This window comes from Pseudoalteromonas sp. SWYJZ12, from assembly GCF_015864395.1.
Lineage (GTDB): Bacteria > Pseudomonadota > Gammaproteobacteria > Enterobacterales > Alteromonadaceae > Pseudoalteromonas > Pseudoalteromonas arctica.
Genome location: NZ_JADYXH010000003.1, coordinates 115,343 through 173,013 on the forward strand (window position 1 = coordinate 115,343; position 57,671 = coordinate 173,013).

General features: G+C 37.5%; 52 protein-coding genes (2 of these 52 running past the window's edge). 43 read left to right on the forward strand and 9 right to left on the reverse strand.

The features are described 5' to 3' along the window. Positions 1-1,179 carry the 5' portion of a DUF3413 domain-containing protein gene (locus tag I6F42_RS04920; protein WP_007585701.1) on the reverse strand. It extends 318 nt beyond the left edge of the window, so 1,179 of the gene's 1,497 nt are visible here — the first part of the coding sequence; its start codon is at positions 1,177-1,179; the stop codon falls past the left edge of the window. A 5-nt stretch (positions 1,180-1,184) separates the two neighbouring features. Then, the gene (locus tag I6F42_RS04925) at positions 1,185-1,397 is read right to left on the reverse strand and encodes a DUF1414 domain-containing protein (protein ID WP_007375276.1); all 213 of its coding nucleotides are present in this window, start codon (positions 1,395-1,397) and stop codon (positions 1,185-1,187) included. A gap of 62 nt (positions 1,398-1,459) precedes the next feature. Between I6F42_RS04925 and yejK the strand changes: the two genes are divergently transcribed. After that, the gene (gene yejK / locus I6F42_RS04930) at positions 1,460-2,476 is read left to right on the forward strand and encodes a nucleoid-associated protein YejK (RefSeq protein ID WP_121955650.1); all 1,017 of its coding nucleotides are present in this window, start codon (positions 1,460-1,462) and stop codon (positions 2,474-2,476) included. A 334-nt stretch (positions 2,477-2,810) separates the two neighbouring features. Here the strand turns inward: yejK and rne are convergent, their stop codons facing one another. Further along, complete coding sequence (gene rne / locus I6F42_RS04935; protein ID WP_197151225.1) at positions 2,811-5,951, reverse strand: ribonuclease E; 3,141 nt, start codon at positions 5,949-5,951, stop codon at positions 2,811-2,813. A gap of 772 nt (positions 5,952-6,723) precedes the next feature. On the opposite strand from rne, the gene rluC reads away from it, so the two are divergent. Together rluC and I6F42_RS04945 are read left to right on the forward strand one after the other, a co-directional pair. After that, a complete protein-coding gene (gene rluC / locus I6F42_RS04940) occupies positions 6,724-7,683 on the forward strand; it encodes a 23S rRNA pseudouridine(955/2504/2580) synthase RluC (protein ID WP_024590364.1) in 960 nt (319 codons plus the stop codon). Continuing rightward, complete coding sequence (locus I6F42_RS04945) at positions 7,680-8,342, forward strand: HAD-IA family hydrolase (RefSeq protein ID WP_308807874.1); 663 nt, start codon at positions 7,680-7,682, stop codon at positions 8,340-8,342. Before rluC ends, I6F42_RS04945 begins: the two co-directional genes overlap by 4 nt. Before the next feature lie 5 nt (positions 8,343-8,347). On the opposite strand, the gene I6F42_RS04950 is transcribed toward I6F42_RS04945, so the two are convergent. Continuing rightward, on the reverse strand, positions 8,348-8,950 hold the full coding sequence (locus I6F42_RS04950; protein ID WP_197151226.1) for a nucleoside triphosphate pyrophosphatase: 603 nt from the start codon (positions 8,948-8,950) through the stop codon (positions 8,348-8,350). A 131-nt stretch (positions 8,951-9,081) separates the two neighbouring features. On the opposite strand from I6F42_RS04950, the gene yceD reads away from it, so the two are divergent. From yceD to I6F42_RS05020, 14 genes are all read left to right on the forward strand, one after another. Continuing rightward, positions 9,082-9,606, forward strand: coding sequence for a 23S rRNA accumulation protein YceD (gene yceD, locus I6F42_RS04955; RefSeq protein WP_197151227.1), 525 nt, complete (start codon positions 9,082-9,084; stop codon positions 9,604-9,606). A 9-nt stretch (positions 9,607-9,615) separates the two neighbouring features. Further along, a complete protein-coding gene (rpmF, locus tag I6F42_RS04960; RefSeq protein WP_002962381.1) occupies positions 9,616-9,786 on the forward strand; it encodes a 50S ribosomal protein L32 in 171 nt (56 codons plus the stop codon). A 12-nt stretch (positions 9,787-9,798) separates the two neighbouring features. After that, entirely contained in the window at positions 9,799-10,839 is a 1,041-nt protein-coding gene (gene plsX / locus I6F42_RS04965) for a phosphate acyltransferase PlsX (RefSeq protein WP_197151228.1), read from the forward strand. 52 nt (positions 10,840-10,891) lie between these two features. Next, entirely contained in the window at positions 10,892-11,818 is a 927-nt protein-coding gene (fabD, locus tag I6F42_RS04970) for an ACP S-malonyltransferase (RefSeq protein WP_007585729.1), read from the forward strand. A gap of 11 nt (positions 11,819-11,829) precedes the next feature. Continuing rightward, positions 11,830-12,576, forward strand: coding sequence for a 3-oxoacyl-ACP reductase FabG (gene fabG, locus I6F42_RS04975; RefSeq protein WP_007585730.1), 747 nt, complete (start codon positions 11,830-11,832; stop codon positions 12,574-12,576). A gap of 250 nt (positions 12,577-12,826) precedes the next feature. Continuing rightward, complete coding sequence (acpP, locus tag I6F42_RS04980) at positions 12,827-13,063, forward strand: acyl carrier protein (RefSeq protein ID WP_002962377.1); 237 nt, start codon at positions 12,827-12,829, stop codon at positions 13,061-13,063. A gap of 216 nt (positions 13,064-13,279) precedes the next feature. Next, a complete protein-coding gene (gene fabF / locus I6F42_RS04985) occupies positions 13,280-14,518 on the forward strand; it encodes a beta-ketoacyl-ACP synthase II (RefSeq protein WP_007585731.1) in 1,239 nt (412 codons plus the stop codon). A 59-nt stretch (positions 14,519-14,577) separates the two neighbouring features. Then, positions 14,578-15,393, forward strand: a complete 816-nt coding sequence (gene pabC / locus I6F42_RS04990; RefSeq protein WP_197151229.1) for an aminodeoxychorismate lyase — start codon at positions 14,578-14,580, stop codon at positions 15,391-15,393. Then, the gene (gene mltG, locus I6F42_RS04995) at positions 15,387-16,373 is read left to right on the forward strand and encodes an endolytic transglycosylase MltG (protein WP_197151231.1); all 987 of its coding nucleotides are present in this window, start codon (positions 15,387-15,389) and stop codon (positions 16,371-16,373) included. Before pabC ends, mltG begins: the two co-directional genes overlap by 7 nt. A 6-nt stretch (positions 16,374-16,379) precedes the next feature. Further along, a complete protein-coding gene (tmk, locus tag I6F42_RS05000; RefSeq protein ID WP_007585737.1) occupies positions 16,380-17,006 on the forward strand; it encodes a dTMP kinase in 627 nt (208 codons plus the stop codon). A 1-nt stretch (position 17,007) separates the two neighbouring features. Next, positions 17,008-17,922 (forward strand): DNA polymerase III subunit, encoded by a 915-nt coding sequence (locus tag I6F42_RS05005; protein WP_024590369.1) that lies wholly within the window; start codon positions 17,008-17,010, stop codon positions 17,920-17,922. An 11-nt stretch (positions 17,923-17,933) separates the two neighbouring features. Beyond that, entirely contained in the window at positions 17,934-18,260 is a 327-nt protein-coding gene (locus I6F42_RS05010; RefSeq protein ID WP_002962367.1) for a PilZ domain-containing protein, read from the forward strand. 115 nt (positions 18,261-18,375) lie between these two features. Next, the gene (locus I6F42_RS05015; RefSeq protein WP_007585741.1) at positions 18,376-19,155 is read left to right on the forward strand and encodes a TatD family hydrolase; all 780 of its coding nucleotides are present in this window, start codon (positions 18,376-18,378) and stop codon (positions 19,153-19,155) included. A 4-nt stretch (positions 19,156-19,159) separates the two neighbouring features. After that, positions 19,160-21,019 carry an alkaline phosphatase D family protein gene (locus I6F42_RS05020; RefSeq protein WP_197151233.1) on the forward strand — a complete coding sequence of 620 codons (1,860 nt, stop codon included), beginning with the start codon at positions 19,160-19,162 and terminating at the stop codon, positions 21,017-21,019. Positions 21,020-21,298: 279 nt separating this feature from the next. Here I6F42_RS05020 and I6F42_RS05025 read toward each other — a convergent pair whose 3' ends face one another. The 4 genes from I6F42_RS05025 to I6F42_RS05040 form a co-directional block, all read right to left on the reverse strand. Continuing rightward, positions 21,299-22,615: an O-antigen ligase gene (locus tag I6F42_RS05025; protein ID WP_197151235.1), complete on the reverse strand. Its 1,317-nt coding sequence runs from the start codon at positions 22,613-22,615 to the stop codon at positions 21,299-21,301. 99 nt (positions 22,616-22,714) lie between these two features. Next, a complete protein-coding gene (locus tag I6F42_RS05030; RefSeq protein WP_197151238.1) occupies positions 22,715-23,266 on the reverse strand; it encodes a hypothetical protein in 552 nt (183 codons plus the stop codon). Positions 23,267-23,289: 23 nt separating this feature from the next. After that, positions 23,290-25,293 (reverse strand): EAL domain-containing protein, encoded by a 2,004-nt coding sequence (locus I6F42_RS05035; protein ID WP_197151247.1) that lies wholly within the window; start codon positions 25,291-25,293, stop codon positions 23,290-23,292. After that, positions 25,277-25,972 carry a transglutaminase-like cysteine peptidase gene (locus I6F42_RS05040; protein WP_010554183.1) on the reverse strand — a complete coding sequence of 232 codons (696 nt, stop codon included), beginning with the start codon at positions 25,970-25,972 and terminating at the stop codon, positions 25,277-25,279. Before I6F42_RS05040 ends, I6F42_RS05035 begins: the two co-directional genes overlap by 17 nt. 292 nt (positions 25,973-26,264) lie before the next feature. Between I6F42_RS05040 and galU the strand changes: the two genes are divergently transcribed. From galU to I6F42_RS05150, 22 genes are all read left to right on the forward strand, one after another. Then, positions 26,265-27,164 carry a UTP--glucose-1-phosphate uridylyltransferase GalU gene (galU, locus tag I6F42_RS05045; RefSeq protein ID WP_197151248.1) on the forward strand — a complete coding sequence of 300 codons (900 nt, stop codon included), beginning with the start codon at positions 26,265-26,267 and terminating at the stop codon, positions 27,162-27,164. 30 nt (positions 27,165-27,194) lie between these two features. Further along, the gene (wecB, locus tag I6F42_RS05050; protein ID WP_010554185.1) at positions 27,195-28,331 is read left to right on the forward strand and encodes a non-hydrolyzing UDP-N-acetylglucosamine 2-epimerase; all 1,137 of its coding nucleotides are present in this window, start codon (positions 27,195-27,197) and stop codon (positions 28,329-28,331) included. 23 nt (positions 28,332-28,354) lie between these two features. Further along, positions 28,355-29,605, forward strand: a complete 1,251-nt coding sequence (gene wecC, locus I6F42_RS05055) for a UDP-N-acetyl-D-mannosamine dehydrogenase (RefSeq protein ID WP_197151249.1) — start codon at positions 28,355-28,357, stop codon at positions 29,603-29,605. A gap of 115 nt (positions 29,606-29,720) precedes the next feature. Further along, positions 29,721-30,872 (forward strand): VpsD family glycosyltransferase, encoded by a 1,152-nt coding sequence (locus I6F42_RS05060; protein WP_197151250.1) that lies wholly within the window; start codon positions 29,721-29,723, stop codon positions 30,870-30,872. Further along, positions 30,869-32,284, forward strand: a complete 1,416-nt coding sequence (locus I6F42_RS05065) for an oligosaccharide flippase family protein (RefSeq protein ID WP_231616307.1) — start codon at positions 30,869-30,871, stop codon at positions 32,282-32,284. Before I6F42_RS05060 ends, I6F42_RS05065 begins: the two co-directional genes overlap by 4 nt. Continuing rightward, on the forward strand, positions 32,281-33,483 hold the full coding sequence (locus tag I6F42_RS05070) for a VpsF family polysaccharide biosynthesis protein (RefSeq protein WP_197151252.1): 1,203 nt from the start codon (positions 32,281-32,283) through the stop codon (positions 33,481-33,483). The genes I6F42_RS05065 and I6F42_RS05070 overlap by 4 nt, the downstream gene beginning before the upstream one ends. A gap of 215 nt (positions 33,484-33,698) precedes the next feature. Then, positions 33,699-34,193 carry a serine O-acetyltransferase gene (locus tag I6F42_RS05075; RefSeq protein WP_197151254.1) on the forward strand — a complete coding sequence of 165 codons (495 nt, stop codon included), beginning with the start codon at positions 33,699-33,701 and terminating at the stop codon, positions 34,191-34,193. Between the two features lie 94 nt (positions 34,194-34,287). Further along, complete coding sequence (locus I6F42_RS05080) at positions 34,288-35,553, forward strand: phenylacetate--CoA ligase family protein (RefSeq protein WP_231616308.1); 1,266 nt, start codon at positions 34,288-34,290, stop codon at positions 35,551-35,553. 4 nt (positions 35,554-35,557) lie between these two features. Next, complete coding sequence (locus I6F42_RS05085) at positions 35,558-36,670, forward strand: sugar-transfer associated ATP-grasp domain-containing protein (RefSeq protein WP_197151258.1); 1,113 nt, start codon at positions 35,558-35,560, stop codon at positions 36,668-36,670. A 12-nt stretch (positions 36,671-36,682) separates the two neighbouring features. Beyond that, positions 36,683-37,738: a glycosyltransferase family 4 protein gene (locus I6F42_RS05090; protein ID WP_197151259.1), complete on the forward strand. Its 1,056-nt coding sequence runs from the start codon at positions 36,683-36,685 to the stop codon at positions 37,736-37,738. Next, entirely contained in the window at positions 37,713-38,840 is a 1,128-nt protein-coding gene (locus tag I6F42_RS05095) for a glycosyltransferase family 4 protein (RefSeq protein ID WP_197151260.1), read from the forward strand. Before I6F42_RS05090 ends, I6F42_RS05095 begins: the two co-directional genes overlap by 26 nt. Continuing rightward, on the forward strand, positions 38,841-40,037 hold the full coding sequence (locus I6F42_RS05100; RefSeq protein WP_197151261.1) for an aspartate-semialdehyde dehydrogenase: 1,197 nt from the start codon (positions 38,841-38,843) through the stop codon (positions 40,035-40,037). A gap of 14 nt (positions 40,038-40,051) precedes the next feature. Beyond that, entirely contained in the window at positions 40,052-40,798 is a 747-nt protein-coding gene (locus I6F42_RS05105) for a WecB/TagA/CpsF family glycosyltransferase (RefSeq protein WP_197151262.1), read from the forward strand. A gap of 4 nt (positions 40,799-40,802) precedes the next feature. Beyond that, positions 40,803-41,792, forward strand: coding sequence for an acyltransferase family protein (locus I6F42_RS05110; RefSeq protein WP_024609249.1), 990 nt, complete (start codon positions 40,803-40,805; stop codon positions 41,790-41,792). A gap of 537 nt (positions 41,793-42,329) precedes the next feature. Then, on the forward strand, positions 42,330-44,528 hold the full coding sequence (locus tag I6F42_RS05115) for a choice-of-anchor A family protein (RefSeq protein ID WP_024609248.1): 2,199 nt from the start codon (positions 42,330-42,332) through the stop codon (positions 44,526-44,528). A gap of 103 nt (positions 44,529-44,631) precedes the next feature. Beyond that, positions 44,632-45,030 carry a hypothetical protein gene (locus tag I6F42_RS05120; RefSeq protein ID WP_024609247.1) on the forward strand — a complete coding sequence of 133 codons (399 nt, stop codon included), beginning with the start codon at positions 44,632-44,634 and terminating at the stop codon, positions 45,028-45,030. 220 nt (positions 45,031-45,250) lie between these two features. Continuing rightward, positions 45,251-46,654 (forward strand): undecaprenyl-phosphate glucose phosphotransferase, encoded by a 1,404-nt coding sequence (locus tag I6F42_RS05125; RefSeq protein WP_197151265.1) that lies wholly within the window; start codon positions 45,251-45,253, stop codon positions 46,652-46,654. Continuing rightward, positions 46,638-47,852 (forward strand): outer membrane beta-barrel protein, encoded by a 1,215-nt coding sequence (locus I6F42_RS05130; protein WP_197151266.1) that lies wholly within the window; start codon positions 46,638-46,640, stop codon positions 47,850-47,852. The genes I6F42_RS05125 and I6F42_RS05130 overlap by 17 nt, the downstream gene beginning before the upstream one ends. Beyond that, positions 47,852-48,370: a polysaccharide biosynthesis/export family protein gene (locus I6F42_RS05135; protein ID WP_197151268.1), complete on the forward strand. Its 519-nt coding sequence runs from the start codon at positions 47,852-47,854 to the stop codon at positions 48,368-48,370. The genes I6F42_RS05130 and I6F42_RS05135 overlap by 1 nt, the downstream gene beginning before the upstream one ends. A 22-nt stretch (positions 48,371-48,392) precedes the next feature. Then, positions 48,393-50,600 (forward strand): polysaccharide biosynthesis tyrosine autokinase, encoded by a 2,208-nt coding sequence (locus I6F42_RS05140; protein WP_197151270.1) that lies wholly within the window; start codon positions 48,393-48,395, stop codon positions 50,598-50,600. 14 nt (positions 50,601-50,614) lie between these two features. Beyond that, positions 50,615-51,343 (forward strand): tyrosine-protein phosphatase, encoded by a 729-nt coding sequence (locus tag I6F42_RS05145; protein ID WP_197151273.1) that lies wholly within the window; start codon positions 50,615-50,617, stop codon positions 51,341-51,343. After that, the gene (locus I6F42_RS05150) at positions 51,336-52,037 is read left to right on the forward strand and encodes a VpsP family polysaccharide biosynthesis protein (protein ID WP_010554205.1); all 702 of its coding nucleotides are present in this window, start codon (positions 51,336-51,338) and stop codon (positions 52,035-52,037) included. The genes I6F42_RS05145 and I6F42_RS05150 overlap by 8 nt, the downstream gene beginning before the upstream one ends. Positions 52,038-52,693: 656 nt before the next feature. Here I6F42_RS05150 and rsmF read toward each other — a convergent pair. Then, positions 52,694-54,145, reverse strand: coding sequence for a 16S rRNA (cytosine(1407)-C(5))-methyltransferase RsmF (gene rsmF, locus I6F42_RS05155; protein WP_197151279.1), 1,452 nt, complete (start codon positions 54,143-54,145; stop codon positions 52,694-52,696). Positions 54,146-54,410: 265 nt separating this feature from the next. Between rsmF and I6F42_RS05160 the strand changes: the two genes are divergently transcribed. From I6F42_RS05160 to acnD, 4 genes are all read left to right on the forward strand, one after another. After that, complete coding sequence (locus tag I6F42_RS05160) at positions 54,411-55,103, forward strand: GntR family transcriptional regulator (protein ID WP_002962362.1); 693 nt, start codon at positions 54,411-54,413, stop codon at positions 55,101-55,103. A gap of 125 nt (positions 55,104-55,228) precedes the next feature. Further along, entirely contained in the window at positions 55,229-56,107 is an 879-nt protein-coding gene (prpB, locus tag I6F42_RS05165; RefSeq protein WP_197151280.1) for a methylisocitrate lyase, read from the forward strand. 48 nt (positions 56,108-56,155) lie between these two features. Further along, positions 56,156-57,280, forward strand: a complete 1,125-nt coding sequence (gene prpC / locus I6F42_RS05170) for a 2-methylcitrate synthase (protein ID WP_197151281.1) — start codon at positions 56,156-56,158, stop codon at positions 57,278-57,280. Positions 57,281-57,409: 129 nt separating this feature from the next. Further along, positions 57,410-57,671 carry the 5' end (the start) of a Fe/S-dependent 2-methylisocitrate dehydratase AcnD gene (acnD, locus tag I6F42_RS05175; protein WP_197151282.1) on the forward strand. Its footprint extends 2,348 nt past the window's final position, so only the first 262 of its 2,610 coding nucleotides appear in the window; its start codon is at positions 57,410-57,412; the stop codon falls past the right edge of the window.

Below are 57,671 nucleotides of genomic sequence, written 5' to 3' on the forward strand. Positions count from 1 at the left end.
GGAGCTATATAAAGTTGATGTTGTTACTACTTCTTGCTTGTTATTGGCAAGACTAAAAGCAAAAACTTGTGTTTTATCATCTCGTACAACGGCGTTATCGCTACTTTTAATAACTCTAATTGCGCTAGAACTATGTGCTTGATCATTTATAAAACTAAGTTCTTCCACGCCGGTTACTTCTATGCTGCGGCGCTGACTTTGCCATGCGGGAAGAGTTTGATCTCTTAAAATTGCTGCTTTATAAAAAGCTGGCAAACCATACACTAAGCTAAATAGCATATCGTCGTGATTAGTTGGCTGTAAAAACTGCTCTGTTTTGTGTAAGTTTTTATTATCGGCAACAAATTTAGCGAGTTGCTGCTGGGTTTCAAATACAAAAATATCTACATTGGCTTGTGTGTAGTCTTCACACTTATCAAGCGGGCTTGGCATTTGATAACTAATGTTTTGGTTATTAATTTTTACGTTATGTGCTTGCTTATAGCTTTCTATATCAAGCAGGTCATTTTTAGCTAATAAACTTTTAGCGGTAGTAGGGTATGACAGTGGTAGTACATTATCTTGCTTCGTTACGTCAAAGTTTAAATTTGCGTCAGCCCAAATATGAATACTGTGACTAAGTGAAAAACACACTATTAAAAATGAAATTGCGTAACGTGCAAATTTATATTGTTTTAAGCGCTCAAGGTGTTGCCATGTGTAATTACTCACAAGTAGCTGAAAGCCTAAAATAAGTAATACAATCCCACTGGCTAAAATGGTTGTTAAAGCAGGTGAACTGGTTAAACGATGCCACAGTAGAGAAATAATCTCAGGTAAGGCAGATATACTTAGATGATAACCCAAATTAACGTAAACATAAGCATCAAGGGTAAGCAGTGAAGCGCCTAGTGTGGCTATAACAGCCGCCATGCCTCGTATATGTCGTGGGTAGGGGAATATTAAACTAAGCGGAAATACCGTCAGCACAAACGCTAAAAAGGCGATAAAACTAGTGTGGCTTAACCACGTTACTAGCATATAAGTAATGCCCATAAAGCTTGTTGGTGGCGAGTCGGCAAATAAGTAGCTTAAGCTAATAAATAGCGCCAAGCCAATATTGGCAAAAGTAAACCAATGGCCCCAGCTTAATAGCTGACTCGCTTTTGATGAAAACTGATTGTGCTGCGATAAATTCATAGAGTTTATTTAACCGACTGTGATAGAGCTTTTGCAAAGTTCTCAGTTACGGCTTGTCTTTTCCCTGTTGGTACATGCTCTTTTAAGATATGCGTGATAGAATTTCCTAAACACATAAGGCTTAAATCTACCGGCGCATTGTGTTTAGTTAGCACATCAATAAGCTGATCGACGATTTGTTCTACTTCTTCATTAGAGTATTTTGATAAGATTGGCATCAGTTGGTTCAATAAAATAGTTATATTCTCGTATTTTAACACTAGAGGCGTGAAAAACAAAGATGACAACAGACGTTAAAAAATTAGTCGTTCATTATGTAGACAAAAAAGACGACGATACGCAAATTCACCTTCGAAATGATGAGATGGTAATTAACGATAAAGTAGCCGTTTTTATCGAACAATTACATCATGCATATAATGGTAAGCCAGGTAAAGGTTACTGTGCTTTCAGTGGTGATAAAAACAGCGTTGTAGCATCTGCAATGCAAAGCTACCGTAACGATGAGCTAGGCTTTTGGCATATGACCGAGCAAGCCTCAACGGTTTTAAAAGAAGAGCTTGATAAGTATGCATTTAGTGAAACAGGCTATTTAGTATTTTGTCATTATCAGTATGTTGCTACCGATTACATGTTAATTGCGATGATTAACATTAAAGAGCATTACTCTATGACCTCTGAGCTTGATTTAGCGGCTTCTCGCCATTTAGATATATCTCGCATGCAACTTGCTGCTCGTATCGATTTAACAGCATGGGATACGCAAGCAGAAGATAATCGTTATATTTCGTTTATCAAAGGTCGTGCGGGTCGTAAAGTTGCTGACTTTTTCTTAGACTTTTTAGGCTGTGAAGAGGGTATTGATTCAAAACAGCAAAGCCAAGTAATGCTTAGCGCAGTAGAGGATTATTTATCAGAGCAACAGTTTGATAAATCAGAAAAAGACGATTTACGTAAACAAGTATTTGATTACTGTAATGATTGCGTAACCACAGGCGAAGATGCAAGTGTGAGCGATCTATCTGCAACGCTTACAAAAGGCGATGACAGTCCGTTTGATAGTTTTTGCAAAGAGCAAAGCTATGACTTGGAAGAAACTTTCCCCGTTGATAAAAAAACAGTAACCAGTATGGTTAAGTTTTCAGGCCTTGGTGGGGGTGTAAGTGTCAGTTTTGAACGTAAACACTTAGGTGAGCGCGTAACGTACAACGAAGCAACCGATACACTAGTGATTAAAGGTATTCCGCCAAACTTAAAAGATCAGCTACAACGTTTTATGGAAAATGAAAAAGAGTAAACTCATTTGAGCGAGTTGAAAGTTGATTCAAGAGCGCGATATTTATATCGCGCTTTTTTGTACTGGTATCGAAATTCATTGCATCGGAACAAAGCCACTTAAAGACTTATTTCACAAACAAAAGTGAAAGAGGAGTAAATGAGAAAACATAAACCATGGTTTATTAGCAAAACTTAATCTTATTACCACCTCTAAAAGCGCAGCGTCTCTTAACCTCTTTGTGAACAAATCGCTTATTATGAGCGTGAAGAAACTTTAATAATTATTCAAAGCATGTAAACAAAAAAGCCCCGCTATTTATTAAATAGCGGGGCTTTTTAATAAGTGTTAGTTATTAATCAACACTCAGTGTTTTAGTCATTGCAGAACTTGCACGACCAGCAGGTTTGATAGAACCCGCACGTAAACCACTGTCTGGTACTAGTTCACGTTTATCGTGAGCCATTGCTACAGATGTATGTTTTACTTCGCTATCAGCTACAGGAGTAGGCTGTGCCATTGGCGCACTTGCAGACCCTTGAGTAACCGCTGTTTTAACATGCGGTGCTGATTTTTCAGTTTTCACTTTTGCTTCAACTTTAGCTGGCTCTTCAGTTACTACTGGAGTTTCAACTTTAGCTGGTTCTTCAGTCACTACTGGAGTTTCAACTTTAGCTGGCTCTTCAGTTACTACTGGCGTTTCAACTTTAGCTGGCTCTTCAGTTGCTACTGGAGCTTCAACTTTAGCTGGCTCTTCAGTTACTACAGGAGCTTCAACTTTAGCTGGCTCTTCAGTTACTACAGGAGTTTCAACTTTAGCTGGCTCTTCAGTTGCTACTGGAGTTTCAACTTTAGCTGGCTCTTCAGTTACTACAGGCGTTTCAACTTTAGCTGGCTCTTCTACAGCTTCAACTTTTGCTAAGTCTTCAACTGCAACGGCTTGTTCAACTTGTTGCGCTGCATCCACAGGTGTTTCTTCAGATTTAGCTTTAAGCTCTGCTTCATATTCTGCAGCAGCTTGATCAGCAACTGGAACAAATGCAGGGGCTTCGTCAGATTTAACTTCTGCTTCACCTTCAGGACGTCGACGACGTTGACCTGATGCACGAAGATGACGAGGAGAACGGCGTGAACGTGTACGTGTTTGCTCTTGCTCGTCTTCAGTCGTTGCTGCTTCATCGTTAGAATCAACAACGTCAACTTTCTCTTCTTTAATGTGAGCTGTTTTTTCTGCCGGAGCTTGTGTTTGCTTTTCTACAACAGGTGCTTGCTCTTGAACTTGTGGAGTATCAATAACTACAGCTTGTTCAGGTGTTTGCTCTGTTGAGTTAGCTTGCTCAGCGTTTTCATCTTGCAGACGTACTTTTTTACGTATGTTACGACGTTGACGGCGAACTTTAGGCTTTTGCTCTTTAGGCTCTACAGCTTGAGCTGGCTTAGAATCAGTTTCTACTTCTACTTCTGCTTTTACAGGGGCTTCAGTTTTAACTTGATCTTTTTCTTCGCTTTTATGCTCTGGGCGCTTACGAGAGTTAGGGTTACGACGACGCTTATTGCGGTTCTCGTTTCTCTCTTGAGTCTCGGTACTTGTTGCTGCTGGTGAGTCTGTTTTAACTTCCTCTTCAGCTGCAGGGCGCTCATTGCGTGGTTTATTAGTGCGCGGGTTATTATTACGACGACGTTGGTTGTTATTACGACGACGATTATCGTTACCACGGCGAGCGTTATTACGCGCTTCTTGCTGCTCTTTTTCTACAGCTTCTTTTTTCTCTTCTACTGTTTCGCTTGCAAATAACGATTTAAACCATTTAGTGATTGCTTCAAACAAGCCACCTTCAGTTTTAGTCTCTGTTATTACAGGCTGAGCTACTGGTGTAGGCGCTGCTTGTGGAGCCGGTGTAGAAGGCATTACAACACCTTTTAGCATTGGCTCTTCACGTACTGGTGCACTTGGTGATTTTGACATCTCAAATGCTTCAGGTTCTGGCGCAACAACTTGTCCGTAACTTACCGTTTCAAGTGTTTCGTCTTTACGTAAACGCATAACTTCGTAATGTGGTGTTTCCATATGTTGATTAGGAATAATCACTACGTCACATTTATGATGTTTTTCAATGCGATGAACACTACGACGTTGCTCATTTAATAAATAAGCGGCAACGGCAACAGGCACTTGTGCATTTACTTGTGCTGTGTTGTCTTTAATTGCTTCTTCTTCAATTAAACGAAGAATAGAAAGCGCAATTGATTCGTTTGAACGAATAGTACCTTGTCCACTACAACGTGGGCATGGGCCTTGGCTTGCTTCACCTAATGAAGGACGCAAACGCTGACGCGACATTTCAAGTAAACCAAAGCGTGAAATTTTACCAATTTGAACACGAGCACGATCTGGACGAGCAGCATCTTTTAAACGATTTTCTACTTCACGTTGATGACGTGGAGGCGTCATATCGATAAAGTCGATAACAATTAAACCACCTAAGTCACGAAGACGTAATTGACGTGCAATCTCATCGGCCGCTTCTAAGTTAGTATTAAGTGCTGTTTCTTCAATATCGCCGCCTTTAGTTGCTTTAGACGAGTTGATATCGATAGACGTTAGTGCTTCAGTTGGGTCAATTACAATTGAACCACCAGAAGGCAAGCGTACTTCACGCTGGAACGCAGACTCAATTTGGCTTTCAATTTGGTAATGCGTAAATAAAGGAGTGTCGCCTTGATAAAGCTTAACACGGCTCATAAAGTCAGGACGAAAACGCTCAATGTGCGCTTTAGCTTCTTCAAAAACACGTGGTTTATCAATTAAAATTTCGCCAATATCACGACGTAAATAATCGCGTATCGCACGGAATATTACATTGCTTTCTTGGTGTATTAAAAATGGCGCTTTAGCACTATCGGCTGCTTGTCTAATTGCTTCCCAATGTACTAATAATGCTTTTAAATCGTAGTTTAATTCTTCAAACGATTTACCAACACCCGCTGTACGAACAATTAAGCCCATACCTTTAGGAAGTTCTAAACGACCCAATGCTTCTTTAAGTTCAGTACGTTCATCACCTTCAATGCGACGAGAAATACCGCCAGCACGAGGGTTGTTAGGCATAAGCACTAAGTAGCTACCAGCAACACTGATAAAAGTAGTTAACGCTGCGCCTTTTTGGCCACGCTCTTCTTTATCAACTTGTACTATAACTTCTTGACCTTCTTTGATCACGTCGCGAATATTAGGGCGACCATGAAAAGTGTAACCTGCAGGGAAGTAAGTACGGGCAATTTCTTTTAAAGGAAGGAAACCATGGCGGTCAGCACCGTAATCAACAAATGCTGCTTCAAGAGATGGTTCAATGCGAGTGATTTTGCCTTTATAAATATTGGCTTTTTTCTGTTCGTGACCTGGGCTTTCGATATCTAAATCATAAAGGCGCTGGCCATCAACCAGTGCTACGCGCATTTCTTCTTGCTGCGTTGCATTGATTAGCATACGTTTCATATTGTTACTCTACTTATTTATGTCGCTGACATGACGATGTTTTTCTCGCCTGTTCAGTTGTCCCTATTTTTAGAATGTGCAGCCTCACGACTGGGTCTTTAACGGAACGGCTCTGTTTCTCGTATGCAGTATTTTAAATGCTGGCAAACAATAGCAATTATTATCGCTATTAAATTCTTAATGGTGCTAAAACTGTCGGCTTTTCAGCTACGTTTACAAGTTTTACCCAGAAGTCGGCCTGTCATATTAATCTTACTAAATATCATTCATATTAGGCGCGTAGGGCTCATTAAGTTGGTGAGCAATACATACTGATGTATCGCTAATATCCGTTTTAAGAGCAAAAATCGCTGCCGATGTTAATGAACGCTTATTTATTAGATTTTTTTAGTTCTAAATAAGCTGCTATACGGTACTACAATAATTGAGCTAGTGCTGAACGACGTTTTTTTCGTCGTCACTATCAGACAAATTATCTGTTCATTGCTTTCTCTAGCACGTTAAAAATCGCTTCATGTTCAAACTTAACCAGCAATATATTACGCGCATTGCCGTTAATTGATCGCACGTGTTAACTGAGGAGGCATAAAAGCTTTGGAAAACTTAACTCGGATCTGTATGATCGGCTACCCAGAATGTGCATCACGAATGTTTTAATGTGTTAAAAAGCACCGTTGTTATTTGCAAATACTAAATATTTGCGCTGCTGATTATCCCACTATTATTACAGTGTTAGCAACTAAATTATTTTACTTAAATTAGTGATTAGGCAATGTCAGAAAAAAACGACTTACAAGTAACTTATGTCACGATCAACGAAGACCATTTAGGTCAGCGTATTGATAACTTTCTTATTACCCATTTAAAAGGGGTGCCTAAAAGCGCTATTTATAAACTTTTGCGCAAAGGTGAGGTACGCGTTAATAAAAAGCGTATTAAGCCTGTATATAAACTACAGCTTGAAGATGTACTTCGTATTGCACCTATCAGGGTTGCTGAGCGTGAAGAATTTGTTCCATCAAAATTAGACAAAGTAACTCGCCTAGAAAACGATATTTTATTTGAAGATAAATACCTTATCGTAATAAATAAACCATCAGGTATGGCTGTTCATGGCGGCAGTGGTTTAAGTTATGGCTTGATTGAAGCTTTGCGAGCACTTCGCCCAGAGGAACGTAGCCTTGAGCTAGTTCATAGGCTTGACCGTGATACATCGGGTTGTTTACTTATAGCGAAGCGTCGTTCGGTGTTAACAGCATTGCATGAACAGCTTCGTGAAAAAACAATGGAAAAAAATTATTGGGCACTAGTTGAAGGGCAGTGGGACTCTAAAACTAAAAATGTAACCGAAGGGCTGCGTAAAAATACGCTTAAATCGGGTGAACGCGTAGTACGCGTAGATAACGCTGAGGGAAAACCTTCACATACTCGTTTTAAAGTACTTGAACGTTTTAATGATTGCTCGCTTGTACAAGCGTCGCCTGTTACAGGGCGTACGCACCAAATTCGTGTGCATACGCAATGTAAAGGTCACCCAATAGCGTGCGACGATAAATATGGCGATCAGGGTTTTGACGATTCTATGCGTAAAGTTGGGTTAAACCGATTGTTTTTACACGCACATGATTTAAGTTTTTATCACCCTAAAAACGAAACAACGATGCGTATTGAAGCACCGCTAGATAAAACGCTTAAAAATACATTACTAAAATTACGAGATGCAAAACTGTGATAAAAGTAGCCCCAATTAAAAAATATAAGCTCGTCATTTTTGATTGGGACGGCACTGTTATGGATTCAGTGACTAAAATAGTTAACTGTATTCGTAGTAGCGCCGAGTCACTTAATTTAGTGTCGCCAAGTGACGAAGCCATTAAAAACATTATTGGTATGTCGCTTGAAAAAGCAATTGACGTTTTATTTCCTGATAATGTAGCGCAGCACCAAGCGTTAATTTCAGGTTATAAATATCAATACAGTGTGGATACTACTCCCACGCCTGTATTTGCTAATGTCGTCAGCGTTTTAAATGCCTTAAAAGAGCAGGGCATTGTTTTAGCGGTTGCAACAGGTAAAGGTAGGGGTGGGTTAGAGCGTTTGCTTGAACAAAGTCAATTGAGGCATTTTTTTAGTGCGACACGTACAAGCGATGACGCGCAATCAAAGCCCTCTCCAGATATGTTGTATCAATTACTTGAAGAACTTGGCATAAGTGCTCAACACGCTGTAATGATTGGCTACACTCAAATAGACATGACTATGGCAAAAGCTGCGGGCATGGATAGAATTGGCGTAACAATGGGTGTACACAACGCACAGCAGCTAAATAAGCTTAGTCCTGTTGCAACAGTAGATAACTATCTGCAGTTGCAACAGGTTTTGCTTGGCTAATTTATTTAACTAGAACTTGTTTGAGCGGTAAGCACATCAATACCAAACTCAGCCAGTAATTGGCTGAGTTTAATTAATGGCAACCCAATTAAGCTATTAGGATCGTCTCCGCTTAGTTTTTCAAATAAACAGATACCCAACCCTTCACTTTTAAAGCTGCCAGCACAATTATAAGGCTGCTCTGCGTCGCAATAAGCACTAATTTGTGCATCACTGAGAGTTTTAAACGTCACATTAAAAGGTTCTACGCAGGTTTTTTTAGTGCCAGTTACAATATCGTAAACACAAAGCCCAGTTAAAAATGTTACAGTATTACCGCTAAATAAATTTAGTTGTTTTACGGCATTTTGTTTATTATGTGGTTTACCTAAAATTTGATTATTAAACACAGCGACTTGGTCTGATCCAATAGCTAACCCTTTGTTAAAGTGTTTATTAGCCGCTGAGGCTTTTAATTCACTTAAACGCTTAACCAGTTCGGTAGGTGTTTCGCATTCAAGTGCTGATTCGTCAACGTCTGGTGAAAACGTATCAAATGGTAAATTAAATTTTTGTAATAAAGACTGCCTAAAAGGCGAGCTTGACGCTAAAATGAGTGGATGCTTCACGGACTGTTTTCCTACGATAATTCAGATTGAGTTAGGATAAATCAGATCCGAGAGTAAAACACGTTAAAAACCAAGTAAAAATGGTTTTTTACTTTGACTAACAAACTAACTATCTATATGATGCAGCCCCTATGCAAAAGGTGAAAATTCCCATCACTCTTCATCCAGGCAAAGCAGCGCAGCACCGTTTAAAGTATGACGGAATTGTACCGCTTGAAAAACTTACTCGTTTAGAGAAAGTTGTGCAGGAAGAAGTAGGTGAAATAGCGGTAAAAATACATTGCAAAAACGATGATCAAGGTTTCGCTGTGATTAGAGGCAATTTGTCCACACACGTTACTGTCATTTGTCAACGTTGTAATGGTGATTTAGGGTTGGATTTGGTTCAAGACTTTGCATATTCACCAGTAGGTGAAGATACAGAGTTAGATATTTTTCCAGAAGACTACGATGAAGTAGTGCTTGATGAAAATGGTGAAGTTAACGTTTTTAATTTAATTGAAGACGAACTAATTTTAGCAATTCCATTAGTGGCTACCCACAACGAAGCTTCATGCAGTTATTCAGCAAAGCCTGCCAGCTTTGGTGTATTAAAGGCGGAAGATGATAAACCTAATCCATTTGATATTTTGAAACAACTTAAGAAAGATTCTTAGGAGAAGACTATGGCTGTACAAAAAAGCAAAAAGTCTCGTGCAAGACGCGGCATGCGCCGTTCACACGATGCGATCAGTGGTCCAACTTTAACTGTAGATCAAACATCTGGTGAGACTCATCGTCGTCACCATGTGACTGCAGATGGTTACTACAAAGGCGTTCAAGTAATTTCTAAATAAGAGATTACTTATATGCTGAAAGATCTAACCATAGCGTTAGATATGATGGGGGGCGATTACGGCCCCCGTTCATCTATTCCTGCTGCCGTTTGTGCAGTAAATGCTCATGCCAATTTAACTCTCATTTTATGTGGCAATGAACACGTTATATCTAAAGAACTCGAATCCCTCGATTCTCTACCTCATCCTAGACTCATAATTCGTCACTGTAGTGAAATAGTCACCAATGCCTGTGAACCTGCAATTGCTGTGCGTTCAAAAAAAGATTCATCTATGCGTGTTGCCCTAGATTTAGTTAAATCGGGCGAGGCTCAAGCATGTGTTAGCTCAGGTAATACCGGCGCTCTATTTTTTATGGCTCACTATGTATTAAAAATGCTGCCAGGTGTTAAACGTGCCGCACTCATTTCATCTGTTCCTACAGAGCTTAAAAACCCAGTATATTTACTCGACTTAGGTGCTAATGTGCATTGTGATGCGCAAATGCTCTATCAGTTTGGCATTATGGGCTCTATTGTTGCTGGCCAAGCACTTGGTTTGGATAATCCTCGCGTTAGTCTATTAAATATTGGCGCGGAGGACATTAAAGGCCACGACGACATTAAACTAGCTGCACAATTAATGCAGCAAAGCCCACATATAAATTATATTGGTTACAGCGAAGGAAGTGATATTTTTTCGGGTAAGGCTGATGTCATAGTATGCGAAGGGTTTGTTGGCAACGTAGCACTTAAAACATGTGAAGGCATTGCCAAGCTTATTATGAATAAGTTTACAACCGCGCTCGAAAAGCACCTTTTATATAAATGTATGGCGTTTATATTGCGCCCAATAATAAAAAAACTCTATAAAAGGGTGAACCCCGACCAGTATAACGGTGCTTCTCTGGTAGGATTGCGCGGTATTGTCGTTAAAAGTCATGGAAATGCGTCAGCTAAAGCATTTCAAGCAGCAATTGATGAAGCGGTAAAAGAGGTTGAACGTCAACTTCCTGATAAAATAGCCGCTATTTTCGAAAAAACACATTCTAAAGACACGGCGGTTAATCAATAATTGATGTGCCGTGTATTTCATTATTTATTTGTTTAATTAAAAAGAGCAAAGTATGGCACAAAAAATTGCACTTCTATTCCCAGGTCAAGGCTCGCAAAGCGTTGGTATGTTACAAGAACTACTAGAGAGTTCTGACATTGTTAAAGCAACATTTGCAGAAGCGTCAAATGCACTGGGTTACGACTTAGCAGAGCTAGTTCTTAATGGCCCAGAAGAAAAATTAAATCAAACCCACCGCACACAACCTGCATTACTAACTGCAAGTGTTGCTATTTACCGTGATTGGTTAGCAGCTAACCCTGATGCAGACGTTGTTATGGCGGGTCACAGCTTAGGTGAATACTCAGCGTTAGTATGTAGCGATGTATTAAGCTTGAGCGAAGCCGTAAAGCTTGTTGAAAACCGTGGTTTATACATGCAAGAAGCCGTGCCAGCAGGCGTAGGTTCAATGGCTGCTATTATTGGCTTAGGCGATGAAGAAATTAAAGCGGCTTGTGCTGCCTCAGCGCAAGGTGAGGTTGTATCTCCAGTTAACTACAACTCTCCTGGTCAAGTTGTTATCGCAGGCCATAAAGCGGCAGTAGATAGAGCATCGCAAGCATGTAAAGATGCCGGTGCTAAACGTGCATTACCACTTTCTGTTAGCGTACCTTCACATTGTGAGTTAATGAAGCCAGCAGCTGACAAGCTAGCAGCAGACTTAGCCGCTTTAACATTTAATACACCTAAGTGTGATGTAATTAATAATGTTGATGTAAAAGCTGAAACGTCAGCTGATGCAATTAAAGACGCACTAGTACGTCAGCTATACAGCCCAGTTCGCTGGACAGAAACAGTACAAGCCTTGGTTGCGCAAGATGTAACACAAAGCTACGAATTTGGTCCTGGTAAAGTATTAACAGGACTTGCTAAACGAATTGATAAAGCAATGATCTGTGGCTCAGTAAACGACGCCGCTTCAATTGATGCAGCTAAATAAGAGTATATAAAATGTCTAATTTATTTTCATTAGAGGGCAAAATTGTCCTAATTACTGGCGCCAGCCGTGGTATTGGTAAAGCAATTGCAACAACATTAGTTGCACAAGGTGCAAAAGTTGCAGGTACTGCGACAAGTGAGTCAGGCGCTGCTAAAATCAGTGAATACTTAGGTGACAATGGTAAAGGTTATGCATTAAACGTAACCGATCCTGCATCTATTGAAGCAACACTTGCTGCAATAAAAGCTGATTTAGGCGATATTGACGTACTTGTAAATAATGCAGGTATTACACGCGATAACTTATTAATGCGTATGAAAGAAACTGAGTGGGACGATATTATCGACACTAATTTAAGCTCAGTTTTCCGTTTATCTAAAGCGGTACTTCGTCCAATGATGAAGAAAAAGAAAGGCCGTATTATTAACATTGGCTCAGTAGTGGGTACTATGGGTAATGCAGGTCAAGCTAATTATGCAGCGGCTAAAGCGGGTGTAATTGGTTTTTCTAAGTCACTTGCGCGCGAAGTTGCATCACGTGGTATTACAGTTAACGTAATCGCACCTGGTTTTATTCAAACAGACATGACTGATAATTTAACTGATGAGCAAAAAGCAGCAACACTTGCAAATGTTCCAGCAGGGCGTTTAGGCCAACCAGACGAAATTGCTGCTGCAGTATGTTATTTAGCATCTGACGCGGCTGCGTATGTATCAGGCGAAACTTTGCATGTAAATGGCGCGATGTACATGGTTTAATCGCCATTGTACCTAGATTGCTACTTGATAAAGTTAAGTAAGTTACCTCAAAAACATTGAATTATTTGTGAACTTGCTTTAAACATACTTGAAATCGCTGCGAAAATAAGCGATAAAAGACAAAACACACACTCAGAGGTTTGACCAGACAATTATTTATGGTCAAATCATTGAATCAGAGAATTATGCGGCGTAAACTACGCCGCAATCTGAAAATAACGCATTGGCGTTTTTAATAAAGGAAAGAAGAATGAGCGATATCCAAGAACGCGTAAAGAAAATTATCATTGAACAACTAGGTGTTAAAGAAGAAGAAGTTAAAAATGAATCTTCTTTCGTAGATGACCTAGGTGCAGATTCTCTTGATACTGTTGAACTAGTAATGGCTCTTGAAGAAGAGTTTGATACTGAGATCCCAGATGAAGAAGCTGAGAAGATCACTACAGTACAAACTGCTATCGATTACGTTACAGCACACGCTGAGTAATTAATCGCACGTTAAAGGCAGCATCCGCTGCCTTTAATTTTTTATATCCAAACCACCTCAAAGTTCATGATTCAAAATTTAAGTCGCCACGCTCAATTTTAGCTAAAAATTAATTTTGATTGTGTTATGCGTTTTTAATCTATTTTGGGACTAGCACTTTGAGGTAGCTTGGGTATGATCATCCCCTTGTAAAATATCCCTTATTGGAGGCAAACCGTGGCTAAACGTCGAGTCGTCGTAACTGGCTTAGGAATGTTGACGCCGCTAGGTAATGATGTTCAATCAACCTGGCAAGGCTTATTAGATGGTAAAAGTGGCATTCAAACAATAACGCACTTTGATACATCAAAATTTGGTACTAAATTCGCTGGTTTAATAAATGATTTTGATGCAACTGCATACATGTCAGCGAAAGATACTAAAAAAATGGACTTGTTTATTCAGTACGGCATTGCAGCGGGTGTTCAAGCCTTTAAAGATTCAGGCCTTGAAATCACTGAGCAAAACGCAGCACGCATTGGTGTAGCTGTAGGCTCAGGTATTGGTGGGCTTACGTTAATTGAAGAAAACCACATTAAGCTATTAAATAGTGGTCCGCGCAAGTTATCGCCATTTTATGTGCCGTCTACCATTATTAATATGATCTCAGGTCATTTATCAATGATGCATGGACTTCGTGGTCCAAATATTTCAATTGTAACTGCCTGTACTACTGGTTTGCATAATATTGGCCATGCAGCGCGCATGATTGCCTACGGTGATGCAGATGCAATGGTTGCTGGCGGTGCAGAAAAAGCGTGTACCCCAATTGGTATGGGTGGCTTTAATGCTGCGCGTGCACTTTCAACACGTAACGACGATCCACAAGCGGCTTCTCGCCCTTGGGATAAAGACCGCGATGGCTTTGTGCTTTCTGACGGTGCTGGTGTTGTTGTAGTTGAAGAGTACGAACATGCTAAAGCGCGTGGCGCTAAAATATATGCTGAGCTAGTAGGCTTTGGTATGAGTGGCGATGCGTATCACATGACATCACCACCAGAGGATGGTGCGGGCGCTGCACTTGCAATGCAAAACGCACTAAACGATGCGCAAGTAAACGCTGAGCAAATTGGTTACATTAACGCACACGGCACGTCTACAAATGCAGGCGATAAAGCAGAAACTGCCGCTGTTAAGTCTATTTTTGGTAATGCAGCTAAAGATGTAATGGTAGGCTCGTCTAAATCGATGATGGGTCACTTGTTAGGTGCTGCAGGTTCGGTTGAATCGATTATTTCGATTTTATCACTGACAGATCAAAAAGTGTCGCCAACTATCAACCTTGATAACCCAGACGAAGGGTGTGACTTAGATTATATTGCGCACACTGCACGTGATGCAAAGTTAGACTTTGCACTGTGTAACTCGTTCGGTTTTGGTGGTACTAATGGCTCGTTGCTATTTAAAAAGGTATAATCTTTTTTAACAACGAATCAAATTATAAGAGCTCAGTTGTTTAACTGGGCTTTTTTTATATGCCAAACAAAATGCAAACAATAATAGCAGCAGATCAAAACAGCACTTTAAGCACGCGTGACAGGGGCTTAAATTACGGTGATGGCTTTTTTACAACCGCTAAGGTTGTTGATGGGCAAGTACAGTATTGGGCTCATCATAAAGCGCGTTTGTTTGAATGCGCACAGCGTTTGGGGTTTCCTGAGCTAGATTTTAATAGCCTTGAAAATCAAATTGCTTTGCATATAAACGCTGCACCACTAAACGTGCTTAAAATACTTGTAACGCGAGGCGAAGGCGGACGTGGTTATGGGCTGCCAAGTGAGTGTAATGTCACTATTTTATTGAGCGTGTTGGACTACCCTAGTAATTACGAAGCGCTTACTAAAAAGGGTGTAAATCTCGAAATAAGCCCGATTAAATTAGCGGCACAGCCTTATTTAGCGGGCCTTAAAACATTAAACCGACTTGAACAAGTGCTAATTAAAAAAGCGATGCAAACGCAAAACTGCGACGATGTGTTAGTGCTTGATTACAATAACAATGTAATTGAAGCTTCTGCAGCTAATATTTTTGCGATTAAAAATAAGTGTGTGTTTACGCCATTGCTTGATGAGTGCGGAATAAAGGGCGTTTATCTACAATCGTTATGTGATAAATTGCCTGTTGAATTTAAACGCGTGAAAGTAGAAGATTTAACCCAAGCAGACGCCGTATTTGTGTGTAATAGCTTAATGGGAGCAGTGCCTGTTAAAAGTATTGAGCAACAGGTATTTAATACAGACGACAGCCACGCATTACTAACTAAATTATTAGCCAAGGAGGCTGAGTGTTAAAAGTTATTTTATCGGTACTTTTTTTAGCTGTTATAACCACTGCTATTGGTTACCAGCAATTACAAGCAACAATAAATAGCCCGCTAAAAGTAACTGAAAACACACAATTTGAAGTTAAGCATGGCACTGGCTTTAATAAGTTATGTCAACAGTGGCAAGCTAATAACTGGGTGGAAGGCTGTTGGCGTTATCAAGTAATTGCCAAATTAGATCCCACACTTACCGACTTAAAAGCGGGCCTTTACGAGCTAACAGCCGATAGCGTTATTAATAACGTAAAAAAAATTAACCAAGGCCAGCAAATCAACTTTAGTTTTACCATAATTGAAGGGCAAAACTTACGTGAAGTACTAAGTGCTATTAAAAAAGCCGATAATTTACAAAACGATTTAAAAAGTGATGAGCTAAGTACACAAATAATGGGCAATAATACGCACTTAGAAGGCTGGTTATTTCCCGACACTTACCATTATCATAATAACGATACTGCAAGCAGTGTATTAAAACGTGCAGCGCAAAAAATGCAGCAAACGTTAGACGATGCATGGCAGCAACGCGCTGTTAATCTACCTTACAAAACAGCATACGAAGCACTTATAATGGCTTCAATTATTGAAAAAGAAACAGGCCTTGCCAGCGAGCGTCCGTTAATTGCATCAGCATTTGTTAATCGATTAAACACTAACATGCGCCTGCAAACCGATCCAACCGTAATATATGGGCTAGGCGCTAATTTTGATGGCGATATTAAACGCAAAGATTTACGCGATTATACGCCTTACAATACGTATCGTATTAATGGTTTACCACCAACACCGATTGCAATGCCATCAAAAGCCGCTATTTTAGCTGCAGTTAATCCGCCACAAAGTGAATACGTTTACTTTGTATCAAAAGGCGATGGTAGCCACCAATTTTCAACCACGTTAAAGCAGCATAACGCAGCAGTTAAAACGTATATATTAAATAAAAAGAATTAATATTTTATGAAATCAAAATTTATAGTAATAGAAGGGCTAGAAGGCGCAGGTAAATCAACCGCAATTTCATTATGCCAAGACTTTTTAAACAAACAAAAAATAGACTTCATCAACGTCCGCGAACCTGGCGGCACTCCGCTTGCTGAATCGCTCCGTACGCTTGTAAAAGCAGAGCACGAAGAAGAAATTGCCTTTGAAACCGAGTTGCTTATTATGTACGCAGCACGCTCGCAATTAATGCACAATGTTATTACCCCAGCGCTTGATAAAGGCCAGTGGGTACTTGCCGATCGTCATGATTTATCGTCTCAGGCGTATCAAGGTGGGGGCCGTGGTATTAGCTCAAATACATTAGCTTCACTTTCGTCAATGGTATTAAAGGGCTTAAAGCCTGATTTAACTATTTACCTTGATATTGACCCAGTGATAGGCCTTGAACGTGCAAAAGGGCGTGGTGAGCTTGACCGTATTGAACAAGAAGCCATTGAGTTTTTTCAGCGTACACGTATGCGTTATGTTGAACTTGCTAATGACGACAACACAATTAAAACGGTCGATGCAAACCAAAGTATTGATAAAGTACATCGCGATATAACCAATGTACTGCATTCATTTTTTGAAGGCCTAAAATAATATGCCATTGCCGTGGCTACATGATACCCAAGCACGTTTAGCGCAAAGTTATCGTGCAGAGCGTTTTCATCATGCGCAATTATTTTGTGGGCCTGTTGGCGTAGGTAAGTTTGAGTTAAGTGATGAGCTTGGTAATGCTTTGTTATGCCAAAATATAGCTAAGCAGGTAGCTGCGCAAAACAGTATGCTAAAACCTTGCGGACACTGTAAAAGCTGCTTACTTACTCTTGCGGGTACTCATCCCGACAAGCGCTTAACGCAAGTTGATGGGCAAAGCATAGGCGTAGATGATATACGCGGCATTAGTGATTTTATGAACCACTCAGCAGCGCAAAATGGCAATAAAGTCGCGATAATCGAAAATTGCGAAAAAATGACCACAGCAGCAGCTAACGCATTATTAAAAACACTTGAAGAGCCAACTAATAGCCGCTTTTTAATATTAACTACAAGTCAACCAGCACAGCTCCCTGCAACTATTTTAAGTCGATGCGCTAAAAGTGACGTAAAAATAACAAATACAGCACTTGCTCAGCAATGGCTAGAAACATTAGATATTCCTAACTATAGTTGGCTAGCACTTTTTTATAACCAACCGCTGCAAGTAAAGCATTGGCAACAGCAAGACCAGCTAAAAAATATTGATACACTTTATAAGTTTGCAACTGAGTTTAAACAAAGCCATAATTTCAAAGCGTTAGTCGATATAATAAATAAACAGCCTGAGCTTGTTCGCATATTTACTTTATTTTTAAGCGTGCAACTAAAGCAGCAATTGCTGCAAGGTATGAGTTTTGACGCTTATCAAAGTGCGCAAAATGCATTAGGCGAGTTTTTACAAAATAACACACAAGTACTTGGCCTTAATTTACCGCTTGCTGTATCACGATTAGCATACACATTGCGAAATTCTTAAAAGGATTAATCATGCAAGAACTACTAGTAGACATAGACGATTTAGACGAGTTATACCGTTGTTATATGCCTTACTTAAAAAAAGGTGGCTTATTTGTACGTACGAATATGCGTTACGAAGCAGGGCATTCATTAGCGCTTAGAGTTACCTTGCCCGATGCCTTAGAAGATGATGTAGTAACCGGTAAAGTATCGTGGATCACGCCACAAGGCGCACAAAGCTCTAACCCTCCAGGTATTGGTATTAGCTTTTTAGACGATAAAACAAACCTAAACGCTAAAATCGAAAAGCTCCTTGGGACTATGTTAAACTCAGGCGATCAAACATATACCATGTAGTTATAGGGTCGGTTTTTCATTGAGATTAACGCCGCCCTATATTGGGTTCTTTTAATTGCTAACATAATAAATTAAACGAACAAATTTAAACCCTGAACATAATACAGGCCTTATAGTGATTGTAGATTCTCATTGCCATTTAGATCGTCTTGATTTTGATAAATTAGACTTAAACCTTGACCAAGTTCTTGATAAAGCGCGTGCAAAGCAAATAGAGCACTTTTTATGTGTAAGCGTAACGCTTGATCAGTTTCCAAGCATGCTTGATAAAATTAAGCACTACGACGATGTATCAGCCTCATGTGGTGTACATCCACTTGATCAAAAAGACGCCCTTAATAAACAGCAACTAATCGACTTAGCCTCACACGAAAAAGTCGTTGCTATTGGCGAAACGGGTCTTGATTACTACTATTCAAAAGATACTCACGCAGTGCAGCAAGCAAGTTTTGTTGGGCATATTGAAGTAGCTAACGAATTACAAAAACCGTTAATTATTCATACTCGTGATGCCCGTGCCGACACCATTAATTTAATGCGTGAGCACAAGGCCGAAAACTGCGGTGGTGTATTACATTGCTTTACTGAAGACTGGGATATGGCAAAAAAAGCGATTGATATGGGCTTTTATATTTCTATTTCGGGCATTGTTACCTTTAAAAATGCTATTGAGCTAAAAGAAGTAGTAAAGCAAATACCGCTCGATAGATTACTAATAGAAACCGACTCGCCTTATTTAGCACCGGTACCGTATCGTGGGCAAACAAATCAGCCAGCATACGTAGAAGACGTTGCTTATTACATTAGCGAGCTTAAAGGCATTAGCTTTAATGAACTGGCTAAAGCGACTACCGAGAACTTTTATTCTTTATTTAAATTAGCAGCTAAAGGCTAAATACATGATTACTCACACGGCAAACCTTCCTATTTTACTAATGGGGCCAATGGTGCGCCGTGCAGAGCAAACTGGAGTCTGTATTCAGTTTGCTACCTCCAGGCCTGCAAACTGCCAAATAAACTTATTAAATGTTGAGTGTTATAGCGATCAACACACTGTTTCTTTAGGCGAACATTTATACCTGCATTTCGTCATTATAAAGCCAATAAATAACAAACTCCCTGTCGATAGCTTATTAAACTATGAACTTGTAATTGATGATATAGCAGTCGATTTGTCGCCTTGGTGCTATAGCAATCAAACAGCGCCTGCATTTGTAATTCCTAATAAACTGAGTGATATTTTGCATGGCTCGTGCCGTAATGCACATCATCCAGCAAAAGACAGCTTAGTGTCTGCAAGTCACTGGCAAAATACTCAGCGCGGTAATAATAACCAAGGCGCACAATTGCTATTACTGAGCGGTGATCAGGTTTATGCCGATGATGTGGCAGGCCCCATGTTATTAGCTGTTCATCAGTTAATCAAAGCCTTAGGTATTTATAAAGAGCAACCACTTGCCATTGAGCTACCGGATGATATAAATGAGCAACTTTATAATCGCCATTTGTTCTTACCAAAAACGCCTTGGCAAAAACGCTCAAAGTTAGGTGTTGGTTACTGGCTAAAAAATGACGAACCTCACTTTTCAAGTGTAAAAGCCTACAATCACCTTATCCATTTTGAAGAATACATAGCACTTTATTTATTAAATTTTAGTGCTGCTGCTTGGCAATGCGTTGATATACAAAACACAACGTATTTAGGTCAAAGCGAGCAAAACAAAACTATTTTTAACGCTGAAAAATCAGCTTTGATTGACTATGCAAAAGGCTTAAGTGAAGTAGAACGGTTGTTTGCCAATGTATCTACGCTAATGATGTTTGACGATCATGATGTAACTGACGATTGGAACCTCACCGCTGGGTGGGAGCAAGCTATAAATCAAAACCCGAGTAGTAAACGCATAATTAATAACGGGCTAATTAGCTATTGGTTGTTCCAAGGTATGGGGAACGATGCACTAAATAAAACAGGGGAGCTCTTAACTCCCTTTAAGCAAAGCAAAAACAACAACAATATTTGGCAGTTTAAAGCATTTGATAAACCACTAAACGATTTTAGCTTTTGGCATTACGAACTTACTACAATACCCAAAGTAGTGGTGCTAGATACGCGCACGCACCGCTGGCGAAATGAGCAAAACTTTAATGAGCCGTCAGGTCTACTTGATTGGGAACGTCTCACAGAGCTTGAAGAAAGCCTATTAAGCCACGACCAAGTTATTATTGTATCACCAGCCCCTGTGTTTGGTGTTAAATCGATAGAAGCCATTCAAGCCATGTTTAACATATGTGGCCAACCGCTCATGGTTGACGTAGAAAACTGGATGGCGCACGAAGGCTCAGCCAAAAAGCTACTCGATACATTTAGACGAACCGACACCCCAAACGAAACCCTTATTTTATCTGGCGATGTACATTACTCATTTTGCTTTTCGGTGCAAAAACGTTTTGGCGATCATCCCAATCGAATTTGGCAACTTACCGCCAGTGGTATTAAAAACGAGTTCCCGCGTAAATTAATAAACATACTCGATAAACTAGATTCAATTCTATACGGCCCAAAAAATCCTTTAAACTTTTTTACTAAACGCTGGCATATGGAAGTAGATAAACACCAAACTAAAGGTGAAGGGCAAAAATACTTAGTAAGCGACTCCGCTATTAGTTTAATAACACTAGAGCAAGGAAATTTAGCCCGCTATCAACTCATACATGGTGAAGGGCATTTAACTGAGTTTGATTTAGAAGAACAGTAATTTTTAATCAATAATTAAAGGCCTATTTGCGCAAAGAGAAGCGAAAGAGGAGTAAATGAGAAGACATAATACTAATAAAAACTGCGTTTGGTTTTTATTTCCTTCTCTAAAAGCGCGGCGCCTCTTAACCTCTTAGTGCATAAATTACTTATTACAGGCTTTGCTTGTCACGCCAACAAGTTAACCGTAAATTGAACCTTGGCGGTAGACGCAGAGCTTGCTCGCGTGAGAACCGCAGCTTCTAATCACTCTATATTAGGTAATTACTTGGCTTTGTATTTAACTATGCTCTTTTCGACTTCGTTTAGATGCGGGTAATTTACTACTTAATATTGCCAAACATAAAATAGTCATAAACAATATTGAGTTTGCACCGGCTTGCAAAGAATAATCTACCAACGAGTGTAGCAGCATATCTATAATTGCAATGGCACAACCAAAGGCAACACCCTGAAACAGCGCTGTTTTACGTTTTCGCATAGTCATAATGCATAACCACAAACAATAGAGTATAAGTGAGCCCAGTGCAGCTGTAGTAGGTATCCCCAGCTCTACTGCAAACTGCACGTAATCGTTATGGGCATTATCGTAATAACCAGAATAAGGCTCAGACTGATACGCTGGAAACGCAGTATAAAATGTACCACCACCAGAGCCCAATAAAGGCTTATCTAAAATGAGGGGTATTGAATCGCGTACTACTTCGTCACGGGTTTCTGATGAAATACTGGTTTCACTAATACGCTGTTTAACTTTTTCTACATCAAATATAGCGCCAATAATAATTAAATCGATTATAAAAAAACTAATTATAAGTAGTTTAAACGCTTTAGGTTTTTGCCTGTAAATAAAAAACGCGAGTAAGCTAACAACCATTAATGCAATAAAAAATGCCGAGTTGCCCATACGGCTACGCGTTAAAATTAACGCTACAATGATAATAATTAACGAAATACGTAAAATTATTTTTGTGCTTAAAAGTATGTCAGCCCACGCCCGAAGCGTTTGTTTTAATGTGTGTTTATAATCACTAGTAGAGCGCTTTAATTCGCTAACTAAAACGCCAATACCTAAACATAAGCATAAAGCTAAAAAGTTAGCTAAAAAGTTAGAGTAGGTAAATGTGCCAATAGCACGGTCTGTATGTTTATAGCCAAATAATGGGCTTATAATATCGGGCGATAAATTTAAATAAGTGGCATATAAAGCTTGAAACACGCCTGCACATATAATTGCATATATTAAATTTTTAATGCGCTTTTCGCTATTACAGTAAATAAATAATAGCCAACAAAATAAAATCATAAAACTTGTTTTAATAAGCATTTGTTTAGTTTGAAACGGGTCCACACTTACGGTAAATATTTGTACTGCGCATACGCCCGCCACTATACTGAGTACAGTAAATAAGGGCCAAGAATATAAAGGTGGGTATAAAGGGTGCTCGTTATTAATACTGCTGTAAACTAAATGGGTGAGAAAGGTAGCGCTAATTAATATCCCCATTGCTAAAATTGCCCAAGGGCGGTAACTCCCTAATGGTAAGGGCAGCAAAAATAAAATTGCGCAGAGTAAAAAAAATATAAAACGATTCACAGGACTCTCAAACAAGGAGCTAAAAGGTAGGAGCTTAAATTAATGGGTCTAAAATAAAAACGCAGCCCAAAGGCCGCATTTTTATTATTTAGATAACGGTTAGTTGCCGACTTCAGATATACCTGCATCGCCACCAGTACCGCCAGCACCTTGCGGTAGTGGGGTTGTTGGTAGGTTTACAATTACAGGGCCAGCTGGTGCTGTAGGCTCAGTTGGGCCAGCTGCAGTGGCCTCCGAAGCTATTGTGGCATCAACTCCAGCAGTAATCGCGGCAAGCGTTACTGCATCGCTATCAACACCCGCAGTTACTAACGCAGCTAAAAAGTCTGAAATAAATGGACTATCTACGCCAATTGCGGCAATTACTGCATTCATTATTATATCAAGTTGTTCCGGCGAGCAAGTCCCATTAGCTATTGGGGAGTCTAAATCTAATGGAGCAGTGTTCTGACAGAGCTGCTCAAGAGTTGCAACTAATTTTTTTTGTAGTTCTTCAGAAGGTATATCTGCAGATGCATTATTTAAAATATTAATTAACGTATTAAGGTTATCAGTCTGTACTATTACATCGTTGTCTGATTGTGCATAAACTGGAAACGTTGCAAAGGCAGATACGCTAACAAATAAACTAGCAAATAAAAGTGATTTCATCTTGTGTCCCTTTAAGAAATTATCTAATTACAAAATTTTAGCGCATCGGCGCAAAAAGTAAACTCTTTAGTTACGCCATTATTATTAGTTTTTATTATTTTGGTTGGCGGCATTATTAAATTACCCTGCACGCCATCGCAACCTAAACCTTCAAGTACCTTTAAAGTTTCAGGTTTTTCAATTAAACAGGCTAAAACCTTAATACCAAAGCCATGACAAATATTATTAACGGTTTGAATAAAAAATTGGCTTTGGGTGTTATCTAATAAATCTTGAATATAGCTACCATCTATTTTTATATATTCAATATCTAACCCTTGTAAGTATCTAAACGACGTTAAACTAGTACCAAAGTGTTCAATACACACATTTATACCAATATCTTTTATTGTATCTATATGTAACGAAGCAATATGTACATTATAAAGCAAGCTAATTTCATGTAATTCAAAAATCAAGTTTGTTTTAATAATTGGTTTAGTGTGAGCATAAAGAGTAAGCCATTCAATAAAATCAGTTGAATACAGCGAAGCTTTACTAATATTTAATGCAAATGTATCGTCAGGGTATTGCTCTTTAACGTTTACAAAGTTACGAATTATTTTTTTGTCTAACTCTTCGGTTAAGTTAAGCTTTTCGGCCATAGCAAATAAATGGCCATTATTAATCTTTTCGCCTTCATGCGTAAAATGAGCAAACACCTCAAAATAGCACTGCTTGTTTTGTGAGTTAGTGCGTTTAACGGGCTGCACCGAAAAACTAACTTCACCAGTAGCAATAATTGACTGAATAAGCGAACGCCACTCTTTAACACTAAACAATGTATCTTTATCTACTTTATTTACAGCCGAATCGCCAATAGTACAGCCGGTATCAAGCGCTGAAAGTACACTGCCAATAGATGAGCCTTTATCAACACTTACTAACGCTAAGTTAGCAAAACCATTTACGTGTAAGCTGTTTTTCTTTTGACTAAAAGCATCATTTATATCAAGGCGTGTTCTATTTAAAAATTGCATATCGAATGGGACTAAAGCAATAAAAGTACTACCATTAAGTCTAAATATTTTAGAGTTAGTTAAAGCACCAATTACATTTTGCAAAGTAACGCTTACATCATGTACGTGCTCATCACCATTTTGGTAACTTACAGTTTGGTTAATGTTAGCAAGTGAGGGGAGAGTAATCATCATTGCAGTGATTGGAGTGTCGCTAGTAATGGTGTCAACCACTGAGTTAAAGTGATTTTCAAACGAACGGCGGTTACCCAGTCCTGTGAGTGAGTCTACATATACCTCATCGGTAAGTGCTTGTGTTTGCTTTGTTAAAGAGTCAAAGGTGCTTTGTAGATTCATTACCATATTATTTATGGCTTTTGTTACAGTACGCAGCTCGCGCGCAACAGGTATTTCTTCGTTTAATGTAAAGCGTTTACGCGTTACCAAGTGTGCTTGGTTTTCTACTGCTTTTAAAGGTTTAAATACAGCACGTAATATCAAATATGCTACAGCAAGCGACGCTACCAATAATAATAAAGAACCATAAAAGCTGCGTTTAGTATGTTCCCATAGCGTTAAATACGATTGCCCAACATGGCTTGTTACTTCAAGCACTCCAGCCATAATCCAGCCATTGTTTAATTCTGACTGCATAGTCGGGGCGTTGAGCTTTACTGCTGTAATAAACCAATTAGGTACAGACTCAACGCGCTTTGGGCTTGTTAGGTTAAATACCACGTTACTATCGGCGTTAGTAAATTTTATTTGTTTGTAATAACCTGAGTCGAAAATAGCGGTTGCCATGGTTTGGGCAATCATTAAGCTATCTTCTTCAAGGTAGGGTGAAATAGAAAGCCCTAAGCTTGTTGCTGTATCTTGCGCGTGGCTACCCATTTGCGTTTGTAAGTATTGGCGAGTGGTATCAACATCAGTAATTACGCGTACAAAAAATGAAAGTACCGAAATCAATATAATAAGGCCATATACTTGGGTTTTTAAACTCAATCCATTTTTAAAAAGTCGAGACATAACTCGGTGTTCCTTTATCACTTTTGGCGGGCGCAAGCTCACCTTGTTCAATTCGCTCTAGCATGGTGTTCCAGGCAGAAACACCACGGCTATTTTTTACTTTATTGCCTAACCCTTTTGATTTGGCTAACCATAAACCTTGGCCATTAAAACTATAGATAGGTGTTAAATCAGGGCGTTTATTAGCGGGTAGTAGTTTAGTATTAAAATTGCCTAAAACAAAGGGGATTTGATTAGGTGTCTCAATATATATAAGCACCATGTGAGGTTGATTAACTGTTTTTTGGCGTACATACATTAAACGAATTTTATCTTCAGGAACACCTAGCGCGATTAACGTAAAGTATTTAGCAATTACGTAGTCTTCGCAGTCCCCCATGCCCACGCCTAAACTTTCAAGCGGAGTGGCCCAATAATCTTTTTGGTGCCAAAGTTCATCATCTGTTTTGTATTTAATGTGCTTATTAAAAAAGTCATTCACTAAATGTATTTTTTGCCATTCACTTTTATCAGCCGATTCATCAATAAAACTTAACCAGTTTTTAATGCGTTTATGGCCTTCATCACCATACTGTTTTTGAGCGTGCGCAATTATATCGCTATTGCGTAAATGCAAAAGCATATCTTGTGCGCATACAAAAAAAGACACTAATAATAAAATGCAAAACCCTAAACGCACAAATGTTCCTTTAAGTCTGTGTTCCCAAATAACTAAGCAAGCCTAGTATAGTATTGCTAGCTTTGAAAAGGTAGATCACCAAAAAGTATGAGGTAGTGAAATAGTGCGATGCAATCGAACTTAGTGCAACATAGCGTTAACAAAAAAACAATCAAAAAGTGCTCTTTAATTATTGAGTGCATTATTGTGTTGTGTATAATAGCAATTTCACAAGGCTCGTGAAGCGCTTAAAAGGGATTCAGCTTTAGTTATTCCTTTTTTTGCTGTTAGCAAAATAATGAAAGGAATTAAAATGAAAGTTTTAAAAGCAATATTACCTGTAGCAGGCCTTGGTACGCGTATGTTACCAGCCGCAAAAGCCATTCCTAAAGAAATGCTCCCTCTGGTAGATAAACCTTTAATTCAATACGTAATTAATGAAGCCGTAGCCGCTGGCATCAAAGAAATCGTCCTTGTTATACACGCCTCAAAAAACGCGATAGAAAACCATTTTGATACTAGCTTTGAGCTAGAAGCCACGCTAGATGCACGTGTAAAACGTAGTCTGCTAGAAGAGGTTCGTTCAATAGTACCAACAGATGTAACGGTAGTTTCTGTTCGCCAATCAGCACCACTAGGCTTAGGCCACGCGGTTTTAGCAGCGCGTCCAATTGTGGGTAATAGCCCATTTGCGATAATGCTACCCGATGTAATTATCGATAAATATAAATCAAATTCAAAAACTGACAATTTAAGCCAAATGATCGATCGATTCGATAAAACAGGCTTCAACCAGGTAATGGTAGAGCCAGTGCCTCAAGAGCAAGTGCATCAATATGGTGTGGTTGATTTAGCCGGTAAAAAAATAAACGCAGGCGAAAATGCTGCAATTAAAAACATGGTCGAAAAACCGAATAACGATAAAGCGCCAAGTAATTTAGCTATTACAGGGCGCTATGTTGTATCTACCGCTATCTGGGATTTGCTTGAATACACCCCACCAGGTGCGAGCGGTGAAATACAGCTTACTGATGCTTTATTACAATTATGCCACTTAGAAACACTAGAAGCCTACCACTTAAAAGGTAAATCACATGATTGTGGTTCTAAGTTAGGATATATGCTGGCTAATATTGAGTACGCAATGCAATCAAGCCACAGGGGTGAAGAGTTTACCGGGCGAGTTAAAGAATTACTTACTTCAAGTAATTAATAAATTAAATTATTTAAATTAAGGACAGTCATGGCTATTAAAATATTAAGTATTTTTGGTACGCGCCCTGAAGCAATTAAAATGGCGCCATTAGTAAAAGCATTAAACTTAGCTGATGGTATTGAAGCCAAAGTATGTGTTACAGCGCAGCATAGAGAAATGCTAGATCAAGTTTTAGACCTGTTCGAAATTGTACCAGAGTACGACTTAAACATAATGAAACCAGGCCAAAGTTTATACGATGTAACCACCAATATTCTTTTGGGCTTGAAACCTATTTTGGAAGAGTTTAAGCCAGACCTAATACTTGTTCATGGCGATACAAGTACAACACTTTCAGCAAGCTTGGCTGCTTTTTATCAGCAAATTCCGGTTGGGCATGTAGAAGCTGGCTTACGCACAGGTAATTTAGGGTCTCCTTGGCCAGAAGAAGGTAATCGTAAATTAACAGGTGCAATTACAAAACTTCACTTTGCACCAACCGATACTTCACAGCAAAACTTACTTAACGAAGGTGTTAATTCTAACGACATAGTTGTAACGGGTAACACCGTAATAGATGCACTATTACAAGTTGTTGATAAAGTAAAAACAGATGAAGTATTAATAAGTACACTAAAAGCAAAGTTTCCAGAATTAGACGAAAGTAAAAAGTTAATTTTAGTAACAGGCCACAGACGAGAAAGTTTTGGTGGTGGTTTTGAACGTATTTGCGAAGCACTAGCAGAAATAGCACTTGCACATCCAGAGGCGCAAGTACTTTACCCTATGCATTTAAACCCAAATGTACGTGAGCCTGTAAATCGTATTTTAAAAGACGTTAAAAACGTACAGCTTATAGAACCTCAAGACTACTTGCCATTTGTATACCTGATGAGTAAAGCCCACATAATAGTAACCGATTCAGGCGGCGTACAAGAAGAAGCACCAAGCTTAGGTAAACCTGTTTTAGTAATGCGCGATACAACTGAACGTCCAGAAGCAGTTGCTGCAGGTACAGTTAAATTAGTAGGCACCGATAAAAATCGAATTATAGCTGAAGTTAAAAACCTACTAACAAATCAAGCTGATTACCAAACAATGAGCCGAGCACATAATCCATATGGTGATGGGAAAGCGTGTGAGCGTATTATTTCAAAAATTAAACAACACTTTAACGTGCAATAAAACGTTTTTTAAAGGATTTTGTAATGACAATTAAAACAGTATCAGTAGTAGGTTTAGGCTACATAGGACTACCAACAGCAGCTGTAATAGCCTCAAGAGGGATCAACGTTATTGGTTTAGATGTAAATCAAAAAGCGGTTGATACAATTAACGCTGGTGAAATACATATTGTAGAGCCTGATTTAGATATTATTGTACGCGGTGTTGTTTCTACAGGTAACTTACGAGCAACAACGGTTCCAGAAAAAGCGGATGTATTTATGGTTGCAGTACCAACACCATTTATCCATAGCGAAAGCGGTGATCATAAAGCAGATTTAAGCTACATAGAATCTGCAGCTAAAACTATTGCCCCTGTACTCGAAAAAGGCAATTTAGTCATTTTAGAATCAACTTCACCAGTAGGTGCAACAGAGCAGTTGGCAAAATGGTTAAGCGAAGCACGCCCTGATTTATCGTTCCCTCAAGATAAAGGCGATGCAGCCGACATTAACGTCGCACATTGCCCTGAACGCGTATTACCAGGTTATGTACTACAAGAGCTGGTATCTAACGACCGTGTTATAGGTGGTATGAGTAAAACGTGTAGCGAAAAAGCAGTAAAATTATATGAAACATTTGTGCGTGGTGAATGCATCGTAACAAACGCACGTACAGCTGAAATGGCAAAACTAACAGAAAACTCATTTCGTGATGTAAACATAGCATTTGCTAATGAATTATCTGTAATTTGTGACAAGCTTAAAATTAACGTGTGGGAATTAGTTAAATTAGCTAATCGCCACCCTCGCGTAAATATACTTAACCCAGGCCCGGGTGTTGGTGGACACTGTATTGCTGTTGATCCTTGGTTTATTGTTGCTAGCTGCCCAGACGAAGCAAAAATAATTAAACAAGCGCGTTTAACAAATGATGCAAAACCGCATTACGTAATAAGTAAAATAGCTAAAGCCGCTGACGAATTTAAACGCCCAGTTATAGCGTGTTTAGGGCTTGCATTTAAAGCTGATATTGACGACTTGCGTGAAAGCCCTGCACTACAAATAGTACAAGAGCTAGCCACACAAAACGTAGGTAAAATTTTAGCAGTAGAACCTAATATACAAGAATTACCTGAAAAGCTTTCATCAAAAGGTGTAGAGCTTACAACATTAGAAACAGCATTAGAGCAAGCTAATATTATAGTAGTGCTAGTAGATCACAAACAATTTAAAGCAGCAGATAAAACAGAATTTGCCTCAAAAGTTGTTATTGATACACGCGGGATAATCTAAGAAGCCAAGATGATTGCCTGTAAATTAATTAAAAGTAATTTATGTGGAGATTCTGCATGCAACGTAGATCTTTTGTTAATAAGAAATTTAGTAATCTGTTTTATAAAGAAGAGCTATGCCTAAACAACATGTAGTATTGATTATGCCCCTCTCAACTTATGAGTGGGGTACAGAAAACTGTGGTGGGGTAGACAGTGTTTGCCAAATGTTTGCCGAATATTTGGTTAATCATTCTGACACTAGCTTTAAGTTTACTATCATTGGGCTCGATCCGCAGAGTAAAACATCCTACACAGGTGAAGTTATTAACTTAGCCGATAACGTGGATTTTATTTGGTTGCCAGCATCTAGTAAGCAAACTGGTTTAAAAATTCCAGGTATTCTTTGGCAAAATTGGCATATTCGTAAATTATTAAAATTACTCAAGCCAGATTTAGTTCATACACATCTTTGGAGCTTTTTATTGGGCTGCGGCTACAAAGGAAAGGCTGTTGTAACTGTTCATAGTTATAAAAAAATAGCCCGTCGTAATGTTGGTCTAATAAACAATTTATTACATGAAAAAGTTATTCCTAAAATAGTGAAAAACCGAAAGGATTATGTAGTTGTTGTTGGTAAGCAGTTAGAGAAAGCATTACTAAAAGATGGTTTTCAACCAGAAGTGGTTCATAACCCAATTGATCAAGAATATTTTAAAGCTGATTATATAAAACGTGAACGAAAAGAAATAAAGGTTGTGACCTGTGCATTATTAACACCAAGAAAGAGAGTCGAAGATTCTATCGTTTTGTTTAATAAATTAGTCAAAAGTGGTCTTGGGTCTTCTCTAATTATTATCGGGCCAGCCGCCGATAGACTATACACTGAGCAACTTAAAAAGCAGGTGACTTCTTTGGGCTTAGAAGGAAAAGTGAGCTTTTTAGGTAAGCTAAACAAAACCCAAATTGTTGAGCAATACCTTAATGCTGATTTAGGTGTTTTTACTTCTAGCGAAGAGACCTTTGGCTTAGCTCCTTTAGAGATGTTAGCTGTTGGTCTGCCTCTAGTTGCCACTGAGGTTGGCATACTTGAAGATGAGAAAGCTTTCTTTGAAAAAATGGGGGTTTTATATTTCTCAGACTCGTTGAGCCCCGACAAAATTAATAATCTTGTTTTAAAGCATAACGTAGACTACTCGAAACGCACTCTCGAAACTAAATTTAATATTGCATGCATTATTGAACAATACAGTGATTTATATATAAAAATTATAGATGAAGTTAAATGATGCTTAAACAACTATTAAAATATGCACCTGTTCAAATATTTGCAGCAATAAGTGTTTTCGCTTTAATTAGTATTCATACAAAGCTATTAACAACTACTGAATATGGTATGTTGGCCTTAATGCTACTTACGGTAGAAGTTGTGAGGGCAGTGGCAGCCCAGTGGATTAATTCTAGTATGTTGCGTTTACTTCCTAGTAAAAAAGAAGAAGAGCATGAACACTTTGCTGCTATAGCCACTTCAATCATTTTTTGCTCTACGTTACCTGCACTAGCATTAGTCATTTTAGGTTTGTATTTAACTGATTTATTAACGTTTTACACTTTTATAACTACATTTTTACTATTTTTAACGAAAGCTTTTTATCTGTTCTATTTAGAATTAGCACGAGTTATGGAACGTTTAAATCAATATAGGATGGCTGTACTAACTCAATCCATAATGTCTATAGTATTTACAGGCGGATTGTTGTTTTTTTATCCTGATACATTATCTGCACTATGTGCCTTATTTTTAAGTTATATTGCTGCGGGTTCAATCGTATTTAAACCTTTAAAGTTTAGTATAAGTAAACTTAGAACTGCTGACGCCCAGGCTATTTTTTCATATGGTTTACCATTAATGGCAAGTGGGTTGGTAGCAGCTATATCAAGTCGGTTAGATCGTTACTTTATTGCAGATCACCTTAACTTAGCACAAACAGGTATTTACGCGGCTATTTCAAATATTTTACTTGGTATTGGTGCACTTATTTTTATGGTTGTTGCTTTACCTAGTTACCCTGAGTTAACAAAAAAAATAAACGATAAAGCTGCACTTTACAAAGCCCATGGAGAGTACTTAACATTATTAAGCTTAATTGCAATGCCTGCTTTAGTCGGTTTTTGTGTATTAGCAGAACCGATAACACAGTTATTACTTAGTAGAGAGTACTTATCTCAAGGCTCGATAATTATTTATATTTTATGCGCGGGGGTATTTGTTGTTAATTTAAAAGCGCATTATATAGATCATGGTTTGCAATTTTCTTTAAATACTAAGTATCTCCCAAGGATTAGTATCTTTTCTTTAGTAATTAACCTTTCTTTATTAATTACATTAATCCCTCTTTACGGCTTAATTGGGGCAGCAAGTGCTTTTTTAATTGCCAGCATTTCATCCTTTAGCGTCACATTATTTTTATCTATTAAAAAAGGGTATAAATACACTATCCCAAGGCAAGTATATAAAATTGCTTTTTCAACAGCATGTATGGCTCTTTTTCTGCCTAAACTTCGTATACACAATTTTATAGTAATTAATATGCCGATTTTAAATATTATTCTTGATGTAATTATTGGCTTATGTATATTTTTACTTATACTCACTCTGCTTAATTACAATAAATGTAGAATAAGGGTGTTAAATAAATGAAAAGTGAGAATATATTTAAAATAATGCTTTTTACTTTTCTATCTTCTTTTATTTTAGGTGGGTACTTGCTTGAAAATTTAGGCATAAAGTATGTTTCAGAAGGGGGAAATCCCTTAATAAAGATACACATATCTACCTATATTTTAATGCTTACCGTTGTTTATTTTACATTTAGAAAAGGAATAAATACGCCTTTAAAAAATCTTAAAGAGCTAACCAATGCATGGTTAGCCAGCTTATTGAGTATAGCCATTGTTATAGTGTATGGATTATATACTTCAGGTACGTCTGGTATGGCTTATTTGCTCAACACTATGGTAACGCCACTTTTAGCTGTTTATCTATTAAGTCAGTTAAATGATAATCATAAAAATAAACTACTAAAGCTATTAGCCTATCTTGTATTTATAAATGCAATGATTGCTATATTAGAATTTATAGTAGGAAAAACAATGATTGCAGTTGAGTTTTCTAGTTTTAGTCACTTTCGGTCAACCGCATTTTTGGGTTTTCCTCTTAACAATGCACTAATTACCGCTGCGTTAGTACCCATTTTAATGTTTCATACTCGGATCCCAGCTTTAGTCTACTTTGCTGTAATAGTTTTAGCCTTGTTTGCCTTTGGTGGAAGAGCTGCAACAGGCATATTCATTTTAGGTGTATGTTTTTTAGTTACACCTAAAATACGTACCTTTATTGCTAAGGGGGTTTATATATCGAAATTACACTTTGCTATCCTACAAGCTCTCACTTTCTTTGTACTGATATTTACTACGCTAATTATTACATTAACACCAATAGGTGAGCGTATATTGAGTAAGCTGCATGTTGATAAGAGTGCTGAGGCAAGGTTCAATGTATATATTCTACTTGACAAATTAAGCCCTACTGAATGGGTATTTGGAGCATCCTCATCATTTAAGCAAAATATTGACTTCTATATTGGGATAAATGTTATTGAAAATTATATTATTGGCTGGATTGTTAACTTCGGATTGATTGGTACATTGTTACTTTTCCTAAGTTGTTACAGAGTTCCTGTGAGGCTGCTAGCAAAAAATAATATGGGAGTAAATGTTGCACTAATTGTATTCCTCTTTGTTTCTGTGACCAATAATGCATTAACAACTAAAACCCCAGCTTTATTGTTTTTATTTAGTGCAATGTACCTGAGCCGTTCAGTAGGAAATAGAAAATAGTTTTATATCATATTATTCAATATTGTTTAGGGACTGTAAGGCATTTATTAATAAAATTAAATGTAAATTTATGAAATTAGCATATTTATCATAGGTATGTACTGTAAAGGGACACCTGTTTCACATAAGTTTCAATGTGTTTTTATAACAAGTGAAGCCCAAATGTTCATAATGGTTATATAACAGAATTTATATTATCGAAAAGAGGTTCAATAATGCCCAACGCAATAATGTTTTATAGAGTAGCTAGGTGGTTTTACCTAAAGAATATACCTTTTGTTCCTAAAGTTATGCAGCTGATTATTTTTATACTTTACAGCTCTAAAGTGCCTGCTAATGCAGATATAGGTAAAGGGTCTTTTCTTGTCGTTAAAGGGATTGGAGTTGTAATTATTGATAAAGCTAAAATTGGAGAGCGTTGTCGCATTGGTATTGGTTGTAAAGTTGTAGGTAAGGGGCCTTATAAACGTGTTCCTGTTATTGGCGATGATGTTTTCCTTGGGCCTGGTTGTGTGATCGTAGGGCCAGTTATAATTGGTAATAAAGTGATTGTAGCTCCAAACTCTGTAGTTACAAAAAGTGTACCTACAGGTTGCATAGTTGGTGGAATTCCAGCAAAGATTATCGGTAGAGTTGATGAGTTAGAATACGACATATTTAAAAATGAAAGCTACCTGGATGATATAGCGCCATACATGGTAACAAAATAAAGGAAATAAAATGTTTAATAGCAATATATATCAGCAATGTCCCATTTTTATCCAGAACCTTTCGTTATCTCTTCGGGCATTAGCTAGGAAGTTAATGCGTGAAGGTAAGAGTCAGTTAGCTGTATTAAAAATAATTAAATATAATGAATATGACCCAGTAACGATTAAAGAGTTTAGTGATTCTCGGTTGACAAGTGTTCTAGAGAAGGCACAGGCTGATGTACCTTTTTACAAAAGTGATGTCAAAGGTATACCAGTTGATCTAGCTGAGTTTTCACTAATAAGTAAGTTTGATGTAAAAGATAGAGCCGATGATTTTTTAGTGGGAAGTAATCGAGGCGTATTTGTGACCGGGACGACTAGCGGCACAACTGGAACACCGCTAGCAATCAAGCAAAGTATGGAATCTATCATTCGAGAACAAGCTTTTGTTACGCGTCATCTAGAATGGGCCGGTTTTGCTGCAGGCGATAAAAGAGCATGGATAAGGGGCGATATGATCGTGCCTTTAAATCAAAAAAAAGCGCCATTTTGGCGTTACTCTTATTTTGAAAATATGATTATGCTTTCTTCATTTCATATGAGTCAGCAACATTTATCTAGTTATATAAAAGCGATGGCTGATTTTGATACGCAGATAATTCAAGCATACCCATCTTCAATAGTCACACTTGCAAAATACTTAGATGCTAATGATTTATATTATCCGGGTGTATTGAAGTCGATAGTTACCTCATCGGAGTCTTTGGCAAAAGAAGATAAAATATTAGTCGAAAAAAGGTTTCAATGTACAGTATTTGACTGGTATGGACTTTTTGAACGTGTCGCTGCTATCGCCAGTTGTGAGTATGGCCGTTATCACATATTAACAGACTATTCCCATGTAGAATTAGTCCCTGCAGGAAAAACTGAAGAAGGTAAGGAAAGAGCAGAAATTGTTGGCACTAATTTTAACAACTCGCTTTATCCCCTTATACGTTATAAAACTGGGGATCACGTTATATTGTCTGAAGAAGTAGCTTGTCCATGCGGTCGTGTATTTCCAATAGTGGATTCTATTGAAGGCAGAGTTGGCGATTATTTGGTCGCTGAAGATGGTCAAAAGGTACATATACTAAATCATATACCTAAAGGAGTTAATGGTTTATTAGGTACTCAATTCATTCAAAAAGAGCTAATGAAAATAGAAGTATTAGTCACTTGTAATTCAGATTTTATCGACTCTGAGCGCTTAAAACTAATTACTAATATTAAAGAGCGGTTAGGCCATAAGATGGAAGTCACTATAACTGTAGTTAATGATTTTATTAGAACTAAAAATGGTAAAATGAGACAAGCTATTTGTGAATTGCAAAGGTAGCAATATGAACATGTTGCAGTTATTAAAACATACAGTTATAGAAAAAATTAGGTGTCTTTATTTAATTAAATTTAATTATAGGTACAAAACTAACATGCAGCGTTTTAAGCAATCTACGGATAAAAAAGACATTGCTGTAATTAAGTCCGAAATTAAAGCATTGAAAAAGTATTGGGGGTGTTTTCCTTTGCAATATTTCAATCATGATTTTTACTCAGCTAACTGTACGTTGACCATCGATGAGATGAAGCAATTTATACCTAGTTATTATTTTTATAAGATTATATTTCCGCAGTATGATAACTCTAAAGCATTACTTAATATTGTAGAAGATAAAATAGTAATGGGTGTGTTGTTTGATGGAATGAACTTCCCAACGGCAAATGTCATAGCTAAGAAAAAGACTCACTATATTTTTAATTCAAAAGGTATTGCACTAAATAACGATAGTTTTGCAGAATTATTAAGCTCCTCCCATAGTGCTAAATTATTTATTAAACCTGCAAATGGGCGCGGGGGTAGCGGAATTTTAATTGCTAAAAAACAAGACAAGACTTATAAAATTAAAGGTATGGGTCTAAATTTCAGTTATGTAAGAGGCTTGATTGGCGATTTTGTTATTGAAGAGGCCATTGCTCAACATTTGGATATTGCAGCCGTCTATGCTCACAGTGTAAACACTCTTAGGGTTATTACAAAAAGAAATGCTCAAGGGCAAGTAGAGATAATAGCTACAACGCTAAGAATGGGGTCGAAGGGTAGTGAAATAGACAATACATCTGCAGGAGGCCTTGTTATAGGTATTGATTTACTAACCGGTCACGCTTTTAGAGATTATGCGACACATGAATATGGCTTATCCCGTTTTTATGAGCACCCAGACTCCGGTTTTAAATTTAAAGATTTAATAATTCCTAATTGGTTAAATATTCAAAATGAAATATTAGAACTTGCTAATAAAAATATAATTTTGAATTTAACCGGCTGGGATATTGCTATAACAAATAATGGAATTGTAGTGATTGAAATCAATACATTATTTGGTATTGATGGATTACAGTCCGCATTAGGGGGGTTGAAAAATAAGTTTATGGAAAATTATACGGTAAAACTGTAAGGGATTATAAAATTGAAAAGTAAAATTTTAGTCATTAGTGTTTCTAATAAAGCTAAGGGTGGTGTTGCCTCAGTAGTTACCACATTTATGAATAATGATTTTTTAAATAAAGAGCATGATATAGAGTATTTTCACTCTCACAACCCAAGTGGGCGGGGTAATAAGTACTTTTCGTTATTAATTTCGGCAATATATTTTCCTTTCTTACTATTATTTAAACGATTTAATGTTGCGCATATACATGGTTCGTTAAAAGGAAGTTTTCAGCGTAAAAGTTATTTTTTATTTTGGTTGAGACTTTTTTCCATACCAACGATTTATCAATGCCATGCAGCGCAAGTGGATATTTTTTTTGATAATTTAAATAGTAAACAAAAAAGCAGAGTAATTAATACGTTTAAAAAGTATGAATTATGTTTGTGTTTAGGATCTAGTTGGGTAAAAGAGTTTGAGCGATTAACGGATAGAAATTGGAATGTTTTATTCAACCCAGTTCCTGAAATTAAATTAAATAAAGTACAACACGATACTTGCAACTTTACTTTTATGGGAGAGTTATCACAGCGTAAGGGCATTAAAGATTTGTTAAATGCTTTTGCATTGTCATCTTGCGATAATGCTCGTTTATTAATTGCAGGTAATGGCAACATTCAAGAAATCCATGATTTATGTAGCACATTAAAAATTGCAGACAAAGTTGAAGTTTTGGGCTGGATCGATAAAGAACAAAAACTGGAGCTACTATCTCGCACTGACGTTGTTGTACTACCAAGTTATGCTGAAGGCCTACCTATGAGTATTCTCGAAGCTATGTCCGTAGGATTGCCTGTTATAACAACACCCGTAGGTGCAGTAGAAGATGCAATTACACACAATGTTCATGGTTTGTTAGTACAACCAGGTAACATAGAGCAAATTTCTGATGCATTGAATGAGCTCACACATAACATAGACAAGCGAATCCAATTTGGAAAGACTTCCAAGGGTAAGTTTTTAGAGTGTTTTAAAGACGATGTAGTAGCTAAGGAGCTCTCAGCTTTTTATGCAAAGCTTACAACAAATAATTAGTAGAGTATTTTGGAGAGTTTCATTGAATAAGAAGTACAATTTAACAATAGCCACTGATATAAAGGGTAAAGGTGGAGTTTCAAGTGTTCTAAAAGTTTTAGATGAGGCAGGCTTTTATAAAGATACGAATACAAAGTTGATAACTAGTCATAGTAACTATAATAATTTTAATTTATTTTTTCAACTGGTCACATTTTCTTTTTGTATTTTAAAATTATTATACAATTTAGTTTTTTTTAATATTACCCTAGTTCATATTCATTTAGCTTCAAGAGGTAGCTATAAAAGAAAGTCTATCTTGACCCGTATTGTTTGCTTTTTTAAAGTGAAAATTATAATACACCTTCATGGCGCTGAGTTTAAAGAGTTTTATAATAATGAATGTGATGATGCTAAAAAAAATCATATTAAAAACACCTTTAATATGGCTGATAGAGTCATTGTACTATCTACACAATGGTTAGATTGGATTGACTCTATTTTGTTAGATAAAAGTAAAGGTCTTGTGGTCTATAATGCAGTACCTGAGCTTCCTATATTTGAAACAAAAGTAGAAAAACATTTTAACTTTGTTTTTTTAGGTCGCCTAGGAGAGCGAAAAGGAGTAGCTGATCTTATATCTGCTTTTTCTCGAGTTTTAAAGTTACATCCAAACGCCAGACTTTTGCTTGGCGGAGATGGTGATTTAAATAAGTATAAACAAATTGTTCGTGATTTAAGTATTGAAAATGAAGTGAAATTTTTGGGCTGGATTTCTGGAAATGAAAAGCTTGAGATTTTGAAAAAAGCTAACTCATATGTACTTCCAAGTTACAACGAAGGTTTTCCTATGGGTGTTCTTGAAGCAATGTCTTGTAAAATCCCTGTAATTGCTTCAAGGGCGGGTGGTATACCTGACGCAATTACATCTAATGAGGAAGGTATATTAATTGATGCAGGTGACACAAATGCGTTAGTTAAGGCAATGCTCTTTTCTATTGAATCACCAGAAAAAGTTGAAAGCATGCAAAACAAGGCTTTTATAAAGTATTTAGAAAACTTCAGTCCAAATACGGTTGTTCCTCAAATAATAAAAATTTACAAAGATTTAGGTGCTATTTAAATGAACCAAAATTTATCTGAATGTAAAAAGCAAATTTTAAAGTCTGCGCAGGAAAGTAGTTATGCTGGTCAGGACCCATTTGATGGGCTGAATAGTCGTCTATTTAACTTTTTCCCAAAACTAAAAACTGGCATATTTGGCCTCGCATTTATTCAACTTAATAAGCGATTAGCAATAAATATTAGGCCTTTGCTGGGGGTACCTAGAATGCGAAACCCAAAAGGCATTGGTTTATTTATTTTAGGTTTATTGGAAGACTATAAAGCAACAAATGAGAAAATATATTTAGATGAAGCCAAAGAACTTGCTGACTGGTTGCTTACCCAACAAAGCGATAAAACTACTTGGTTACATAGCTGTTGGGGATATCATTTTGACTGGAATGCCCGCGCTTTTTTTGTGCCAAAGGGTAAGCCCAACGTTATTACCACTATTTATGTGGCACAAGCTTTATACGCATTAAGTGAAGTGACCGGCGAAAATAAATATAGAGAACCAGCACTTGATAGTGCTCATTTTATAGTTAAAACTTTATACAAAGAAAGTGATGATAAACAGTTTTTTGGCTACATACCAGGTGAAAATACATTTGTACATAACGCAAGTCTATGGGGCGCTGCATGGGTAGCAAAAGTGGCTACACTTACAAGCAATGAAAATTATAAGCAGCTTGCTTTAAATGCTGCGCGTCAGTCAGTAAAAGGTCAGGGAGCTGATGGCTCTTGGGTTTATGGCGCTCGCCATCATCATCAATTTATAGACGGTTTTCACACCGGCTACAATTTAGAAGCATTACGCTTATTAAGTGATGCTCTAAATACAGATGAATTTGAAGAGCCTATTAAGCTAGGATTACAATATTATAAAGAGCACCTATTCGAAAAAGACGGTACCGCTAAATATTATAATAACAACCGTTATCCATTAGACATGCATAATGTGTCGCAAGCTATTTTTACGTTATTAAAAGTAGGTAAAACAGTCGATGACTTTGCTATGGCTGAAAAAATAATAAATCGATCTATTGAAATACTGTACCTATCAAAAGAGCAGCGTTTTATTTATCAAAAAAATAAGCTTTTTACTAATAAAATAAACTACATACGTTGGACCCAAGCGTGGGTTTATTATTCGTTTGCTTATTTTAATCGTAAAAAAATGAACAGCACAAAAAGTGCGGCTATTGAACAACTTTAAAAGCGGACACAGCAATGAAACGTATTGAATTTTTAAAAGCGCCTATGGATATAGCAACAATGGAAGAAACAGTTTCTTTTATTGAAAGTAGAATAGAGAAAAAGCAATTTTTACAGCACGTGGTAGTTAATGTGGCAAAAATTGTGAACATGCAAAAAGATCCTGTTTTAGCTGATTCAGTAAGAGCGTGCGATTTAATAAATATAGATGGTATGGGCGTCGTGTTTGGGGCCCGCTTTTTAGGTCATGATGTACCAGAACGTGTTGCTGGTGTTGATTTATTCCATGAGCTGTTAGCCATGAGTGCCAGACGAGATTTTCCTGTTTTTTTACTCGGCGCTACTGAAGAAATTGTAAGCAAAACAGTGGAAGTAGTTAAAGCACAAAACCCTAATTTAAATATTGCTGGCTATCATGATGGTTATTTCTTTGGAAATAAAGAGGGGGATGATGAGGAAGCTGTTGTAAATAAAATACGTGAATCAGGTGCAAAGTTATTATTTGTAGCAATTACCTCACCCAAAAAAGAAAACTTTATCAATAAGTGGCAAGACAAATTAGGTGTTGATTTTGTTATGGGAGTAGGCGGTACATTTGATGTGGTTGCCGGTAAAGTTAACCGTGCACCACTGTGGATGCAAAATGCGGGCTTAGAATGGCTTTATAGAGTTATGCAAGAACCGGGTCGAATGTGGAAACGTTACTTAATGACAAATTCTAAATTTTTGTTTCTATTAATTAAAAATAAAATAGCTAGTTAATCTTATGCGCATAAACTACATTGATAATATGAAAGCACTAGGGATTTTTTTTGTAGTGCTGGGGCATGCCGCTTGGTTAGATGAAAATTTATATATTCTTATATATTCCTTTCACATGCCTTTGTTCTTTTTTCTTTCAGGTTATTTATTTTTTAAAAAAAGTTTATACAAAGTAGAGTTTCTTAAAATTATTCAAAGATTAGTAATTCCATTTTTATTTTTCTTTTGTATATCGTATTTATGCTGGCTTCCCTTGAGCTTATTTGGTAATGGTCAAGCTAGTGAAATGCCATGGTTTGATCCATTGCTTAGGGTAGTGACCTCAAAGGCTGATAGTTTTCATATTAATGGGGTTCTTTGGTTTTTTCCTTGCTTAATTGTAATATTTTTGGCTGAGATTACGTTTTTCACTAGGTTAAAAATAACTGTTTCTTTATTTTTCTCTATTTTTGTATACATCATTTATTTAGGAGTTATCTATCCAGTTCACGGACGTCTACCTTGGAGTGTAGACTCAGCAATCGCAGGAATGCTATTTTTTCAACTAGGAAAATACATTAAGTCTACAGAAATACTAAATCGTTGTATTTTTGAAAAAAAAACCTTCAACCTTAGCTTTTTGTTGATATTACTACCTGTTTTTTACTTTTTAGCGATCTACAATGGACGTGTAGACATGAGAGAGCTTAATTTTGGTTTCAATTCTATTTTCTATCCTATAATTGCAGTTATAGGTATTGCAATTGTTTTTCTAATAAGTAAGCTTTTGGGACAGAATTTACTGCTTCAAAAATTAGCTCTATCATCAATAGTTATCTTCCCATTACATTTGATTTTTTTCAGGTTTTTACAGAAATTTGAAAGTAAGACATTAGCAGATGATTCCCTACTGTATACCTTACTTCCTTATATAAACACGTTTGTCGCAATTTTGCTCTGCAAGTATGTTTTTTACTACCTTAAAAAAAATGCGCCAAGGGCTATTGGTTTATAAGTAATTATTATTGAGTATGGGTAATTATTTGGCTAGAGGAAGAACAATAATCATTAAAACAATTTTAAGTTAATTTGAGTTTTAAAGTGCGATCAAATGTCAGGTCTTAAGGGCAGGTTAATTGTGTGATAAGGTCATTTTAGCTGTTGTTTTTATGTTAGTTATCGCTGTGGACTACACATATCTTAATTGCTCGACTTATTCAACTTAAAACCAGATTGTTTAATTAAATTTATATTTATTAATGCGATTATTTATATTGGTTAAATACCTGGTGTAAAAAGTAACATTATGTAGTTATTTAGTATTGGTAATTTTAAAATTCATCTGTTTAATATCTTTTATTAATCGTAAATCATTGATATTTTAATCTCAAATGTTTAAAATTTGTTTTTATTGGTACTTTTGTTGTATTTTTTGTTTCATTTTCCTCCCCGGTATATATAATAGTCTGCTTGAGTTGTGGCTTTAATTAAGTCGATGGTTAAAGTTCATAGCAGAAAAATGATGTATACCTTTTATTTTCGAGGGAAGAAAATGACAAAAACTGTAGTGAAATTTAATAAACTAAGTGCACTGATTGCGCTTACTTTAGTGAGCTCGCAAACATTTGCAACTGACTTAGGTATTGCAAATAACTTTTCTGCATTTGTATTTGACGAGTTTAAGTCTCACGTAGGCCGTGCTGATGGCGCTATTGCTGCTGGCGATATTAATTTAAAAGGTGTGTATAGTGTTGGCTATAACCGCCCATCGAGCCCTAATGAATATTATTTAATCAGCGAAACAGGCATTGAATTTGAGCGCGGTCGCCAGTTTGTTGGTAGCATGTTTGCCGGTGGTGGTATTGACACCCATTGGAGTGTGCGCTGGGGCATGGAGCAAGGCTCGAGCATTAAAAGCCACCAAGATGAGTCTGCATTCCCGTTTAGCTTTGATGAACAAGAAGAATACTATAAAAATTTAAGCTCAGAACTCAATCAGCTTGACGAAACAGGTACAGCTAAATGGAAGTGGGGTGGGCTTTACCTAAAAGGTGATAGTACATCTGAAACTCAAGTATTTAATGTAGATGCTGAACGATTTGCTAAAGCTCATACTTTTAGGGTTCGTGGTATACCTAAAGGCGCTACTGTTATTTTTAATATAACAGGCGATCAAAATGTAAATGTAAGAAGTAAAAGCTTTGCTAGGTTAAGAAAGCATGCTTCTAAAACTGTATTCAATTTTGTTGATGCTCAAAATCTTAATATTAAAGGTAGCCGCTGGGAAGGGGTTATTTTAGCTCCTTATGCTGATATTAAAGCCTCTTTTGGTATCGCAAAAATGCCTGTAATTGGCCAGAGTTTTCGTGGTTCGATGGCATTATTAGGTGGTGAGTTCAAAGGGAACCTACCATCTGTTGCTGAACCAATTGCTCCATTTGCAATGGAACCAAAATGGCAATGGAATTCTAGCGACTTTATGCCGCAATACAATCAAGTAATGAGCACTCCAGTTGTTGTACAACTGAATGATGATAATAACGATGGCTTGATTAATGAACGTGATGTAGCTGATATAGTTGTAACAACGTTTAAAAATAATGTAAATAAAGCTGGGTTAGTCCGCGCACTTAACGGGATTGATGGCACAGAGCTATGGGATTATAAAAATGGTGGTGTTCTCAGTGATCCACGTAACTCAATTGCAGCCGCTGATTTAGATGACGACGGTATTATTGAAATTGTTTTAAATAATTACGCGTCAGATGTTATCCAAGTAGTTGACAACTTAGGTAAAGTGAAGAAGGAGCTTTCTAAATCTGGTAAGCCTTTAGGGGCTATTACCTTGAGTGACATTAACAATGATGGGATGCTTGAAATTATTACAGGCAATAATGTACTCAATTATGAGCAAGGATTACTTTACACAGCGAATTGGTCTGCTGCGTCTATAACATTTGACGCTGATAATAATGACTCTCAAGAAGTTTTGTCTGGAGGGGGATTATATGATTTTGATGGTGTGCAACTATGGCAGTATGGTCAGCCTGGTAGTATTTGGTTTAGTTCAATTGCCAATTTAGATTATGATTTAGAACCTGAAATAGTAATCAGTAATCCAAGTAGTGTTAGCGATGGTGTATTTGCAGTACTTGAACATAATGGTAATGTAAAGTGGGAAGTTAAAAACGAATTAAATCCAGGTGGTGGCGCGCAAGCTGTATCTAACTTTTTAGTTAATAAAGAATTAGGTATTGTTTACGCAGGTTATACTGCTGTTGATATGTATAGTAAAAATGGTGAATTAGTTTGGTCAGTACCTAATGACGACGAGTGGAGTGGTAAAATAGGCGTAAGTGCTTATGACTTTAATGGCGATGGTATTGATGAAGTAATAGTTCAAGATCATCTTACTGTTAGAGTGCTTAATGGTGTTAATGGTGAAGTTTTATCAACCGTTGATAATTCAACGGCATCACTTTGGGAATATCCAATAGTAGTAGATTTAGAAGGCGATAATAACGCTGAGTTAGTTGTTGTTTCTAATAACTATGATTCTCGCTGGTCAATTAACAACGGTGTAACTGTATATGGCGCTGCTGATAGTAGTAAACCATGGAAAAATGCGACTAGAATATGGAATCAGCATTCTTACCATCAAACTAATATATCTCAAGATGGTCAAATTCCTAAAGTCGAAAAACCTAGTTGGTTAAATAATAATACATATCGCTCAAGTACAATTAAGTAAATATTTACTTTTTATTTAAAAAGCCAATTAAGTTTTTAATTGGCTTTTTTTTATTGTTTATATTATTAACATTTTGTATTTCAAAAATAAGTAGGATTTACGTTTGTCGAAATTAAAAGCAGATCCAGCTATACGCAGTTTACTAAATCGTATGCCTAGTAATGTGCAAAAGAGCTTTACTGAAGAGCAGCTAGCTCATTTAAAAGTGGCTATAGGTGCAAGGCAGTGGGGTAAGCATGCTGTGGATTGCAGAGGTGTAATTAAGTTTTTTAAATACAGATACTATTTTGTTTTACTGGCTGGTCGTAACAGAAGAGAACTTAGTAAAAAAGAGCAAAAAATAGCAGCTATATCGCAGGCAATCACTATATCTATGTTTAGTTTTTTTGTTATTACAATTTTGCTGCTTATTATTTATTTAGTTAAGTCGGCTTTAGGTATTGATATATTTAGTAATTACTCTTTTGGGGTATGGGCTTGGTTTAAAGATTTGTTTAAATAAAAATAAGATGCTTCTGTTTGGAGGTGGTTTATAAATGTTTATGTAAGTTTATATTTGTTTTGTTTTGTGTAAGTTCCTCGCTACTTAAAGGCATTTTGCATAATATTACTATATATAAAGCCATCCTTAATGTTGAATACTTTAGTATGATACTGTAGCATTTGCCGCACAGTTTTGTGGAGCTTATTTCACTTTTAAGATATCTATAGGGATACATAGAATGACATCTTCAAGGACGTTTAAGCCTAATGGCTCGTCGGATGCAAATTTTTATCGATTATTCGATATTTTTGCATTGTTTTTAGCCTTTCAATGCTCAGCTTTGTTCTATAGTTTTGAGCTCACACCTATTTATATGGTTTCGGTTTTAACCGTTGCTTTAAGCTTTTTATATTGTGCTGAAATATTCTCCGCTTATCGCTCTTGGCGTGCTGGTAAATTTAGAACCATGGTGCTTTGTGCTTGGGGCTCCTTATTTGCTGCATTCTCTGTTTTATTAGTTATATCGTTTGCATTTAAGTTTACTGAGTCGCTTTCGCGTATTGGTCTGGGTTTGTGGTTTTTGTTAAGCGTAACTTTTTTATATTCTTGGCGCCTTGCTGCATACTTATTTAAAAGAAGTAGACGTAAACTAGGGTTGAATTTGCGTAATGTTGCTATTGTTGGGGCTACCGAGTCAGCAGTACATTTATATAACGAGATTGCTAAAAATGACGAACTTGGCTTTAAATTTTTAGGTTTTTATGACGACAGGCAACCAGAACGCCTTTTTGAAAACTCAGCAAAACACGATGTTGCAGGACGTATTCAAGATGTGGTTAATGCAGCGCGTAATGGTGAAATAGGTGTGTTGTATATTGCATTGCCAATGAAAGCTGATAAACGCATTGCTGATATTTTATTGCAGTTAGGTGATACAACGGTTGATGTGCATATAATTCCTGACTTTTTAATATCTAACTTAATACATGCTCGTATTGAGCATGTGGGGGATGTTGACACATTAAGTGTGTTTGAATCACCGTTTATAGGTGCTCGTGAATTTATAAAACGAACTGAAGATATAGTTGTAGCCTCTATTATTTTAATACTGATCTCTCCAATACTTGTTGCGATTGCATTTGCTGTTAAATTTACTTCAAAAGGCCCAGTGATTTTTAAGCAAGACCGGTATGGGCTTGATGGGCGTAAAATTAAAGTATGGAAGTTTCGTTCAATGAGCGTTACCGAAAACAGCGCAGTGGTAACGCAAGCCACAAAAAACGACGCGCGGATTACACCTTTAGGTAGTTTTTTACGCCGTACAAGCCTTGACGAATTACCGCAATTTATAAATGTTTTAAAAGGCGATATGTCGATAGTTGGGCCAAGGCCCCATGCTGTTGCCCATAATGAGGAATACCGTAAAAAAGTAGAGTTTTATATGTTTAGGCATAAAGCAAAGCCAGGTATTACAGGCTGGGCTCAAATTAACGGATGGCGCGGCGAAACTGATACGCTGAATAAAATGGAGAAGCGTGTAGAATTTGACTTACATTATATTAAGCACTGGTCGTTATGGTTTGATATAAAAATTATTTTTATGACAATTTTTAAAGGATTTAAGAATGCGAATGCATACTAAAACACTTGCACCTATATTTGCTTTGTTAAGTGTATGGGTTGCAGCTCCTGCAGCTGCTAACTTAAAACCAGGTAGTTTTATTACTAAAGATGGCGCCGAAATCACGCCAACGTTACAAACGGGTATAAGCAGTAATAACAACTTTTTTAGTACGCCAGAAAATGAAGAGTCGCGTACAATTTGGACCATTACCCCTAACATAAAGGCAGTGATTGAAGACGGTCCCGATAGTTATAAACTTGATTTAGGTACAAGTAGCTCTTTACATAACAAGGAGAGCGCTGATAATTTTACCCAAGTAAATATAGGTGCTGGCGTACATAAAGAGTTTACTAGCCAGCACCGCTTAGATATTAATGGTAAAGCCGACTGGCTTTATGAGCCACGTGGCAGTGGTTTAACAGAAGGCCTTGGCGATACGGTAAATGAGCTTGTAAAATACCACCAGCAAAATATGACAACACGTTATGAATATGGTGCGCAAAGCTCAAAAGCACAAGTTGCTTTAAACGCTGGTTTTTATAGTAAAAAATATCAAAATTTTAGAGCCGTGTCACAGTTTCGTGATTATGATAAATCGTTAGTTGGTATTACCGGTTATTATAATACTCAAGCTGCTACACGTACATTTTTAGAAATTAAGCAAGAAAATTACCGTTACGATTTTTTAGCAAATAGCGGTATATCACGTGACTCAGACGACGTAAAAGTGCTGCTTGGTATGGAGTGGGAAGCAACAGCACTTACTTCAGGTTCATTTAAATTGGGTTATCAAAATAAAGACTTTAGTGCCAATGAACGTGAGAGTTTTAGCGGTTTAAGTTGGGAAGCTGGGGTTAACTGGCAGCCACTTAGTTATTCTACAGTGCAATTAACAACAAGTCGCTCAGCTAAAGATCCGCTAGTACAAGGCGATTATATTAAAGAAAGTTTTTACGGTATTAATTGGACACATAGCTGGAGCGATTATTTAAGTTCGCTTGTAGGAGTTACTTATATTGACGAGCAATACACAGGTGATATTGGCCGAAAAGATAAAACTAAAAGTGCACGCTTAGGTTTAAATTATATTGCGAGTAGATTTGGTATGGTTTCTACTTATGTAGATTTTATTGATAAAGACTCTACCCAATCTGCTATTGAATTTGACCGAGTAGTGGTAGGTATTAATTTTACGTTTGCTTTAAAGGCTAATTAATGAAGTTTATTTTTAGTTTAACACTGCTATTTTTAAGCAGCGTATGTTTTGCTCAATCTGCGCAAAGTTATGTGATAGGCGCAGGAGATAAGGTTGAAATTAAAGTATTTGGTCAACCCGATTTAGAGGTAACTGCACTTTTAGGTAATAGTGGGGAAGTTAATTATCCTTTTTTAGGTAAAGTTAAATTAGCTGGTCTTAACACTTCTGAAGTTGAACAAGTTATAACGCAAGGCTTAAAGCCTGAGTATTTAATAAATCCCAATGTATATGTTCAGGTTATTGAGTACCGCCCTTTTTATATTCATGGTGAAGTTAAAGACCCCGGTGCTTACCCTTACCAACCTGCGATGACAGTTAATCAAGCGATTGCGCTTGCCGGTGGTTTAACTGAGCGCGCCTCTATTGATAAAATATACATATTTAAAGAGCAAACTAAACAGCAGCAACAAAAAGGTAGTTTAAATAGCCAAATTGCAGCGGGCGATACCATAAAAATTGAACAACGGTTGTTTTAAGCAGTTTACAGGGCAGTATTTAATGAACCAAACAAATGAAAACCTAAGTAATAATGAAGAAATTATTGATTTAGGATCTTACCTTAATGTAATTAAACTCGCTAAATGGCGTATTTTAGGGTTTGCTACCGTAGTTACTTTGTTAACTATTATGGTGGCTTTGACCTTAGTGCCAAAATACATTGCAACTGCTACTTTACTCATAGAAGCTGAGCAAACTAAGGCAGTAAGCTTTGAAGAGATATACGGCCTTGATTCGACAAAAAAGGAATATTATCTCACTCAGTTTGAAGTAATTAAGTCTGACAGTATTGCCCGTGAGGTAATTACCAAACTGAATTTAAAAGCGCATACAGACTTTATTGCTAAACCGTCTGCGTTAGGTGAACTTAAAACAGCGATAAAAGAGCAACTCCCTTTTTTAAATAAAAAGGAAGAAACGGTATATGATGCACAAGAACAAGCAGAACGAGAAATGCTTGGTTTATTAGCTGTGTTTAAGTCACGTCTTTCAGTCTCGCCTATTCTTAAAACTCAATTAGTGCGGGTTAGCTTTGAATCGAGCGATTCTAAACTAGCAGCGCTTGTAGCGAATACCGTTGGTGAAGTTTATATAGATAGCCAAATGCGTGCAAAAATGGGGATTACTCAACAAGCCTCTAACTGGTTAAATACGCGTTTATCGCAACTACGAATTCAACTCGATGACTCAGAAGTGCGCTTACAAAACTACAGAGAGAAGCAAAAACTAGTTGATATTGAAGGTATAGCTGGGCTCGCCACACAAGAGCTTGAGCAAATATCACAACAGTTAATTGTAGCGCGCAATGAAAAAAATAATCTTGAGAGTATAAATCGCGTAATAACTGAGTACGGCAATAATAACTTGGAGTTATTAGGGAGTATGCCTGAAATTACATCCCACAAAGTAATACAGGACGTAAAGCGCGAAGTTATATTAGTAGAGCGTAAACTCAGTGATTTAGGCGAAGTGTACGGCTCTAAACATCCGCGTATGATCTCAGCTAAAGCAGAGTTAGCAACGGTAAAAAATAATTTAAACAAGCAAATTAAAGGCCTTATTACGGGTATTGAAAAAGAGCTAAACCGGATAACACGTACCGTTAGCGCGCTTGAACGTGACTTAGTTAAAATTCGTGCCGAATATCAAGATATTACCCGCAAAGAAACTCAATACAACCAATTAAAACGTGAAGTAGAAACAAATCGCAGTATATTTAACACGTTTTTATCTCGCTCAAAAGAAACAGAAGTAACGAGTGATTTTAGCTCTGCTGCTGCACGTTTTACTGATAGAGCTTATGCCCCAAATGATCCAGCAAAACCAAATAAAAAATTAATTGTTATTTTAGCTTTTGTGGCAAGTTTTGGTTTTGCAGTAGTCATGAGCTTTATATTTGACGCGCTTAACGATACCGTTAAAACGAAAAGTGATGTTGAAAGTAAGTTAGCACAGCGTATGCTTGGGCTTTTACCGCATGTACAAACACCCAAAAATAGCGTGTTTCCGATACATGCTTATCTGGATGATAACTATAGGCGTTTTGCAGAGTCGGTACGAACGTTCAGAACTAGTTTGCTATTAACTCAGTTAGAGCGCGATCATAAAGTAATAGCCGTAACATCAAGTGCTCCGGGTGAGGGTAAAACAACGACCTCAGCTAATTTAGCTATGTCGCTTGCTCAAATGGGTAAAGTATTGCTAATTGACGCCGATTTGCGCAAACCAAGTATAGCTAAGCGCTTCGATATACCGGTATTTCATCCGGGGTTAAGTAATTTAATCGTAGGTACTGAGCAGTTAAGTGAGTGTGTTCATGTAGATGGGCAGTCGGGTGTTGCTATTATGCCAAGCGGGCAGATCCCAGGTAATCCATTAGAGCTTTTATCTAACACGCGCTTTAGTGAAGTACTCGATATATTAAAAACTAAGTATGACCATATAATTATAGATACACCACCAACACAGGCTGTGAGTGACGCTTTAGTTATTGCACAGAGTGTAGACTCGGTAATTTATGTTGTTAAGTCGGATATTACACGAATTAAACCGATTAAAGCGGGTATTGAACGTCTGTTTGAATCTAAAGCTCATGTTGCAGGTATTGTGCTTAACCAAGTAGATATGAGTAAAAGTAAAGACGAGCATAGCCATGGTTATTACGACTATTATGATTACTCGCAAAAACCTGAACAACCTAATGCATAGTTAAATGCAAATCTATGATTGATATTCATTCTCATATTTTGCCAGGAATAGATGATGGCGCTAAAGATTTAAGTGATTCTTTAGCGCTATTGAATATTGCACAAAATGATGGAATAACCCATATGGTTGCCACGCCACATATACATATTGGGCGATTTAATAACTCGGCCTCGCAATTGTATAGCGAACTTGCTAATTTAAAAGCACAGGCATTAGTAAATAATATTGGTATTAAACTAGCTGTGGCCGCTGAAGTTAGGCTTGATGTAGAGCTAATGAGTTTAGTGCTTAGTAATAAACTCCCGTTTATTGGTACACTTAATTCAGTAAATTATTTATTATTAGAACTCCCGCACTCGCATGTACCGCAAGGTTACGATAAGTTTATAAATTGGCTAGCTAAACAAAATATAAAGGTGATTATTCCTCACCCTGAGCGTAATCGCGATATTCAAGCAAATCCTTTTTATATTGAGCGTTTAAAACAGTTAGGCTGTGAGTTTCAATTAACGGCTTCAAGTATTGAAGGTGCGTGGGGCGAAACTGCAAAAAATATTAGTATAGATATGATAAAAAAGGGTTTAGTAACTTATGTTGCATCCGATGCCCACTCAGTTAAGCGTAGGCCTCCTATTTTGAGTAAAGCTAAGCAAATAGTGAGCGAGCTAATTGGTCAAAATGATGCAAATGATTTATTTTTTACTAACCCTAAGCGTTTAACTGAGTCGTTGTTTAATGATTAATATAAATACAAACCGCCTCACACAAATTGCCATACTTGCAGTTATTACATTAGTAATAAGTTATCAAAGCTTACAAAGTATGCGTGCAAATACATGGTATTTTAATGCACTCAATATTTTAAAGCAGCCAGAAGGTTCAATTACTCCTGTAGAGCTCAAACTTGCTAATGATGCTATTACCCTTGCGACAGAATTAGAACCAACTCAACCTCATTATTGGCAGTTAAGTGCATATGTAAAAATGCTAAATTTAGCTGTTACCAATGATCCAATGATTGATAAATCTCTGGTGTATAAGCGAACTGAAGTAAACTTATTAAAATCATTAGAACTAAGACAAACATGGGCCGAAACTTGGATTGCATTAGCACAAGTTGTAAGTTACCAAGAGGGGCCGAGCGAACGTGTATATGAGTACATTCAACAGGCTAAAAAAGTAGGTCCTTATAAACTCGACGTACAGTTTGGGATCATTCAAATAGCATTAATGAACTGGCAGAAACTATCTCCAAAGTATAAAGCATTGTATGTTGCTGAACTAAATTTAGCCGTTAAATATGGTTATAAATTTTATCAAGTTTTTGATTTGGCTAAGCAAGTTGATGCTCTACCTATTTTATGTCTATCGCTTAAATTTGGCCCCCACTTTGAAGCCGTTAGAACAAGGTGGATGTTTAAAAAACATTGTAACTAGGTTGGCTTTGAATGCGCTGAGTTTGTTTACGTTAAAGTAAAATGTAAAAAACCAATTGCTCAAAGAGAAGAGAATGAGGAGTAATGAGTAGACACCAAGTAAGCTATTCACGAATTGATTTATCACTTATCTAAAAGCGCAGTGACTCATAACCTCTTTGTGAATATTTTTTCGGTAAACTCGTTGTTTTTAAACGCCTGCAAGCAGGACGTCTTGTATCTCTACAAGAGAATTGTGCTTACTTATAATCGTGAAGCGGGTTCACGTTAAAGTTAAATCTGAAAAACCAATTGCACAAAGAGAAGTGAATGAGGAGTAAATGAGCAGAGACCAAGTGATCTATTCAATTAACTGATTAATCACTTCTCTAAAAGCGCAGCGTCTCATAACTTCTTTATGAATACTTGTTTTTTGGTAAAGCTAAATTGTTATTATACTGCGCAAAAAATTGCCCAGAGGTTTATAAAAAACCTCTGGGCTATAAAGTGACTCTAAATTGAGTCTAGCGTTAACTAAAAACTTTCTGGTTCGTTAGGGAGAAGAAGAAAGTACTTAAAACTATAGTAAAGCTACTCAATAAAGTATAACTAATTTTGCCATCTAGTTACATTTGATAACAAAGGATTAGATTAATTATGCGTAATTTGTACTTTAGTTTAACCCCAGCTTATTAACTGCGTATTTTGCACTAGATCGCGTGGTAGTGAGTTTTTGATCTTATTTTTTTGCCATTTCCCGAGCCCGATAGGGCAACCACACAGTGTTAAAACTACTTCACCTATTGTTTGAGTTGCCTCAGCTAAGCGTATATCTTTACCTTGAAAGTAATCATTTGCTTGCTCGTTATTTAAGGCAAATATATTAGTTTTACACTCATTGCCAAACACGGTTGCATACTCGTGCGTTAGTCTCACGCCATTTTTATGAATAATGCCAATTTGAATACCTAAACGTGCGTACTTAATTTTATTTTGTACGGCTTCAAACCCTTGTGGAAATAACCATAGTTCTTTATCACGCTGCATTAAGCTGCCAGGCAGGGTAGTTATCCCAAAGTGTTTTTTAAGCGATTGCATAAACGCGGCACATTGTTTTTTATCAAACTCGTTAAACGGGAATGCACCTTTTTTAACAGTTTGATTTGAGTTATCGCAACTTGCGTACTTTTTAAATTTAGCAATAAAAAAGCCTTCGCTATCGAAGGTTTGCGGCCAAACATGCAAATAGCCTTCACTTGTGGTGGCTTTGCTGGCACCTTGAAATAAATCACTTAGTGACTCAGGCGCTATATAGTCGCCAAATTCACTGAGTAAATAATCGCACACTTGTTGGTTTTCGAGCGGGGTAAGTGTGCATGTTGAATACACTAAGGTGCCACCTGGCTTTAATGCATAAAATGCGCTTTTAATTAAGTCTTTTTGTACTTGGGCTATTTGTATGTTTGATTCTATTGACCAATTTTTTAGTGCGTCGGCATCTTTACGTACTGTGCCTTCGCCAGAGCAGGGCGCATCTAGCAATATGCTATCAAAGCATTCAAACATGTAGTTGCCAAATATAACGCCATCAAAGTGTGAGAGCGCACAGTTACCAACCCCCATGCGTTTTAAGGTAGCGCTGAGTACCTTTAAACGAGATGACGAAAGCTCATTTGCAACAAGCACGCCTTGGTTATCCATAAGTGCTGCAAGCTGCGATGTTTTAGAGCCCGGTGCTGATGCCATATCAAGTACGGTGTTATTTTGAGAGTCTGCGAGTTCAATACTTTGCTTTAATGCGATAGGGGGCAGCATTGAACTTGCTTCTTGTACGTACATAGCCCCGCTTAGATGTAAGTCGGTATTACCAAGGGCTAGGTTTTGCTCTTCATCGCTTGGGCGCTCTAACCAAAAGCCTTCACTGCACCATGGGATTGGGGTTAGTAGCCAATTTTTTTTAGTTGCACGTTCTACAAATTCTTCAATGGTAATTTTTAATGTATTAACGCGGATAGATTTTCTGAGTGGCCTGCGACACGCATTTAAAAAGTCATCTAAGTTTAGATGCGCTGGTAAATAGGTTTTTACGTCATCAATAAAGTGCTCAGGAATAAAAGTGTTGGCGTTCACGCGTTAGCTCATACTATAAAAATAAAGCGCGATAATAGCATTTATGCGAGGTGTTTTCAGCGCTAAAAAGCGTAACATCTGATTTATTACGCTGTCGACACTTCACTGTTTTAGTCCATTTTAAAACCATTTTTATGCGACTTTAGGTTAATAGTGTCGACAATGAGCGTGTTTTTTAGCCATTTTGATAGGTTTAAGGGTTGACATGATTTTTTAATAAGCCCATAGTAACTACATCAATTGTCGACAATCTAAAAAATAACTTATGACACACACATTTTTAAACGAAGCGCCTATAACTACCGCATCAGATCAAGTATTTGTAGATATGCGCCGTGAGATTGTTGAAGGCAGTATAGTTCAAGGCAGTAAAATATCAGAGCCTGAGCTTGCCAAGCGTTATGGTGTAAGCCGTGCAACGCTTAGAGAGGCGTTAAATCGCTTAGAAAGTTGCTACCTTGTTGAGCGTAAAGCTAACGTAGGTTGCCGAGTAGTAGCACTTACTGCAGAGCGTTTGATTGAAGTTTACCAAGTTCGCAGTTCGCTTGAAGGCTTGGCATGTAGGCTTGCTGCCGACAATATGGAACCCGAAGAAGTAAAAGGCTTAAAGCAATTACTTAATCAGCACCTACAAACACAACGTGTTAAAGAAGGCGAATCTTACTATCAAGAAGCCGGCGATTTAGATTTTCATTACCGTATTATTCAAGGCAGTAAAAACGCGCATTTAATTCATTTACTGTGTAATGAGCTCTATCAATTAATACGGATGTACCGTGTACAAATGGGCATGGTGGGGCCGCGTGTATCAAAAGCGTTTGATGAGCATTTAGCTATTATTAACGCCATTGAAAACCACGATGGCGAGCTGGCCGAAATGCTTATGAAGCGCCACATCAGCGCATCGCAAGCAAATATCCAAACCAAATTTGATTTATTAGCTAAGCAAAAAGCATAAGCTGTTAAAAGTTAAAAGTTAAAAGTTAAAAGTTAAAAGCTAGCAAAAGCAGTTAAACAGTCACAATTACAGATTAAAACTATAAGTTACTCCACGTAGCAACCGTTCAAAGTGAGGAGAAAGTAATGTCAGCAGGATTAAAATTTAAACACGCTATTGCCAATAACCGCCCGTTACAAGTGGTAGGTACTATTAACGCCTACACAGCGATGATGGCTGAAAAAATGGGTCACCAAGCTATTTACCTCTCAGGTGCCGGTGTTGCAAACGCTTCGTTTGGTATGCCTGACTTAGGTATGACAAGCCTTGATAACGTGCTTGAAGATATTCGTCGTATTACGGGTGCGAGCGATTTACCACTACTTGTTGATGCCGATACCGGTTGGGGTGGGGCGTTTAACATTGCACGCACAGTAAAAGAAATGACTAAAGCCGGTGCGGCGGGTTTTCATATAGAAGACCAAGTAGCGCAAAAACGCTGTGGTCATCGCCCTAATAAAGAAATTGTAAGCCAAGGTGAAATGGTTGACCGCATTAAAGCGGCGGTTGATGCAAAAACCGACAGCGATTTTTATATTATGGCCCGTACCGATGCATTTCAAAAAGAAGGTTTAAATGCCGCTATTGACCGTGCAGCTGCCTGTGTTGAAGCGGGTGCTGACGCTATTTTTGCAGAAGCCGTACACGACCTTGCTGATTACCAAGCATTTGCAAAAGCGATTAACGTTCCAATTTTGGCAAACATTACTGAATTTGGCCAAACACCTATTTACACTAAAGAGCAGTTAAGCGATGTAGGCGTTGAAATGGTGCTTTACCCACTAAGTGCATTTAGAGCCATGAACAAAGCAGCATTAAACGTGTATTCAGCAATTTTAAATGAAGGTTCTCAACAAAGCCAAATTGAAAATATGCAAACGCGTTCTGAGCTTTACGACTTTTTAGATTACCACACGTACGAGAAAACACTCGACACCCTTTTTTCATCAAAATCTGACAAATAATAATTATTAAAATAGATATCACACACAAATTTAAGATAGGAGAAGATCATGGTAGATAAAGCATTAGGCGGCGCGGGTTTACGCGGACAAGTGGCTGGTCAAACAGCATTGTGTACTGTTGGGCAAAGTGGTTCTGGTTTAACGTATTGTGGTTACGATATTAGCGAACTTGCTGAAAAAGCGCAGTTTGAAGAAGTGTCTTTTTTACTTTCACGCGGTGAGTTACCTACAACAAACGAACTGGCTGAGTATAAAGCTAAACTTAAAAGCTTACGCGGCTTACCAGATGCACTTAAAACCGTGCTTGAAAATATTCCTAAAGATGCGCATCCAATGGATGTAATGCGCACAGGTTGCTCAATGTTGGGTAACCTTGAAATGGAGCTTGATTTTAGCGAAGCTAATGATGCAATCGACCGTATGGTTGCTGTGTTCCCAAGTATTATTTGTTACTGGTACCGCTTTACACATGATGGCGTACGCATTGAAACACAAACTGATGACGACTCTGTTGGCGCACATTTTTTAACACTGTTACATGACAAAGCACCTAGTGATTTATTTGCACAAGTGATGAATGTATCACTAATTTTATACGCAGAGCATGAGTTTAATGCTTCTACATTTGCGGGTCGTGTGTGTGCATCAACGCTTTCTGATATTCACTCTTGTGTAACAGGTGCGATTGGTACGCTGCGTGGTCCACTTCATGGTGGTGCTAACGAAGCAGCTATGGATATGATTCAAGGTTTCACAAGTGCTGAACATGCTGAGCAAGAAGTAATGGGCATGCTTGAACGTAAAGATAAAATTATGGGCTTTGGTCACGCGATTTATCGCGAGTCTGATCCACGCAATGTAATTATTAAAAAGTGGTCTGAAAAACTAGCTAGTGAAGTAGGCGATACGGTGCTTTATCCTGTGTCTGTTCGTTGTGAAGAGATTATGTGGCGCGAGAAAAAGCTGTTTTGTAATGCCGATTTTTTCCATGCGTCTGCTTATCATTTTATGGATATTCCGACTAAATTATTTACGCCAATATTTGTAATGAGCCGTGTTACTGGTTGGACTGCGCATGTAAAAGAGCAACGCGCTAACAACCGTATTATCCGCCCAAGTGCCGATTACACAGGCCCTGATGCACGTAGTTACACACCAATAGAGTCACGTTAAAAAATGAGTGAGCACGCATGTGCTCACTTTTTTATTGCACATAGCCACTAGCGAGCAGTTTTTCTCAAACTTTTCATTAAACACGTTAGCTGTGAGCAAACACCGTCACCAAATTAGCGAACCCTTACCATGACCATAATTAATAACACCCAATACCGTAAACCCTTACCAGGCTCAAATGTCGACTACTACGATACGCAAGAAGCCGTAGATGCAATTAAGCCAGGTGCATACGCCACGCTACCTTATTCATCACGTGTATTTGCCGAAAACCTAGTACGCCGATGCGACCCTGCCATGTTAACCGATGCACTTAATCAGCTAATTGAGCGCAAGCAAGATTTAGATTTTCCGTGGTATCCGGCGCGCGTAGTATGCCACGATATTTTAG

What these genes read in the sequence shown, in the direction of transcription:
- I6F42_RS04925 (WP_007375276.1), bottom strand. Translation starts at nt 1,397, where the DNA reads ATGCCAATCTTATCAAAATACTCTAATGAAGAAGTAGAACAAATCGTC.
- yejK (WP_121955650.1), top strand. Translation starts at nt 1,460, where the DNA reads ATGACAACAGACGTTAAAAAATTAGTCGTTCATTATGTAGACAAAAAA.
- rne (WP_197151225.1), bottom strand. Translation starts at nt 5,951, where the DNA reads ATGAAACGTATGCTAATCAATGCAACGCAGCAAGAAGAAATGCGCGTA.
- rluC (WP_024590364.1), top strand. Translation starts at nt 6,724, where the DNA reads ATGTCAGAAAAAAACGACTTACAAGTAACTTATGTCACGATCAACGAA.
- yceD (WP_197151227.1), top strand. Translation starts at nt 9,082, where the DNA reads ATGCAAAAGGTGAAAATTCCCATCACTCTTCATCCAGGCAAAGCAGCG.
- rpmF (WP_002962381.1), top strand. Translation starts at nt 9,616, where the DNA reads ATGGCTGTACAAAAAAGCAAAAAGTCTCGTGCAAGACGCGGCATGCGC.
- plsX (WP_197151228.1), top strand. Translation starts at nt 9,799, where the DNA reads ATGCTGAAAGATCTAACCATAGCGTTAGATATGATGGGGGGCGATTAC.
- fabD (WP_007585729.1), top strand. Translation starts at nt 10,892, where the DNA reads ATGGCACAAAAAATTGCACTTCTATTCCCAGGTCAAGGCTCGCAAAGC.
- fabG (WP_007585730.1), top strand. Translation starts at nt 11,830, where the DNA reads ATGTCTAATTTATTTTCATTAGAGGGCAAAATTGTCCTAATTACTGGC.
- acpP (WP_002962377.1), top strand. Translation starts at nt 12,827, where the DNA reads ATGAGCGATATCCAAGAACGCGTAAAGAAAATTATCATTGAACAACTA.
- pabC (WP_197151229.1), top strand. Translation starts at nt 14,578, where the DNA reads ATGCCAAACAAAATGCAAACAATAATAGCAGCAGATCAAAACAGCACT.
- tmk (WP_007585737.1), top strand. Translation starts at nt 16,380, where the DNA reads ATGAAATCAAAATTTATAGTAATAGAAGGGCTAGAAGGCGCAGGTAAA.
- I6F42_RS05005 (WP_024590369.1), top strand. Translation starts at nt 17,008, where the DNA reads ATGCCATTGCCGTGGCTACATGATACCCAAGCACGTTTAGCGCAAAGT.
- I6F42_RS05010 (WP_002962367.1), top strand. Translation starts at nt 17,934, where the DNA reads ATGCAAGAACTACTAGTAGACATAGACGATTTAGACGAGTTATACCGT.
- I6F42_RS05020 (WP_197151233.1), top strand. Translation starts at nt 19,160, where the DNA reads ATGATTACTCACACGGCAAACCTTCCTATTTTACTAATGGGGCCAATG.
- I6F42_RS05030 (WP_197151238.1), bottom strand. Translation starts at nt 23,266, where the DNA reads ATGAAATCACTTTTATTTGCTAGTTTATTTGTTAGCGTATCTGCCTTT.
- I6F42_RS05035 (WP_197151247.1), bottom strand. Translation starts at nt 25,293, where the DNA reads ATGTCTCGACTTTTTAAAAATGGATTGAGTTTAAAAACCCAAGTATAT.
- galU (WP_197151248.1), top strand. Translation starts at nt 26,265, where the DNA reads ATGAAAGTTTTAAAAGCAATATTACCTGTAGCAGGCCTTGGTACGCGT.
- wecB (WP_010554185.1), top strand. Translation starts at nt 27,195, where the DNA reads ATGGCTATTAAAATATTAAGTATTTTTGGTACGCGCCCTGAAGCAATT.
- wecC (WP_197151249.1), top strand. Translation starts at nt 28,355, where the DNA reads ATGACAATTAAAACAGTATCAGTAGTAGGTTTAGGCTACATAGGACTA.
- I6F42_RS05060 (WP_197151250.1), top strand. Translation starts at nt 29,721, where the DNA reads ATGCCTAAACAACATGTAGTATTGATTATGCCCCTCTCAACTTATGAG.
- I6F42_RS05065 (WP_231616307.1), top strand. Translation starts at nt 30,869, where the DNA reads ATGATGCTTAAACAACTATTAAAATATGCACCTGTTCAAATATTTGCA.
- I6F42_RS05070 (WP_197151252.1), top strand. Translation starts at nt 32,281, where the DNA reads ATGAAAAGTGAGAATATATTTAAAATAATGCTTTTTACTTTTCTATCT.
- I6F42_RS05075 (WP_197151254.1), top strand. Translation starts at nt 33,699, where the DNA reads ATGCCCAACGCAATAATGTTTTATAGAGTAGCTAGGTGGTTTTACCTA.
- I6F42_RS05080 (WP_231616308.1), top strand. Translation starts at nt 34,288, where the DNA reads ATGCGTGAAGGTAAGAGTCAGTTAGCTGTATTAAAAATAATTAAATAT.
- I6F42_RS05085 (WP_197151258.1), top strand. Translation starts at nt 35,558, where the DNA reads ATGAACATGTTGCAGTTATTAAAACATACAGTTATAGAAAAAATTAGG.
- I6F42_RS05095 (WP_197151260.1), top strand. Translation starts at nt 37,713, where the DNA reads ATGCAAAGCTTACAACAAATAATTAGTAGAGTATTTTGGAGAGTTTCA.
- I6F42_RS05100 (WP_197151261.1), top strand. Translation starts at nt 38,841, where the DNA reads ATGAACCAAAATTTATCTGAATGTAAAAAGCAAATTTTAAAGTCTGCG.
- I6F42_RS05105 (WP_197151262.1), top strand. Translation starts at nt 40,052, where the DNA reads ATGAAACGTATTGAATTTTTAAAAGCGCCTATGGATATAGCAACAATG.
- I6F42_RS05110 (WP_024609249.1), top strand. Translation starts at nt 40,803, where the DNA reads ATGCGCATAAACTACATTGATAATATGAAAGCACTAGGGATTTTTTTT.
- I6F42_RS05115 (WP_024609248.1), top strand. Translation starts at nt 42,330, where the DNA reads ATGACAAAAACTGTAGTGAAATTTAATAAACTAAGTGCACTGATTGCG.
- I6F42_RS05125 (WP_197151265.1), top strand. Translation starts at nt 45,251, where the DNA reads ATGACATCTTCAAGGACGTTTAAGCCTAATGGCTCGTCGGATGCAAAT.
- I6F42_RS05130 (WP_197151266.1), top strand. Translation starts at nt 46,638, where the DNA reads ATGCGAATGCATACTAAAACACTTGCACCTATATTTGCTTTGTTAAGT.
- I6F42_RS05135 (WP_197151268.1), top strand. Translation starts at nt 47,852, where the DNA reads ATGAAGTTTATTTTTAGTTTAACACTGCTATTTTTAAGCAGCGTATGT.
- I6F42_RS05140 (WP_197151270.1), top strand. Translation starts at nt 48,393, where the DNA reads ATGAACCAAACAAATGAAAACCTAAGTAATAATGAAGAAATTATTGAT.
- I6F42_RS05145 (WP_197151273.1), top strand. Translation starts at nt 50,615, where the DNA reads ATGATTGATATTCATTCTCATATTTTGCCAGGAATAGATGATGGCGCT.
- I6F42_RS05150 (WP_010554205.1), top strand. Translation starts at nt 51,336, where the DNA reads ATGATTAATATAAATACAAACCGCCTCACACAAATTGCCATACTTGCA.
- I6F42_RS05160 (WP_002962362.1), top strand. Translation starts at nt 54,411, where the DNA reads ATGACACACACATTTTTAAACGAAGCGCCTATAACTACCGCATCAGAT.
- prpB (WP_197151280.1), top strand. Translation starts at nt 55,229, where the DNA reads ATGTCAGCAGGATTAAAATTTAAACACGCTATTGCCAATAACCGCCCG.
- prpC (WP_197151281.1), top strand. Translation starts at nt 56,156, where the DNA reads ATGGTAGATAAAGCATTAGGCGGCGCGGGTTTACGCGGACAAGTGGCT.